The organism is Staphylococcus marylandisciuri (assembly GCF_025519785.1).
Taxonomy (GTDB): domain Bacteria; phylum Bacillota; class Bacilli; order Staphylococcales; family Staphylococcaceae; genus Staphylococcus; species Staphylococcus marylandisciuri.
In genome coordinates this window covers 57672-115342 of sequence record NZ_JAOPKZ010000003.1, presented here as the reverse complement: position 1 = coordinate 115342, position 57671 = coordinate 57672, and the positions used below count along the sequence as shown (strand labels likewise).

The following is a 57671-nucleotide window of genomic DNA, read 5'->3' as shown; positions in this document are numbered from 1 at the left end:
GCCACTATCATGTTTAAGATTTTATTAATCTAGATTATTTTTATATGATTCGTGGTGATCGCCTGTATAAAAGTAAATAATATTTTTCGCTATATTACCTATGTGATCGCCAATTCTTTCTAGATGACGTGCTGCGAGGTGGGCTTGGCCTGCTACAAAAGGATCATTATCAATCAAATATGTTGTATTAATGATATTTTTGTATAAATCATCAATATCTGAATCTCGCTCAATAATTTCACTCATCAATGCTAATTCTTCCTCTTTTATAGCATCGTTTAAATCTTCAAGCATTAGCAAACTCAACTGCCCCATCGTTTCTAATCGCTTCAACACATAGTGATCTTTAATAGGTGTTCGCAAACGTATTGAAGCTATGTTCGCAGCGTTATCCCCTATTCTTTCAAGATCGTTGGCAATTTTCAGCGAAGCCATGATTAATCTAAGATCTGAAGCTACAGGTTGTTGCTTTGTAATAAGCATAATGATATCGTTATTAATTTGGTTTTCAAAGCAGTTGATTTCTTTGTCTTTAGTGATGGTGTAGCGAGCATGTCTACGATCCTTATCACTAAGTGACTGAACAGAAAAGTAAATATTCATATAAACGCGCTTACCCATTCTTCTCAATTTACCTATCAGATTATTGATATCTTTATCATAACGGTATCTTATTGAGTTCATATTATCCAAATCTTCCTGAAATGTAATCTTCTGTCTCTTTGTCACTTGGTTGAGAGAACAATGTGTCAGTGTCATTGTATTCATTCACATAACCATTTAAGAAGAACGCTGTGTTATCTGAAACCCGAGCTGCCTGTTGCATGTTATGTGTGACCATGATGATAGAATAATCCTTCTTTAAGGTTTGGACTAACTCTTCTATCTTGAGCGTTGAAATAGGATCTAAAGCTGAAGTAGGTTCATCCATGAGAATGACGTCCGGTTCAATAGCGAGTGTGCGCGCTATACATACCCTTTGTTGTTGTCCGCCCGATAGACTATACGCGTTACGGTTTAACTTATCCTTTAGTTCATCCCAAATTGCTGCATCTTTAAGAGACTTCTCTACGATAGCATCTAGTGTTTTTTTATCTCTAATGCCGTGCATTTTAGGGCCATAAGTTATATTTTCGTAAACTGATTTAGGAAAAGGATTAGGGTGTTGAAAGACCATTCCAACTTTAGTACGTAACTTCTCTACCGATAAACGGGAGTCAAAAATATTTTGGTCACGATAAATAATTTTGCCTGCAGTCTTAACGCTAGGTACAAGTTCGACCATGCGATTTAGAGCTTTAATATAAGTTGATTTCCCGCAACCTGAAGGACCAATAATTGCAGTAACGGTATTTTCTTCAACATCTAGATTAATATTCTTCAGTGCGTGATGTTCACCATACCAAAGGTCTAAGTTTTGAGTAGAATAAACAATATCTTTAGCAGGTTTATTTTCTTTTTTAGGTTGGAAATCGGATAGCGTGTGTGCTACTCGAGATTTATTTTCTTCAGAAATTGTTTGTGTCATACTATCTCTCCCTTAACATGTATAAGCTTTTAGAACTTTTTACTAAATTTATTTCTCAAAATAATGGCTAAAGCATTCATTAATAATAAGATGATTAATAAGACAATGATACCTGCTGACGCAACGTTTTGAAATTCGTCTTGAGGTAACTTAGCCCAATTGTAAATCTGCATAGGTAATGCTTGGAACTGATCGAAAATACTTGATGGCAGAGCAAGTAATACAGTTGGAATGCCTACTAGAATAAGTGGCGCCGTCTCACCTAGAGCACGGGACAAAGCGAGAATGAAACCAGTTAATATGCCCGGCAGAGCTGCTGGTAACACTACTTTTCTAATTGTTTGCCATTTGTTAGCACCTAAACCATAAGAGGCGTCACGCATAGATTGAGGTACCGCTCTAATAGCTTCTTGACTAGCAACGATAATGACTGGAAGTATGAGTAGCGACATAGTTAACGCTGCAGCAATAACTGAGTTACCTAAACCTAATGAAGAAAATCCCATTCCTCTCACGAATATAGTTAACCCAAGCAAACCAAATACAACTGACGGGACGCCAGCTAAATTAGATATACTAACCTTAATGATTTGGGTAAATGCATTATCTTTAGCGTATTCTTCTAAATAAATTGCAGTACCTACACCGAGGATGATTGAAATGGGAATAATTGTCACCATCAACCATATCGTACCGACTAACGCACCTTTAATACCTGCTTCAGAGGGTGTAGATGATGAGAATGCAGTGAAAAAATGTGGTGTGAGATGCCCTACGCCTTTAATTAATGTATCAACAATCAATACAGCTAGAACGAGTAGTCCAACTAAAGTACATACCAATAACAGGTAGTGCAATAATTTATTAGTGATTAAGCGTTTAGAAATCTTTTGATCTACCTTCTGATTATCTATTAACTTTCTAGATTGCGCTGAAGATGTCATCTTAATACTCCTCTCTATAACGACGCGTGATCCAATGTGATACTAAATTCATGATGATGGTAAATAAGAAGAGCGTGAACCCTACGGCATATATACTGTAATAAGTAGTAGAACCAAATGTTGCATCGCCAGTAGCCACTTGCACGATATAACCAGTCATAGTTTGAATAGAATTAGTTAAATCTAAAGATGAATTAGGAGTACTACCAGCAGCTAATGAAACGATCATCGTTTCTCCTATAGCACGCGATATCGCGAGAACGATGGAAGCCATAATACCTGAAGTAGCAGCTGGCATGATCACCTTCCTAGCGACTTCAAACTTAGTGGCACCCATACCTAAAGCGCCCTCTCTTACCTTGTTAGGGACCGAAGACATTGCATCTTCACTCATACTTGAGATTAATGGAATGATCATTATGCCCACTACAATACCGGGACTAATAGAGTTAAAACTATTAATAGCAGGAAAGATACTTCTCAATAGTGGCGTCACAAAAGTGAGCGCGAAGAAGCCAAAAACTATTGTCGGTATACCCGATAATAGTTCGAGTGTAGGCTTAATTATCTTCTTAGCCATAGGTGACGCATATTCACTCAAATAAACAGCAGCGCCTAGCCCTATTGGTACGGCTATCAAAGCTGCAATGACAGTTATCTTAAGCGTTCCCAAGACGAGTGCCCAAATTCCATAAGAAGGTTTCGATCCGAATGGAGACCACTCCATTGAAAACAAGAATTCAGTGATAGGCACCCTTGTAAAAAAAGTAATTGTTTCTGTCAAAAGAGTAACAAGTATACCTATAGTGGTTAAAATAGATATTAGAGCGATAATAGCTAAAATGACTGGAGCGATTTTATCGCTTTTGAATGACTTTTTGTTTTGATTTTGAGCAATCCTTTCATTCACTTTTAAATTCGTCGTTGTCATATCATCCCTTCTTTCTTATAAGCTCCCAATAAATTAAGAAGATTGGGAAGAGGCTGGGACATGAATCCCAGCCTCTTCATCCTCTCGGCAGTAGATGACTGATTTGAAAACGCGCTTGTATCAAGCTTTTTTCAATTCTAGTCATCCTTGCCGGGGCGGGACTACGAAATCTTTTTGTTCAAATTAGATTTCTGTCCCTCTCCCTTTAATGAGGTTGAATCATGTCACTATTCGACTAGGATTCAACCTCTCCCAATCTAATTAATAAACATTATTTTTTATCATCTTTTTTATCTTTATTGTCTTTTTTATCGTTTTTAGAATGTTTTTTGATAAATTGGTCTAAATCGTGTTTTTCATCTTTATAATCTTTGTTAGGTAGTGCTACGAATCCAGCTTTCTCAGCTGACTTACCTTGATCATTTAAGACGAACTTCATGAATTTTTGGAACCCTTTATTATTTTCTAATTTCTTATTATTTGTATAGATAAAGAGCGGTCTGCTTAAAGCATATGAGCCGTCTTGAATCGTTTTCTTAGTTGGTTCAGACACTTTACCATCGTTATCTTTGATCTTAACTTCTTTTAACTTGTCTTTATTTTGTTCGTAGAAGTTGTAACCGAAGTAACCAATACCTTGATCATTATTTTTAACTGATTTAACAATAGTATTAGTATCAGCGTTCTTATCTGCTTTAATATCTCCGCCGTTCATGACTTCTTCAGTAAAGAAGTCATATGTACCATGTGATTGGTCAGGAGAGAATGCTTTAATCTTCTTATCTGGCCATTTAGAATTAACATCTTTCCAAGTTTTGTCTTTACCAGAGAAGATATCTTTTAACTGATCTTTCGATAGAGTATGAACGAAGTCATTATCTTTGTTAATTGCTATTGTTACCCCATCTTGAGCAATTTTGTACTCATTATATTTTATATTTTTATCTTGTAGTTTTTTCTTTTCTTCATCTTTAATAGGTCTTGAAGCATTAGAGAAATCTGTATTACCAGCGATGAATTTATCAAAGCCGCCACCAGTACCAGCAGTTCCTGAGGAAACAGTTATATCGTCATGTTTTTTAGAGAACTTTTCATTTAACTTCTCAATAATAGGACCTACCGTTGATGAACCATCGCCTTTGACTTTACTAGAGCTGCTATCATCTCCAGAGTTAGCATTGCCACCACCACAAGCTCCAAGTAGTAAAGAGGCACCGATAATTGTTGTACCAATAGATTGCCATTTTTTCATTCAGACATCCTCCTAAAAAATTTATCTATTAAGTTATGTCACTTAGTATCTTACAGGTAGTTTATTAATTAAAAATAGATCTAATGTAAAGATTAGGTTAAGATAGTGTGGACTTCGAAATATTGATGAGTAGTTTAGGGAAGTTTAATATCGAGATATGAAGACAGTATTTCTTTATAAGAGGAAGAACAGAGTGGAAAAGCTTACTGATCAGGACTAGGTTGAAACAAAAGTACTAAAGATTTGAGCACAACCGGGACATAATGGTCTTTGACTAGAGAGAAAGAGGCTGGGACATAATATAATGTCTCAGCCTCTTTAACATCTCGGCAGTAGATGACTGATTTGAAAACGCGCTTGTATCAAGCTTTTTCAATTCTAGTCATCCTTGCCGGGGCGGGACTACGAAATCTTTTTGTTCAAATTAGATTTCTGTCCCGCTCCCAACTAAAGATGACTTTCATCATTAAAGTTACGATCTCTAAGTAAGCGTGACTAAATTGCCGGCATTGTAAATTGTTATATTTAAGAGGTTCACGTACTCAACCTCGAATGACCTCTTTACAATACATAACTTTTATTCATCTCTCGAAGTGGAGAAGAAGTGTTCTAAACGAAGCGTTCTGTTAATCTTTCATTTGCTTCAGAACGTTTAGTTATCTTCTGAATAACTCCACCCCTTTTTAGTTAATAATATCTTACCTGTTTCAATTGAAATAATCTTTCGTTTATAGAGGTGGCCAATTGCACGTTTAAAAGCACCTTTGCTCATATTAAAGACCTCTCGGATAGCTTCTGGACTTGATTTATCCCAGAAAGGTAATTCTCCATCGTATTCAACTAGTAAATCAAATATAATCTGGCCATCATCGTCTAAACGTTCATGAGCAAGCGGGAGGAAGGAACCATTAAGCTCTCCTTTATCATTGTGTCCAATAATACGAACTTCGATAAGTTCACCTAATCTTGGTTCGCTCTTCCTTTCAGATTGGTGAACGAATATTTTATGTCCCTCTTTAGATAATAAGAATGAACCTACTCTGAGCAAGCGATATGGGCGCGCTTCTACTATGCTATTGTGATAAGAGTCATCGAATACGGGTGTATACATACGTTCAACTATTGTTTCAGAGGCTAAACGTGCAAACATTTGTCTTTGGCTATCAATTCGCAAAGTGACTAACACTTGATCTCCTTGCTTTGGCCAGAGCGTCTTAATACGTGGAAGATCTTCCCATGGGATGAGCACTTCGCGAGGTAAACCCACATCTACGTAAGCACCTTCTCTATCGGTTTTGAGGACTTTAACAAAGTCATATTTATCTCTTGTAATATCAGGCATGTTCTGTGTCGCAAATAAGTGACCTGATCGATTCGGATAGACAAAGAAACTATATTCCTCGCCTACTATAAGCTCATCATCCTCACTGATTTCAGAAGGGTTGAGCTTTACCACTTCATCGTTTGGGCCTCGTAAAATATAAGTCGATTGTTCAGTATCTACGACTTCGAGAAATTCTATCGTACCTGCGATTTCGTTTTCATTCTGTGCCATACTATTCTCCTTTGCACAAGTTATCAGTACTATTATAACATTGTTTAAACTGAGCAGCAGTAAAGTCATGATAGAAGCTTTCTTGATTATCGAAGAAGTACCTATTATATGTTATAATTTGTCCGTTACAAAAACGTAAAGGAGTTATGTCATGTTACAAGTTTCAGATGTGAGCTTGCGCTTTGGTGATCGTAAATTATTTGAAGATGTAAATATTAAATTTACTGAAGGAAACTGTTACGGATTAATCGGCGCTAATGGTGCAGGTAAATCGACGTTCTTAAAGATATTATCAGGTGAGATAGATGCACAAACTGGGCATGTATCTATGGGAAAAGATGAACGCTTAGCCATACTCAAACAGGATCACTTTGCCTATGAGGATTACAAAGTTATTGATGTGGTTATCCAAGGTCATGAAAAGCTTTATCAAGTTATGAAAGAAAAAGACGAAATTTATATGAAACCAGACTTCAGTGATGAAGATGGCATACGCGCTGCAGAATTAGAAGGCGAGTTTGCTGAAATGAATGGTTGGAACGCCGAAGCGGACGCGGGCTCACTCTTATCGGGTCTAGGTATACCAGCTGAGTTACATGATAAAAAGATGTCTGAGTTAGAAAATAATCAAAAAGTCAAAGTATTACTTGCCCAAAGCTTATTTGGAGATCCAGATGTACTACTACTTGATGAGCCTACAAACGGCTTAGATATACCCGCTATCAATTGGTTGGAAGATTTCTTAATTAACTTTGAAAATACTGTCATCGTCGTTTCACACGATAGACATTTCTTGAATAATGTCTGCACTCACATAGCAGACCTCGATTACGGTAAGATCAAAGTTTATGTCGGAAATTATGACTTTTGGTACCAATCCAGTCAGTTAGCTATGAAAATGGCTCAAGAACAAAATAAGAAAAAAGAAGAAAAGATTAAAGAATTACAGGACTTCATCGCACGCTTTTCAGCTAATGCTTCTAAATCTAAACAAGCTACTAGTCGTAAAAAGCAACTTGAAAAAATTGAACTTGAAGATATTCAACCATCTTCAAGACGTTACCCATTTGTGCGTTTTACTCCTGAAAGAGAAATAGGAAACGATTTATTATTTGTGAATAACGTATCGAAGACTATTGACGGCGAAAAAGTATTAGATGATATTTCGTTTACTATGAATCCTAATGATAAAGCGGTACTCATCGGTAAGAGTGAAATAGCTAAGACTGCCCTTTTAAAAATCCTCGCAGGAGAAATGGAACCTGATGAAGGCTCTGTTAAATGGGGTGTCACTACGTCTCGTAGCTATTTCCCTAAAGATAATTCAGCCTATTTCGACGGAGTAGATATGAACCTCGTCGATTGGCTCAGACAGTACGCGCCAGAAGACGAACAAACTGAAACATTTCTACGCGGTTTCTTAGGGCGAATGTTATTCAGTGGTGAAGAAGTTAAGAAAAAAGCAAGCGTTCTTTCAGGGGGCGAAAAAGTACGTTGTATGTTAAGTAAAATGATGCTTTCAAATGCCAATGTACTTCTTCTTGATGAACCGACGAATCATTTAGATCTTGAAAGTATTACGTCTGTAAATGAAGGATTGAAAAACTTCAAAGGCTCAATTATCTTTACTTCACATGATTTCGAGTTCGTTAACACGATTGCGAATCGTGTCATTGATATAGATCAACCCGGTGCTGTGTCTAAAGAAGTGCCATATAGTGAATATCTAGAAGAAATTGGTGTCATAAAAGGTGCTGGCCAGAATTAACTTTTGATTGACCTAGCGCCATAAGCTCAAACTCCATTTAACTTACGTTAGGATGTTGTTTAGGTTGGCGTATAAAAGTGGATAGAATTAAGGGAGCGGGACAGAAATCTAGTTTGAATAAAAAGATTTCGTAGTCCCGCCCTGGCAAGGATGACTAGAATTGAAAAAAGCTTGATACAAGCGCATTTTCAAATCAGTCATCTACTGCCAAGATGCTGAAAGAGGTTGAGACATTACATTATGTCCCAGCCTCTTTCTCTCTAGTCAAAGACCTTTATGTCCCAGTTTCTCTTTGTTGGGGCCCCTCCTCAAATGCTCGACGCTTTTATCCCAATCTCTGATTTGAAGTATCCCCCTATTTCATTCTATAGCCCCTACTGGTGATCTAAGACCTGTAGGGGTGATAAAATATAACTGTAAATCTAGTCTATTGATAATTACTTCTAGGATGGATAAGAAGTCATAGGCAGTATTTTAGATGAATCGCTTTAACCATATTTTTGAAATGCGATTTAAATAATTCAATTTCTTTTTACACTTATATTGAAATAAATTTAATTATGTACATTATTTTCAGATTTTTTTGATTAGAGTTAAATTTACGGTTTACAGAGTGTTGACCTCTATGTATAATAAAATCATATCAAAATACTATAATTAAAGATGAGGAGCATCAATCATTAGTAAATGTTAGAATTTTCTATCTGCTAATAGCTAACATTAAAAGGGTGCGATGCCGAAATAGTGAAGTTTAGCAGAGCCTCACTATTGGACTTAATTGTTAAGAGCGATAAGTCTGTCATTATTTCTAAATAATGGAGTGCATCACTTGTATATAGATTAAGGGCAAGTTCGCATTCCGAATTTGCTCTTTTTTTATTACTGTGATTCTCCCAGTCTTGAGGAGGATGTCAAAATTGAGAAGAAGTGTCTTGAAATTTGGAGGTTCTTCGGTAAGTGATTTTCACAAAATTAAAAACATTGCTGAAATGTTGAAGCGCCGTGTCGCTGATGGGCAACAATTAATTGTAGTAGTAAGTGCTATGGGCAAAACGACTGATGAATTGATGGCTAACGTCAATCATTTAACCACGGCACCTAAAGAACAAGAGCTAGCCCTCCTATTAACTACTGGAGAACAACAAACCGTTTCTTACTTATCAATGGTACTCAATGACATCGGGGTTAAAGCTAAAGCGATGACTGGCTATCAAGCTGGAATTAAAACAGTCGGGCACCATTTAAAGAGCAGAATAGCTAACATTAAACCTGAGCTATTTGAGCGGTCATTTCAAACGAATGATGTCCTCGTGGTTGCGGGCTTCCAAGGTATAAACGATGATGATGAAATAACGACGCTTGGACGAGGTGGTTCTGATACTACGGCTGTTGCTTTAGCTGCTAGCAATCAAATACCATGTGAAATTTATACTGATGTTGAAGGTGTTTACAGCACGGACCCTCGAATATATAAAGGTGCTAAAAGATTAGAATACGTTTCCTTTGAAGAAATGATGGAAATGAGCGCCTTAGGAGCAGGTGTACTTGAAACAAGAAGTGTAGAAATTGCTAAAAATTATAATATTCCGATCTACTTAGGAAGAACATTATCTAATAAGAAAGGAACATGGATTATGACCCGGTCAGAACTATTAGAGAAGAAAGCTGTGACAGGGGTAGCGCTCGATAAGAATATGTTGCACATCACAGTTAGCCATCCCCTTCCAGATAATCACCTCTTAACTGCGTTATTTAATAAATTAGACAAAGGCTCAGTTAATGTGGATATGATATCACAGATAATTAATATTGAAGGATTACAGATGTCGTTTACGATTAAGGATTCCGATTTAGGGCAAATTAATGGTATATTAGATTCTTTATGTCAAGAGTTTAAAGCTTTAGATTATAAAATCAACGAAGAATATGTCAAAATCTCGCTTATTGGATCTGGAATGAGAGATATCTCTGGTGTAGCTTCAAAGGCATTCATTACTTTAATTGAAAACGATATACCTTTCTATCAAACGACTACCTCCGAGATCAGCATTTCTTGCGTTATAGATGCAGAACATGGTGATGAGGCTGTAGCGAGATTGTCCGAAGCATTTAATATTTGAAAAATGGAGTGTTAAAGATGACAAAATTAGCAGTTGTAGGAGCGACAGGACTAGTTGGAACTAAAATGTTAGAAACGCTCGATAGAAAAAAAGTTCCTGTAGATGAATTAGTTTTATTTTCCTCTGCACGTTCAGCAGGACAAGAAGTAGCTTTTCAAGGGCGTACTTATACAGTACAAGAATTAACAGAAGAAAGAGCACAAGAACCTTTTGATTACGTATTGATGAGTGCTGGTGGAAGTACGAGCCAACGATTTGCTCCTATTTTTGAACGAGCGGGAGCTACTGTGATTGATAACTCGAGTCAATGGCGTATGAATGAAGATATAGATTTAATTGTACCGGAAGTAAATGAACCTGAATTTAAGAGAAATATTATAGCCAACCCTAATTGCTCTACTATACAATCAGTTGTTCCTCTTAAGATTTTAGATGAACATTATGGGTTAAAAAGGGTTGCCTATACGACTTATCAAGCGGTTTCAGGCTCAGGAGTTAAAGGTAAAAGGGATTTAGAAGAGGGAGCTAACGGTAAAGAACTTGAGGCCTACCCCCACCCTATTTATAACAATGTCTTACCTCATATAGATGTCTTCTTAGAAGATGGGTACACCAAAGAAGAACAAAAAATGATCGATGAAACTAAGAAAATTCTTAATAATGAAAATCTTAAAGTGACAGCAACATGTGTGAGAGTACCTGTACAAGACAGTCATAGTGTGCACATGAGCGTGAGCTTGAAAGAAGAAGCCAGCGTAACGCGTTTACAAGAGCTATTTGAACAAGACGACCGAGTAGTACTAGTAGACAGACCGGAAAATAATGAATATCCCCTGCCGATTAATTCGACAGGTAAGGATGAAATTTTTGTTGGGCGTATTCGTCGTGATGACACGTTAGATAATACGTTCCATGTGTGGTGTACCTCTGACAACTTGCTAAAAGGTGCAGCACTTAATGCAGTACAAGTATTAGAGCAAGTCTTAGAATTAAGACAATAAGCTAAGAACTATTCTTTGTAGAAAGGAGAAATCCAAAATGACACATATATTTAATGGTGTAGGTGTAGCTTTAACTACTCCCTTTACGAATGATGAGGTGGATTATGACGCACTAGAACAACATGTTAATTATCTTCTGGAAAATAACATTCAATCTATTATCGTTAATGGTACTACTGCTGAAAGCCCGACATTGACTACTGAAGAAAAAGAAAATGTATTGCGACAAGTAGTTAGTTTAGTCGACGGTAAAGTACCTGTGATAGCTGGCACTGGAACTAATAATACTCAACAATCTATCGCAGCTTCAAAGAGAGCTAAAGAGCTAGGTGCAGATGGTCTGATGTTAATCACTCCATATTATAATAAGACCAATCAACGTGGTTTAGTTGAGCACTTTACTCAAATAGCTAATGCAGCACAACTTCCAATTGTACTTTACAATGTACCATCTCGCACGAACATGTCTATTGACCCAGAAACAGTTGAGAAGTTAAGCCACAATGAATACATTGTAGCTCTCAAAGATGCTACTAATGATTTTGATTACTTTGAAGAAGTGAAAGAACGAGTTGATACGGACAACTTCGCATTGCTTAGCGGCAATGACGATAACGTAGTAGAATTTTATAATCGTGGTGGTCACGGAGTCATCTCTGTAATTGCTAACGTTATACCTGGAGAATTTCAAGATATATACGATGCTAAACAACGGGGTGAAGATATTGAAGAGGCTTTCAAACCTATCAGTAAACTGTTAGAGGCTAATTCTGTTGATGTCAATCCTATTCCAGTTAAAGTACTGACTGCTTATAAAGGATTTGGTCAGTATGAGGTGAGATTGCCTTTAGTACCGCTACCTGAAAAAGAGCGTCAAGCGCTTGAAGCGGCATATAAAAGTTATCAAGCAGGTGATTTATAATGAAGATTCTACTCATTGGTTACGGAGCGATGAATGAACGCGTAGCAAGACTTGCCGAAGAAGCGGGACATGAAATAGTTGGACTCATCGTACCTGATCATTCGAAAACATATCCCTACCCTATCTATAACCGTATTTCTGACGCAACGGATGCTGATGTTGTCATAGATTTTTCTAACCCGGAGTTGTTACTACCCTTACTAGATGAGAACTTTGACAAACCATTAGTTGTAGCTACTACGGGTGAGAAAGAACGCATCGTTCAAAAACTTGAAGCGTTAAGCACTCAGATACCTGTCTTTTTCAGTGCTAACATGAGTTATGGTATCCATGTACTAACTAAGATATTAGAAACTGCAGTCCCTTTCTTAGAAGACTTTGATATTGAATTGACAGAGGCCCACCATAATAAAAAAGTAGATGCACCGAGTGGAACTTTAGTAAAGCTATATGATGTGATTGATCAACTGAGAAAAGATATCGAACCTGTATATGACCGTCACGAGCAAATAAACAAGCGTAGCACTAATGAGATAGGTATCCATGCGGTTCGAGGTGGCACTATAGTTGGTGAACATAATGTTCTTTTCGCAGGTACTGACGAAACGATCGAACTAACTCACAAAGCACAGTCAAAAGATATATTTGCTAATGGCGCTTTAGGAGCTGCGCAGAAACTAATTGAGAAAGAAGCAGGTTACTATACTTTCGATAACTTATAATAAATTAAGGAGATGATATAAAATGGCTCAACATTTATCGGCAGAAGAAATTATTCAATATATTAGTGATTCAAAAAAATCTACACCATTAAAAGTTTATGTGAATGGAAACTTTAAAGATCTTTCATTCCCTCATACTTTTAAAGTTTTCGGTGGCGAAGATTCAAAAGTTATTTTCTGCGAAGCAGCAGATTGGAAAGAATTCTATGACTCACATCAAGATCTTATACAAGACCTTGAGATCGAAATGGATCGTCGCAATTCGGCTATACCGCTTAAAGATTTAACTGATACGAACGCTCGTATAGAACCAGGTGCGTTCATTCGTGAACAAGCTATTATTGAGGATGGCGCAGTCGTTATGATGGGAGCGACAATCAATATCGGTGCGGTTGTTGGCGAAGGAACGATGATTGATATGAATGCAACCTTGGGCGGTAGAGCTACGACTGGTAAGAATGTTCATGTAGGTGCTGGGGCCGTGCTAGCAGGAGTTATTGAACCCCCTAGTGCATCTCCGGTAGTCATTGAGGATAATGTGCTTATCGGTGCGAATGCAGTCGTTTTAGAAGGTGTTACAGTCGGTGAAGGTGCAATTGTCGCTGCTGGAGCTATTGTTACTCAAGATGTACCGGCTGGAGCAGTAGTTGCGGGTACACCTGCTAAAGTGATCAAGCAGTCATCTGAGGTAGATGATTCTAAACGTGAGATCGTTTCAGCATTAAGAAAGTTAAATGATTAATCAACGCTAATAATTCACTATATATTTATCTTGAGCGGGACGAGTCGATTTATAGTAATCACTCATTACAGTCCCGCTCCCCTATTTATTACATTTAATCTCTCTTTAGGGAGCGGATAAATTATTAGCTAATCTATTTGCCTCCCTCCTCATACATAACTAATTTTAAAAGGAAATGATATTATGAACGAACTCGAATTCGTGACGCAACATCGACGCCATTTACACTCTTATCCAGAACTCAGTTTACATGAATTTAAGACGACTGAGTATATTATTCAATTTCTGAAATCATTAAATATTCCATTCGAAAGACCTTTAGAAACAGGCGTTATAGGCTATCTTGAAGGCAATGGCAATCACACGATCGCATTTAGAGCTGACATAGATGCATTACCTATCTTTGAAGAGAATGACATTGAGTATCGCAGTCAAATTGATAATGTTATGCACGCATGTGGTCACGATGGTCACACGACCGCTTTAATGTTGTTTGCGAAACGTTGTAGCGAGTTAAAAAAAGAGAACAAGTTGCCACAAAATGTGATATTTATATTCCAACCTGCAGAGGAAACTGGTGGCGGCGCTAATCGTCTCATCAAAGCTGGTGCATTTAATTCTTATGATATCGAGGCTATCTTTGGAGTGCACGTGATGCCATTCGTTGACGAAGGTACTGTCGCTTTACGTGATGAAGAAATTACAGCAAGTGCGACAGAATATCGATTCTTTTTGAAGGGTCTATCTAGTCATGTAGCTAATAAAGAACAGGGGCATTCTGCTGGTGAAGCGCTTCAACACATTCTTGCTCAAGTATCACAAATTCAACAATTTCATTTGAACGGTTTAAAGCGCAATATCGTGCATATGGGACGTTTTGAAGCAGGTGAAGCAATTAACACAGTACCTAGTCATGGATACTTAGAAGGCACAATACGAACTTATGATGCCAACGATCTAGAAACTGTTAAAGAACAAATGGAAAAGATTGCGGCAAGTGTAAAGCTTTTATTTAACGTAAATTGTGAAGTGAAATTTGAAGAAGGTTACCCCCCTACTTATAACGCAGTTCAATTAAGAAAACACGTTACAGAAGCACTAGATAATGCTCGCTTTAATATTGAGGAAAAGCGTACCCCCTATTTATTTGGGGAAGACTTTAGTTTCTACAGCCAACTCGCTCCTAGCTACTTCGTCTTTGTAGGCACGCGCGATGAAAGTAAGGGATTTGTAACAGGTCTTCATACCTCTACATTGAACTTTAGCGAAGAGGTATTGATTCGCATAGCTGACTATTATGAACAATTACTATTTGGGTATGAAAAGGTGGTTTCAAAATGACAGCAGTTTGGTCACTAGATCGGGAAACTTTTATCAAAAATGCACGGACAGTTAAAGGTCATAATCCTCTCATGGCTGTGGTGAAAAACAACGCTTACCATTATGGGTTAGATTTTGCCGTTAAAGCTTTTCAAGAAGCGGGTATTCAGCACTTTAGTACTACATCTTTACATGAAGCCAAACGCATTAGAGAGCTCTGCCCTGAGGCAACTATATTTTTAATGAATGCTGTGTATGACTTCGATGCTGTAAGAGAGTATAGAATACAAATGACATTACCTTCACTCGAATATTATTATAGATATAAAAACGACTTACAAGGTATCCAAGTACATATAGAATATGAGAATTTACTTCATCGTTCTGGCTTTAGAACATTAGACGCAATTAGAGAGATGTTAATAGATCACGCTAATAATAGTAAAGAGAAGATGATTATTACGGGGCTCTGGACACATTTTGGTTATGCTGATGAATTCGAGGTAGAAGAATATAATATAGAGCGCCAAGCGTGGATATCTATCGTGGAAGAACTGTTAAGTGAAGGTTATCACTTCGGCATGATTCATGCGCAAAATAGTGCGAGTTACTATAGAGAAGATGGTCTCCTCCCCTATCATACTCATGCAAGGATAGGAATTGCATTGTATGGTTCACGCCCTTATAACTTTTTAGATGAAGAGAAGATCACGCAATCTTTAACAGTTAAGGCTCAGGTCATACAAGTGAGAGAAGTTAATAAAGGAGACTATTGTGGTTATAGTTTTGCTTTTCAAGCACAACACGATCACACTTTACTCGCTGTTGTTGATATAGGCTATGGTGATGGTTTATTAAAGTCTCGAGCTCAACATGAAGCTTTAATTAATGGTAAACGTTACCCGATTCGTGCTTTAATGATGAGTCATATGTTTGTGGAAGTAGATGAGTCAGTCAATGCAGAAGACGAAGTTATACTATATAATAATGATATCAGAGTAGATGAATTTACATTTAAAGGTGTGGGCGCTAATTCAGAACAACTCAGTGCGCTTAACCACCATTCACTTATAAAGGAGATACGATAATATATGTCTGTTCAATATAATGATTTTGGCGAATTAACTATGGGAGGTACAAGTTTAAAGACGCTTGCTCAAAGCCTTGGTACACCTGCTTTTGTCTATGATGAGGACGAAATACGCCATCAAATGCGTCGTTACCATGAAGCGTTTAAGAAAAGTGGTTTAAACTATAATATCTCTTATGCCTCCAAAGCCTTTACTTGTATACAGATGGTTAAATTGGTAGAAGAGGAAGAGTTACAATTAGATGTTGTTTCAGAAGGAGAACTGTATACTGCCCTAGCAGCTGGAATCGATCCATCACGCATTCATTTTCACGGTAATAACAAAACGAAAAAAGAAATTCAGTATGCCTTAGAGAACAAGGTGGGTTACTTTGTAATAGATACTCTTGAAGAAATTGATCTCATCAATAAGTATGCTAGTGAATCTGTAGATGTCGTCGTGCGTCTCAACCCAGGTGTTGAAGCGCATACCCATGAATTCATCCAAACTGGTCAAGAAGATAGTAAATTCGGCTTATCAATTAAACACGGTTTAGCTAAGGAAGCTATCGATCAAATACATGAAAGTGATAAACTTAATCTTAAAGGCGTGCATTTTCACATAGGTTCCCAAATCGAAGGTACTGAAGCTATGATAGAGACAGCTAAGTTAGTTATTCGCTGGTTAAGTGATAATGATATCAACGTTTCTTTAATCAATTTGGGAGGTGGTTTCAGTATTAAATATACTGAAAATGATACTAGCTTCCCTATTGAAGAAGGGATTAAAAAAATAACTGATGCAATTAAGCAAATTTCTAAAGAAGCTGATTATCCTGTACCAGAAATAGGTGTTGAGCCAGGTCGTTCGATTGTCGGTGAAGCTGGAATAACTTTATATGAAGTCGGTACAATAAAAGAGATACCGGGAGTTAATAAATATGTTGCAGTAGATGGGGGTATGAGTGAACATATCCGTACAGCTCTTTACGGTGCAGAATATGAGGCATTATTAGTAAACCGTCAGGAAGAAGCGGATGAAACAGTGACAGTAGCTGGCAAGCTTTGCGAATCAGGAGATATAATTATAAAAAATGCTAAACTACCTTCATCTATCAAGAGAGGAGATTACCTCGCAATTCTTTCGACTGGAGCTTACCATTATTCTATGGCGTCGAATTACAATCAAATGCAGAAACCACCTGTGTACTTCTTAAAGGATGGTAAGGCAAGAGAAGTGATTAAACGTCAATCGCTTCGTCAACTTATCATTAATGATACAAAATAGAAAGCGAGAAAATGGAATTATAGAGTATACAAGAGGTCGGGGCACAAGCGTTTAGGATTTGAACAGCGAGTTGGGGCGGTCCAATAAAAGCGAAGCCGAAGACTGGGATATAAATCCTAAAAAAATAGCACTCAGATGATTTAATTCATTTCATCTGAGTGCTTCTTCATATTCCGTACTTCGTATTATTGGCTCGCTTTCCTAGGGTGCCGTCTCAGCATCTTGGCAGTAGATGACTGATTTGAAAATGCGCTTGTATCAAGCTTTTTTCAATTCTAGTCATCTTTGCCGGGGCGGGACTACGAAATCTTTTTTGTTTAAATTAGATTTCTGTCCCGCTCCCTTCAACATCTCGGCAGTAGATGACTGATTTGAAAACGCGCTTGTATCAAGCTTTTTTCAATTCTAGTCATCTTTGCCGAGGCGGGACTACGAAATCTTATTATTCAAATTAGGTTTCTGTCTCACTCCCGAATCGTGAGAAGTTTCTGTTGACAATCCTACTTTTGGCACAATGTTACTTGATTTCCCGGAGCACAAAGACTTTATGTCTCAACCTCGTATACAAAAAAAGAACCTGTTGCCAGGTTCTTTTTTGTGTCAATTGTGTATTAATCTATAAATTATAGTTTAACAACGTTTGCAGCTTGTGGGCCACGGTCGCCTTCAACTACTTCAAATTCAACTGATTGACCTTCTTCTAATGATTTGTATCCTTCTTGGTTAATTGCAGAGAAGTGTACGAATACGTCGTTTTCACCTTCTACTTCGATAAAACCAAAACCTTTTTCAGCGTTAAACCATTTAACTGTACCTTGTTTCATATCTGTGAAACCTCCAAGACTAAAATTCAATCAATATGCGTTATTCGCATATTACAAAAAATACGGTTTCACAGTCAAACTGATATTACAATATTCTTTGCAATATGGAATAATTATATTGCTTGATTACCAGTATACGTTAAAGAAAGGTAAATTGCAATACAATTATCAAAAAAGGGTTTATTCTAAAATGGGTAGATTATAAAATACCTCATTATTATTTAATACTATGAAACTATAAAAGATTTGTAAGTCTTCCCCACAATCCTCGCAGAAACCGAGGTCACAGTTATTGTAGAAAGCATAAATATTATACTTCCCCACCACATAATTGTCATAATATGATTTCGCATCGTCTATTAGTTTTTGATAAGCTTCCAACATTTTTTCATATGTATGATACTGATGACAATCTGTTATGCAATCTGTCCAGTCACTAAAAAGCCACCAACCTTCATAATCAGCTCTGATCTTTGTAACTGTCCACATTTAATAATTCATCCTTTCAGTTATATGCCGTAAATCTCGTTATTCATGAGAGTAAATTTTTAATTTCAGTCAGTATCTTTACTGATACGTAAGCGTATCTCTTTTGTCAACTTAGGATTAGTATCAAGTTAAATTTATTTGAATTATGAATTATCCTTTGTATTATTACTGCTTCTCAGTAACATGCTAACTATAATATTTTGAAGCTTTATAAATCAAGTTTTATGACTCATACTTTTGACCGATGTGAGTATAAGATTATAAGTTAAATATTAGTTTTGCACTTTAAAATTTCGTATAATAATTATATGAGGTGATTGAAATGGAACGTAAACATATGAAAGTTTATGGCACTGTTCAAGGAGTTGGTTTTCGTTATTATACGCAAAAGATAGCTAAAAAGTATAGTCTCGTTGGAACAGTCCAAAACGTTGAAGATTATGTAGAGATATATGCTCAAGGAGAGGCGCAAAGTTTAGAGCAATTCATAAATGAAGTGAAAAACGGTGCGTCTCCTGCTTCTAAAGTTGAATCATATGATGTCGAAGATGTTGACGTAGATCATAGCTTACAAAAATTCAAGACAATATAAAGGAAGAGGACTATTGAGATATAACATTTCACGTATTTTGGGTATGATGCTTGCATTTCCAGTTGCATTCATTGCGTGTGCTATAAGTATTTTCTCATTAAATATTGATTATATTTTTGATGTACTTATCTCCATCGCCACTTTTGGAATAGTTTATTTCCCTACTCAGCGATTATCTTCGAGAAAATATTTAAGAGAGATAGGTTTATCTCGAAGAGACTATCGTTATGTACGACACCAATTAAATGATGCTAATGATAAAATTCGACGCATATTTAAAGCATTTATCAATGTTAGATCTATTAAGGATTTTAAACAGGTGAGTGAGATATATCGTATATCACGGGCTATTTACTTTGCTGTTAAACAGCAACCATCAAGATTCTTCATTGTAGAAGGATTTTTCTACTCTCATGTAGAAAATGCTTTAAATTTAATAGAAGCTTATACACGTCTAACTAAGTCTCCTAAAAAAACTAAGGATGTAAAGCAGCAATTAGTCCAAACTAGAATTACACTCGATGAAGTTAAACGTACGTTAATTGCAGATTTAAGAAGAATAAATGATGAAGATTATAGAGCACTCGATATAGAGATGGAAGTTAATCGCATGGAGCAAAAACGTTATAATAATAAGAATGGAGCGTAGTATATGCCAAATTACAATGATATAACGAATTCACATCCTTTAGATCATTTTCTAGAAGATGAAAATCCACTATCATCAGATAAATTTGCTCAAACTCATCATTTTTCAGCGGAAGATAAGAAGCGTATTGAACAGCTCTCTAATGATATAACACCGATGGATCATGATTCGTTACTCAACTTTGGTGCAGAAGCGCAAACTGATATGTCTAACTTTTCACATCATATCTTAAATGAAGTTAAAACGAGTGATGTCGGGCCAGTTGGAGATTCTTTAAACGGATTAATGAAAAAGTTAAAATCAGTTAATCCAGAAGATCTCAATGCTGAAAATCAATCAAAGTTAAAGCGACTGTTTAAAAGAACTAAAGCATCCGTTAACGAGATTGTTTCTCGAATGCAATCTGTCGGGACTCAAATAGATCGTATTGCTATAGAGTTAGATAAGCATAAAGGTAACTTGAAAAAAGATATTGGGTTGTTGGATGACCTATATGATCTAAATAAAAAGTATTTTGACGAACTTTCGTTATTTATTGCCGCTGCGCAACAGAAGCAAAGAGAGATAGATCAAACTACCCTTCCGGATCTGCGCCATAAAGCTCAAGCTTCTGGCAATCAAATGGATATTCAACATGTTGCAGATGTAGAACAATTCTCCGAACGCTTAAGCAAGCGTATTTACGATTTACAATTATCTAGGCAGATTGCGCTTCAAACAGCGCCGCAAATACGAATGATTCAAAATGTAAATCAAGCGCTCGCTGAAAAAATTCAAAGTTCTATTTTAACGAGCATACCCCTTTGGAAGAATCAAATGTCTATAGCGCTCACCTTGATGCGACAACGCAATGCAGTCTCTGCTCAAAAAGCAGTTACTGATACAACGAATGATCTCTTGAGAACAAATGCTTCAATGCTCAAGCAAAATGCTGTTGATACGGCACGTGAAAACGAGCGCGGAGTAGTTGATTTAGATACGCTCAAGACGACACAAAAAGACATCATCGAAACTGTTGAGCAGACCCTTCAAATTCAAGCGGAAGGACGAGCGAAACGCCAACAAGCGGAAAAAGAACTCGTTGGATTAGAAAACGAGTTAAAACAACATTTACTTGCTTCTAGAAATGGAAGTCCCGAAAATTAAATATTTATTCAAATACTGTTTGTGAGTTCTATAAGTCATACCAATTTATAATAGCTGAGATACCTTATTAAGTTGATTATATTTTCAATATAAAATTGAATCATTAGATACTAGTAACAAAAATAAACTCCCTTCAAAAGTTACATTAAGCCAATGTTATTTTGAAGGGAGTTTTTTAATATTAGTGTTTATCGGTGTTATGAGGGGAGCGGGACATAATGGTCTTTGACTAGAGAGAAAGAGGCTGGGACATAAATCCCAGCCTCTTCAACATTTCGGCAGTAGATGACTGATTTGAAAACGCGCTTGTATCAAGCTTTTTTCAATTCTAGTCATCCTTGCCGGGGCGGGACTACGAAATCTTTTTATTCAAATTAGATTTCTGTCCCGCTCCCCTCTCACTTCACAACCTTACTCTTTGTCGTAGTGAACAGGTTGTTCTCTTATAAAGATTGAAATAATATAGCCTATCACTACTGCTAATATCGCTATGGGCAACCACTCTAATGAGTATTGTTTTAAGGGTAAATAATCTATAACTTTTATTGTCAACCAGCCTTCTGAATGTATTACACTGATAATTGAAACTACGCCGACTATGAGCAAAGTAAAGCGTTGTACAAATGGTTTAGTCGGTATCAGTCTAGCAATAGGTATTAATAGAACAACCGTTATTGCTAACGGGTAAATAATCATCAGGACGGGTTCAGACATTTTGATAACCGAGTTGAGCCCTAAGTTAGCAAGTATAAAACCTAACAGCGTAAATATAAGTACATACGATTTATATGAAATAAACGGCATGATGCGATGAAAATATTCAGAAACAGATACTGTTAAACCACAGCCGGTAGTTAAGCAAGCTAATGCTACTATAATACCTAATAAGTATTTACCGAACACGCCAAAGCCGTTCGTTGCCATCGTAGTTAGCAAATAAGTGCCGATATTTTGATCTTTAGAATTTAATTCTTTAAGTTGAGAAGGCGATACTTCCATATGATTGCCGATGTAACCGATACAAATGTATATAAAGATTAGACCTACGGCAGCCATTAAACCTGCTATAGCTGTTTGTTTAAATATATTGTCTGCATGTTTGACACCAGTAGCTTTTACGGCGTTAACTACTATCATTGAGAACGCTAATGCTGCTATAGCATCCATAGTCAAGTAACCCTCTGTAAATCCTTTGGAAAAACCTGCAATATTTGAAACATAATCACTGCTAGGTTGACTATGCGTATTACTTCCAAAGTCAATAAATCCTTTAATAATAAGCGCTACTATGGTGATTAATAACAGCGGAGTAAGTAAAGCCCCTACTCTATCTACCATCTTATTAGGGTTAAGACATAAATAAAGCACTACAAGAAAATATATGATAGTAAATATAAATAATGCAATATTACTATTAGTATGCGTTATAGGAGTCACCGTCATCTCAAATGAGGTAGAAGCTGTTCTTGGTATAGCAAAAAGTGGGCCGATAGTTAAGTAAATAACTATGAGAAATCCCACTGAAAATTTAGGTGATATCTTATTGAGGGCTCCTATGTAACCTTGTTTATCAATGGCCCCTATTATAACTGCTAGTAACGGTAAACCGATACCAGTAAGAGCGAATGCTGTGATTGAAGGCCAAAAATAAGGGCCACTATTTAGACCTAATTGAGGAGGAAATATAAGATTACCCGCCCCAAAAAACATTGCAAATAATGTAAAACCTATAATCCATGTATTCTTATTCATGCAAGAACTCCTTCTATCGAAACCATTTAGAATATTTCATATTCTATCATGAAAAAGTAGAATAGTCTATTAAAATTTCAGAATATTTAAAAACAGAATGTATAATTGATTTTATCAACATTATTTTATAAAAATGATTTCAATAGCAATTTTTTTAACAATGGAGATAAATGACTAGGTAGTTTCTCTACCCCTTCTACGAATAAAGCATAATGACCGTAGATATTATAAATAGTTTGTTCTATAGCTTCTGTAATAGGTTCTTGACTTAAAAATACATTAAAAATTTCGATATTCATTTTACGGGCTTTTTCAACTGCTTCGTAAGTATCTAAAATGCCGTCTTGACTATAATTAAAAGCTGAAGGTTCTCCATCAGAAAAGATGATGAGAAAGCGTTGTTTATGACTACGTTGGAGTAATCGCTCACTAGCTATACGGATAGCAACTCCATCTCTATTATCATCTTGCGGTTCCATCGCTATAATTCGATGACCTTCACCTTTATTAGTAGAACGTTGATAATTTATTATTTCATCTATAATAGTAGGTTGTTCTCGTTCATCAGCATTAAAGGCATCTTCGTTGAAAGCTAATATTTCATGTTTAATATTTAATGATTTTAAAGTTTCGTGAAATAAAACGACTCCTTTTTTTGTTTCCTCCATCTTATCTTGCATGCTTGCGGAAGCATCGATGAGTAACGTGAATGTCGCATCAAATGTGCGGCTTAAGTCTTGCTTTTTATAGAACATTTTATATGGGTCATCAGTAAACCAATTAATTAAATTACTTTGTAGTCGCCCTTTCATAAGATTGTTTCTTTCTGATTGGTATTCTCGATCAATCGTTTTCTTAATGATCTGTATTAAATCTTTGATCTCAAATTGGACGTTGTTCTTTAAATCACGGTACTGATCAGAATATCCCGGTTTTATTGATGGTTTATTCCATTCTATAGAAACATTTTTGTTAATACCTTTTAATTCAAAATGATTGAATTGTCCTGTGTGTCCTCCCTCCTCTAACTCGAGGGTTTGTTCACTACCTTTACCTTTTTTTGAAGCAATATCAGTTATCTCATCACTTGTATCCCCTTCTCTAACTGAGTCCTCATCTGATATCGCCTCACTATTTTCACCTTCATGAAGTTCCATTTCTAAATAAGAACCGCCTTGAGACTCGCTATCTTGAGATTTTGCTTCCATATCCTCACTCACGAGTTCATCTTGGGTTTCATCATTTTGGTGAGTCGTATTGCTTTGGTCTGTTCTTTTAATATCTGCTAAATGATATTCATGTAAGTCATTATAAAGTTTATTGGGTATATGGTAGTACTCATTTAACATATCTTCTTGGAGTAAATCATCAATCTGAAACATAATGCGATCTGCTAACAATTTACTATCTTCAGAAGTAGCAATATTAAAGAAATCAGGAAGATATTGATACATATTAATAATTACGTCTGTCAGAGCAGGATGGATATCAGGGACGTCGAAAAAGTCTTGTTTAAGGATCGAGTGTTCTAGATGTAAAAAGAATAAGTCAGTAAAGGTAGTTTTAGTTTGGTAAACTTTAATTTGTGATTCATTATAATTTAACCGAACTTGATTTCGTAGAGTTATCGCTTTCTTAGTGCTCGGTCTGTCACGCTGTATATATTGAAGTATACGCTGATCTTCAAACATCTTGAATATTTGTTGATACAGTTTATCGTGATTAAAGGTACTATCGTTAATTACAGAATGGACGATAGTATTATCCATTAACTGATAACTGTAAGCTGCAAGCATGACGTCGGTTTTAAGCCCCGTATTCTCAATTTCTTGAGGTCGATGAGCCCAGAATGAACTTGTGATCAGTATATTCTCAATTGGATTATAATAAGGGAATTTCTGAATTTTAACTTGTGTATCTTTATTCTTAAGTAGAAGCCTTGTTAAGTCTTGCAGCATCATCACTTTCTGAGCATCAAGTTGTTCGTCATTAAACATGATAAAACGGTCACTCATTATCAACCCTCACTAAAAATTTAATTCTACAGCATTAAGAATAGCTTGTTGTTCTCGGTCGTCTTCCAACTTGTCAATGATTGTTCTTTTGATAGCGCGATCGATAGGCATGACTGTAGCGAGGTCGCTTAAATCAATTAAAGCGCGTATACTTGCTGCTTCCTCTGATATTTGCCCTTGTCTGGTCATCGTGCGCAAATCTTCGTTGAACTTTACAATTTTTTGAATTAACGTCAGATCGTTTAGCTGACTTTGTTGTTGAATAACCTCTTCTAAGACGGTTCCACTTATGTAATCTACTTCAATAACTACAAACCGATTCTTTAAAGCTTCATTCATAGGTAGCGTGCCAATATAACCTTCATTAATTGCTGCTATAACATTAAACCCTTTTTCAGCTTTAATCACTTCACCTGTAAATGGATTAGTTAATTGGCGACGGTAATCAAGCACGCCGTTGAGGATAGGTAAAGTTTCAGGTTTAGCCATATTAATTTCATCGATATAAAGTATTTGGCCTTCTTTCATAGCTTTAATTACAGGACCCTCTATAAAAATAATTTCTTGATGTCCACTATCATTCGTATATACTGTTTTATAACCTAATAAACTCTCGGCATCTAAATCTACAGAACAATTAACTTGATGCATAGGTATATTCATGTGCTGACTTAAGGATTCAGCAAGACGTGTCTTTCCAGAACCAGTCGGCCCTTTAAGTAAGATATTTTTATTAAGCTGCATCAGCGACACAGCATCTTCAAATATTGATTTATCCTGATTTATATACTTTCCTTGAATCATGATACAATAACTCCTTTATTGTGCCTATATAAAATAGACTGGGAAAAGATATCTTAGCTTCCCAGCCTATTAGCAAACTAATTAAACCTCTTTAAAGTAATCTTTGAAATAGCCTCCAACTAAACCTGAATTATCTAGAATTTGATAATATTCTTCGGTCTCGTTTACCACATCATATTGCTTGCCTACTGTTAACATATCGGCCACAGTAAACTTAGCTGCATCAGTATGAATTACTTCAACACGCTTTAGAGGTTTACGCTCTTTCCATTCTTCATGTAGCATCATTTAAAACCCTTTCTTGTTATTACTTCTTAATTATGTTCTAAAGTTAGAATAAAGGCAATACCACTTGCCTCATTAATACGCAACGACTGCGTAGTATCTTGATTGAGAGTTTGATAGGGTATACCTACATCATCGAGCTCATCTATCGCTCGTTGATACTGCTGACGGTCATGAGTGCTGAATTCAATTTGTTCTATTACGCCAGCTTCTGGTAATTCTAAATCATTAGGAGATTTATAAAGATGCATTTCTCCCCCTAAACCACCATCTCCTATTTGAAAGACCAGTACATTTATCTCTTCATCTTCAGCTAGCGTATATTCAGCAAAGGCTTCTATACCAAAGACCTTGCTGAGTACAGAGCGCGTTAATAATAAGTCGTTTACTCTTAATATGACTGGACCTAATCCTTGAATCTGATGTAATGGATTGACTGTGCTTTCAGTAGAAGGCGTTCCGAGAGGTGTTCCGCTATTAAGTTCGTCAGAATAGATGTCTATTCTCAACCCCTCTTTAGTATAGAAATGAAAGCACTTGTGGGTATTTAGCATTGACATCTCACTATATTGCATACCGTTATCGTCAAGTATTTCTTGATATTCAAGTAAGGCTTCATCAGTTGGCACCCTTAGCCCTAAGCTATAAATATGATGATCTTCTTCGTCATAGTTTGGAACTTCAACAAAGTGGAGTCGTGTCCCAGGGCTCAGGTGTGCATCTCCAAACCGTCTAGCACCATTTTTTTCAGTTTCATTTAGCCCTAGCTGATTATGAAAGAAATCGATTGTAGCTTCCATATCTTTGGTACCAAGAGTAACACTTCGTAAACCTTGCATATAACCCTTCCTCTCAATCTAGTTCTATTAGATTTATTATAACGTATAACAAGCCTATTTTGTATGTAGACCTTTTATTTACTAGTGACAATTTTAGAATTTAGTCATTGGAGTAAAAACTTATTATATATTAAAATATGAATTATAAAGTTAGTACTAAATTGAAGAGACAGTGGAAGGAGGCTAGTACATGTTTAACTTTTGGGTTATATTTGGGATTACACTACTTATAGCTGTGTATTGTGGTATTACTTTCTTTACTAACATGTCTCACTCAGTTCAATCTCGTCGAGATAACAAAAGCAAACAGAGCAATAATATTTATGGATTGGTGTTCGGCATTTTCTTAGTGATTGCAATTATCGAAGTTTTAATCTATATTTTCGCTTAAGAAAGACTCAATCGATGAATTTCATTCAACAAATTAGTGCAATTTATTAATATCAAAATGCGGAAGAACCATTTGATCTCGTAACTATTCCACAGCTAGATTAAAAGTAAAAAAGATCAGTAAAAGGGAGCGGGACAGAAATCTTTTTATTCAAATTAGATTTCAGTCCCGCTCTCTCAATTAGTAAACTATTTTATTAGAGAATTATGATTCTAGTAATAAATCTTCTGGGTTTTCAATGAGGTCTTTAATAGTTTTTAGGAAACCAACTGCTTCTTTACCGTCAATAATTCTATGATCGTAACTTAATGCTAAGTACATCATAGGACGATTTTCAATCTTATCGTCTTCAACAGCAATTGGGCGTTTAATGATGGAATGCATACCTAGGATTGCAGCTTGATTACCGTTAATGATTGGAGTAGACATCATTGAACCGAATATACCACCATTAGTAATAGTAAATGAACCATTAACCATATCATCGAGACCTAGTTTTTTATCACGTGCTTTAATCGCTAGATTAGCAATTTCGTCTTCGATTTCAGCAAAGTTTTTCTTGTCACAGTCTCTAACAAATGGAACTAATAAACCGTCGTCTGTAGATACTGCTATTCCAATATCATAGAATTGTTTAGTTACCATATCTTCGCCATCGATCTCAGCATTAACTTCCGGATATTTCTTCAATGCTGCTACTGCTGCTTTAGTGAAGAATGACATAAATCCTAGTTTTGTACCATCGTGATCTTTAATGAATTGTTCTTTCTTACGTTTACGTAAGTTCATAACGTTTGTCATATCAACTTCATTAAATGTTGTTAACATAGCTGTTTGATTTGAAACTTCAAGAAGTTTCTTAGCAGCTGTTTTCTTACGACGTGACATTTTCTCACGTACAACTGGTTTAGATGGCTTTTGTGATTGAGGTTGTGAAGATTTGTTATCTTCTTTAGAAGATTGTTTAGACTGGCTAGCAGAATTTTGTTTGTTATCTACATCTTCTTTTCTAATGACATCATTATTTTTAGCTGAAACTTCACTTAAATCAATACCTTTTTCTCTCGCGTATTTACGTGCTGAAGGCGTAGCGTTAACGCGCTGGCTAGATTGATCGCTTGAAGAATCTTGTGATTGGCTTTCATTAGAGCTACTGCTTTGACTTTCTTTACCTGAGTCTGCTTCAGAGTCTTTTTTATCATCGCTAGATGAGCTATCAGAACTTGAACCGCTATTGCTTGGTTCGCCTTCTCCTACTACAGCAATAGCTTGGCCAACTTCGACAGTGTCGCCTTCTTCAAAAAGTGTTTCTTGTAAGACACCTGCATCTTCTGAAACTACTTCAACATTGACTTTATCAGTCTCAAGCTCTACGATAGCCTCACCTTTATCGACGCTATCTCCTACGCTCTTTAACCATTCCGCTATGGTACCTTCTGTTATTGATTCTGCTAGTTCTGGAACTTTTACCTCTGGCATGTTGTATTTTCCCCCTACTTATTATTAGTACTTTGTTCAAGAATCATATTTTGTACAAGTTTGTGAATTTCGCCATCACCTTCTGCTGGAGCAGAACGTTGTATTCTTCCATGATAACTTAAATCGTATTTATCTGCAGTTAATTCTTTAAGGCGAGGGTAAACGAATGACCATGCACCTTGATTCTTAGGTTCTTCTTGTACCCATGCGACGTGCTCTAACTGATTAAGCTTATCAAATTCTGCTTTAATTTCTTCTGAAGGGAATGGGTATAATCTTTCTACCGCTATAAGCTGAATTGATTCATCAGGATTTTTAGCTAAATATTCTTTTAGGTCGATAAACATTTTACCTGAAGCTAAGATGACTTTGCGAACTTTATCGGCATCACCAGTTTCAGGTAGGATAGGTTCGAAAGATCCCTCTGTGAATTTATCAATAGGTTGAGCCACTGTCTTATTACGTAAAAGACTTTTAGGTGACATGACTACAAGTGGTCTCATTGCCTTAGTACCGAGACTTGCTGCTTGCGCTCTTAATAGATGGAAGTAGTTACTAGAGCTTGATAAGTTAACTACAGTACAGTTATTTTCACCAGCAAGTTGCAAGAAACGTTCTAAACGAGCGGAAGAGTGTTCAGGACCTTGACCTTCAAATGAATGAGGTAAGAATAACGTAAGACCTGATGTTTCACCCCATTTAGCACGAGCGCTAAATAAGAAGTTATCAAAAATCATTTGGGCCATATTGGAGAAATCGCCATACTGCGCTTCCCAAATAGTCATACAATCTTTATTTTCAACGTTATAACCATATTCGAAACCTACAACGGCTGCTTCTGATAATGGAGAGTTGTAAACAGAGAACGTAGCTTGTTGATTCGGTACATTATTAAGCGGTACGTATTCATCTCCATTTTCAGAATCATGAAGTACGGCATGTCTATGGCTGAATGTACCACGTTCACTGTCTTGGCCTGTTAATCGAATAGGTTTACCATCTTGAGTGATAGTGGCAAAAGCGAGCTGTTCTGCTTGCGCCCAATCCACTAAACCTTCCTCTTTTTCAAATGGCTCACGTCGTTTTTCCAGCACTTTATTAAGCTTTTTCAAGACGTTAAAGCCTTCAGGATAACTTAACATTGCATCATTAATTTCTTTGAGGTGGTCGAATGAGAAGTTCTTAGTATCCCCTTTAAGTGGTTCAGAAATATCATCAGGTTTCTGCATGTCAGGGTTATCCATTTTATCGTTCTTGTCAATTTTATCATGAGCAGAACGCAATGTTTTAGAAACTCCATCGATAATTTCATTCATTTCATCTTCAGAAATGATACCCTCTTCAACTAATTTTTTTCCGTAAAGTATTTCTACAGAATCATGCTTACGGATGTGTTGATATTGAACTGGATTAGTAATTGATGGCTCGTCCATTTCGTTATGACCATAACGGCGATAACCTACTAAGTCAATGACAACATCTTTATGGAATTCTTTTCTGAATTCCATCGCTATTTTTATCGCTTCTATAGTAGCTTCCACATCATCTGCATTCACGTGCATAATTGGAACATCATAACCTTTAGCGATATCTGAAGAATATGTTGTAGAACGGCCATCAGATGGTTCAGTAGTAAAGCCGATACGGTTGTTAGTAATAATGTGTAAAGAGCCACCTGTAGAATAACCTTCTAATCCACCGAGGTTCATAGACTCAAAGTTAATACCTTGACCAGGATAAGCTGCGTCACCGTGTATTAATATCGGCATAGCATCTTTAAAGTCAGTGGTAATTGCACCAGCGTGTTGCGTATCGTCTTGAACTGCACGTGTCTTACCTAACACAACTGGAGAAACGATTTCTAAGTGACTTGGATTATTAGCAAGAGAAATGCGTTGCTCTATACCATATGAGCTTGTCGTCTTAACTCCACCGAGGTGGTATTTCACGTCTCCTGACCAGCCAGAAGTCAGCTCTAAACTACCATCTTCAGGGAGAAACTTCATAGGATCAGTGTGCATGAATTCGGAAATCATCATTTCATATGGTTTTTCCAGAACATGAGTGAGAACGTTTAAACGTCCGCGGTGAGCCATGCCTATTTCTATATTGCTAATACCTTCGTCACTAGCTTGACGAAGAGTTTCTTGTAACATAGGTACTAGCGTATCCACGCCTTCGATTGAGAATCTTTTAGCACCAACGAAATTTTTATGCAAGTATTTTTCAAAGCCTTCAACATGAGCTAAATTTTTAAATAATTCTATTTTTTGTTCATTATTTAAGGATGCTTGGTATGGCGTCTCAATTCGGCGTTTTAACCAAACACGTTCTTTATTATTATTAATATGCGTATATTCAAAAGCAATAGGTCCTTTATAGCGTTCTTCCATACGCTCTATTGCTTCATACGCATTATCATAGATATCTTCGAAATGATCAGACACAATACCTGCAGAAATATTTTCCAAAGTTTCTTTATCCAAATTAAAGTCTTCAATATTTAATTTAGGAACATGTTCTCTATTTGGACGATTTACTGGATAAATATCCGCTAATAAATGCCCATATTGACGGATGTTGTCCACTAAACGCATAACGCGTTTGATTGTACTATCACTTTGAGTGCTAGTTGCACCCGCGCTTGGTTTGTTAACGATGTCAGCCTCACCGTTTTTTATAGTACTAAAAAGGACTTGTAAATCTTCAGGAACTGATGATGGATCTTGTAAATAAATATCATATAAGTCTAACATATATCCAAGATTTTGCCCGAAATTTACAGGTGCCTCAGTAACCTGTTTTTCGTTGCTCATTTATTACACCCTCCACAAAATAGTTGAAACGCTTACAACACAATAATAGCATTAAAATTGCTCAAATTAAAGTACTTATCGTACCTTAAAATAAAAAAAGCAGAACTCTAAAAAATGGTTTTTAAATTAAAAAAATAATGCTTAAAAATAGAGTTCTGCAGTAAGTTGACACTTATTATATTTACAACTAAAAGAAATTCAAACATGTTCGTTTTTACTATAATTTAATATGGAATGTGGTATACTTTCCAACTTCACTTTCAACTACTATTGAACCACCGTTAAATTCTATAAGCTTTTTAGCTATAGACAGGCCTAATCCATTACCGCCTAACTTGCGAGAACGAGATTTATCAACTCGATAGAACCGATCGAAGATGAATTCTAAGTCCTCCTGAGGTATACCTACCCCATGGTCTGTTATATCAATGAAAATTTGTTTATTGCGTAAGTTCGTTTCGAAACTAATATGTTTGTTTTTTTGATCATATTTTATTGCGTTATCAATAAAGATGATGAGTATTTGTTCGAGGTGGTGACGATTTATTTCTTTGAGTAATGGCTTAGGATAAGGTTTGAATTCAAAGGTATAGTCTTCATGTAATCGCGCTAAAGATTTAATACGTTGCTTAATTTCTTTATTTATGTCTACATATTCTAAATCTGTTGTGGATTTGTGCGTATTGTCTCTCGTGAGTAATAATAATTCTTCGACTAATTTAGTAATTCTAGTCATTTCTTCTAAGGAGATATTGAGTGATTCCTCAAGAACTTCTGGGTTTTCTTTGCCCCATCTTTGAATCAAATTAAGATGACCTTGAATGATTTGTAAAGGCGTACGTAGTTCATGTGAGGCATCTTCTACGAATTGTCTTTGCTGGTTAAAAGAATCTTCTAAGCGCGTCATCATGGCATTAAAAGTATCTATTAAATTATCTGTCTCGACGTAGTTAGTAGGTAACTCGATCTTTTCTTGAAAACCATCTCTTCTAATTTGTTTCATTTTATTCGAAAGAGTGACCAAAGGTTTAGCAATTTGAGAAGAGAAGAAGAAACTTATTAAAGCGGTAATTATAGTTGCTAAGAAACCGAAAGTAACCGCAAAGAAATATAAAGAGCTCACAAGCGTATTATAGTTATTTAGAGAATGGATAACGACGCTATAGCCTTTAAATTGGTCATTGTGAATATGTTTAGTAATCATTAGGTAGTCATTGTGATGATAACGCTTTTTAACGACTTTATTTAAATATTGGCGTTGGAGTGTTGGCGAGTATACAATCGAATTGTCATTGGAAGCTTCAATCAAATGATGGCCTTTTTCATCATATAAGACAGCTTTTTGAAAGTTACCTAAAGAAGCATTAAGATCTACCGTTGATATTTTTTCATACGGTGTTTTATTAAAGAGTTCGTCTAAATCATTTGAACTACGTTGAGCTTGTTCTAATTCGTTTTGACGTAGAGCACTACTTAAATAAAAAATGATGATAATACTAAAAATAAAGATGGTGGTAAAAGTAATAGTAGTAGTGATGACCATCCACTTAGTTCTTAATCGACGTTGTTTCATTTTCTTATCACATAGCCTACACCACGGACCGTTTCGATATATTTATCCATGTGGTATGGCTTTAATTTGTTTCTTAAGTAACGTATATACACATCAACGACATTTGTTTCAACTTCGGTATTAAAACCCCACACGTTTTCAATAATTTGTTCTCTATGCATCACATGATTTCTATTCGTTGCAAGTAAGTATAACAAATCATACTCAGTCTTAGTTAGCTCCAATGTCGCATCATCAACTGTGACTTTAAACGCATCTTTGTCTATCACTAGACCATTAATGTCAATGATATGTTTGCTCGGTTGACGGCGCATGGTTGCGCGAATACGAGCTAATAACTCTTCGATATCAAACGGTTTAACGATATAGTCGTCTGCACCATAATCTAACCCCGTGACTTTGTCGTACGTTTCACTTTTAGCAGTAATAATGATGATTGGAGTTTGCTGCTCTTGTCGGATTTGTCTACAAATTTCTAAACCATTGATTTGAGGCAACATGAGATCAAGTAAGATAAGGTCATAACTATTTTTCAAAGCGCGTGCAAGTCCGCTTTTACCATCATTTTCTATATCAACTGAATAATTCTCATGTTTAAGTTCAAGTTCGATAAATCGTGCTAAATTTTGCTCATCTTCTACAATGAGTATTTTGGTCATAGTTCCCACCTCTGTCATTTAAATATGAGAAGTTGAATTTTGTATGTAAATTTTATCTTATCGCAAGTAGAACTAAAGGTAAATAAATTTTTTCAACTTCAATTTTTTGTAATATTTAACCCTACTTAGCTTAGGCGAAGGGGTAAGTTAAGTCAGTATGCTAAAGGGTTTGAGAGGCAATTAATTTCAATTATGAGCTAAAGATATTATGCACTGGGAATCCGATTAACGGTGACTCTAAAGCAATATTTTCTACAATAACGCTCATAATGCGACAAAATTTAGTGAACAATTTTCTTATCGGTCGGTTCTAGTTAAATCTTAAACGCTAGCGTTCCGACCTCTTGAATGGTCAGTAATGATCGCCGTTTTCAAGGTTGAGGATTGCTACCTATTACCTTATCTGTGAACAGCAATTATCGGAGACTAACCACACTTCTCAGAAGGGAGCGGAACAGAATGGTCTTTGACTAGAGAGAAAGAGGCTGGGACATAATGTAATGTCTCAACCTCTTTCAGCATCTTGGCAGTAGATGACTGAATTGAAAATGCGCTTATATCAAGCTTTTTTCAATTCTAGTCATCCTTGCCGGGGCGGGACTACGAAATCTTTTTATTCAAATTAGATTTCTGTCCCGCTCCCTCTTTCAGCATCTTGGCAGTAGATGTCTGATTTGAAAACGCGCTTGTATCAAGCTTTTTTCAATTCTAATCATCCTTGCCGGGGCGAGACTACGAAATCTTTTTATTCAAATTAGATTTCTGTCCCGCTCCCCGTCTGAAAAGACATAAGCAACTGAATAGCTAATGATTTTGGAAATTTTCTCAAAAATTTTTAGAATCTAATTGACAATAGTTCTCAGTGATGTATAATGTAGTTGAAAATGATTATCAATACCAAATGAACTATTCCCCCCACACATATTTCGTTCAAATGGATTGATCATTTTCACAATATCCCCTTTTATATGCCCGTAAAAGACTAACGTTGCGAGACAACGTGAAATATAAAAACCGGTTTACTCAAAAAGAACCGGTTTTTATCATACGTATTACAAAGACTTAAAGACACTAAAAGCGACACGCTCTATACACTACTAGAGTATCGTGTCGCTTTTTCTTAACTAAATTTTTAATTTGTGTCGTAACACCAATGTAGAGAGGATGATACAGGAAGCTCCTCCACACAATCCTGCTAAGATATCGGTGGGAAAATGAACGCCAAGGTATATTCTTGAAGCACAGATCAAAACTATGAGGCATGCACAGATTGTAGACATAACTTTATTAGTGAGACCCTTGAATATTCTATTAACGATATATATCAGACAGCCGAAAAATACCATCGATCCCATAGCATGTCCACTAGGAAAGCTATAACCTGAGACATCAACGAGGCGTAAAATATCTGGTCGTTCTCTGTCAAATATGTTCTTGAGCAATGGGTTTAATATAGTTGATAAAGCCATTGCAAGGATAAAAAATAAGGCTTCCGCATGATAGCGTTTATAGACAAGAATCCCTATGAGTAGACATGAAAGTACTGCCATTGACCAAACTTCACCAACTGATGTGATAACTCGAAATAGAGTAGTTACAATCGCACTATAGAGTGAATGAAGTAGCTCATACACGTTTGTATCAAGCCACTTGCCGAATGTAGACCCATGATAAAGTGCAAAGATAATAAAAAATATTATTAATAAAACAAGCAATGATATACGTTTCCAACGACTCATCTAAGTACCCTTTCTGCGCTAATGTAAAGCATCTTGTATAAACTTTTTAAATAATTCTTCTTTCGTATAGCTTTCTTTATATGTTCGCATCGTGTTGATGATTTCTGACCTCTCGTCTTCAAGTCGTTTGAGTTCTTCCATTAGTAGATTTTTAGTGAGATCTTCTTCTAATACATACTTGCCATATCCTTTAGATTCAAAGTTTTTAGCATTATCAATTTGGTCTCCTCTAGATTGATCAAGTCCAAGCGGGATAAGTAACATTGGTATGTTCAATGTAAGGAATTCATATATAGCGTTAGCTCCTGCTCTACTAATTACAGTACTCGTAATAGCCAATAAGTCTGTTAAATCATCTTTCACAAATTCAAATTGTTTGTAACCTTCTCGCTGAGTTAATGTGTGATCGAGGAGGCCTTTACCAGTTAGATGCACCACTTGATAGTCTTTTAAGAGTAAATCTAAATTATCGCGGATAATTTGATTTAATTTATGACTACCTAGACTTCCTCCCATTACTAGCAAGACAGGTTTAGATTGATTGAATTGAGTCAGTTGATAGCCTCGGTCACTATTCCCATTGAGAAGATCAGGTCTGACAGTTGCACCGACAAAGTCAGCTTTGTCACTCGGTAAATAGTTGATAGTATCTTCAAATGTTGTGTAAATTTTTTTAGCGAACTTAAGTGCTATTTTATTCGCTAAACCTGGCGTTAAATCTGATTCGTGAATAATCGTTGGTATTTTTAGTGATTTTGCAGCTATAACAACAGGTACTGATACAAAGCCACCTTTTGAAAATAGCGCATCTGGTTGTTCTTTTTTTAAGATTTTTCGAGCATCTAAAATACCTTTTAGAACTTTGAAGACATCTTTGACGTTGTCAAAAGATAAGTAGCGCCGCAATTTACCACTTGATATAGCATGGTATTTTATATTAGGCAATTGCGACTCAACCATCTCTCTTTCAATACCATTTTTAGACCCTATATATATAGCTTTATGCCCGTCATTGGTAGCTGTAGGAATTAAACTGAGATTAACTGAGACGTGACCCACAGTTCCTCCACCAGTAAATGCAATTTTAGCCATAACTCAACCTCTATTCTTCTATTATTTTATAATAAGCGTAAAATGGTTTCCCTTTATTAAATGGGTGATAATCTATATTTGCTTCACCAGCTTTAGTAAACCCGAATTTTTCAAATAAACCTTGAGCAGGTTTGTTTTGTGAGAATGTGTCAGTTATTAATACATGTATATTGTGTTCTAACGCTAAATTAACAGCAAATTCAAAGAGTTCAGTAGCAGCTCCTTTATAATCAGATGAGCCAGCTAAGCGATGGATAACATAGCCACCTTCGCGATCTATAGGCCAATCTATTTTATCATACCAATCTGATTGCTGTTGATCTATCACGATAAAACCATAGATTTTAGAATCGATATCTAGCACGTATAAAGTATCAGTTTCTACATCTTCTTCAAAGTGTTCCTCTATCGGATACTCATCGTCCCATTGATCGTTATCAAATTTTTTCATTAGTTCTTTAGCTTCATCAACTAAATTCAACACTGCTGGAATATCACTTTTTGTGGCATTTCTGATCATTAGGATAGCACCTCTTTATTTAAGTTTTTTTAATAAATCATTTAGAACTGTATCTTGTTTGTTAGCTTTATCAACTAGTGATTGAGTGAATTTGTCATTTGTTTCCTTATCAAATTCGCCAGTTACTTTTAAATTTTCGTTTTGTTGGAATTTCTTTACAGAAGATTCGAGCGACTGATCATAAGTTGTCGATTCATTATTCACTTTATAGCCTAGGGCAGTCAAACCAATTTTCATGGTTTTTACATGTTTACTCTTATTCGTTACTTTGAAAGTCTTGTCAGATGGTATGACACTTAACGTTTGATAGCGAGGCGTACTAATTTTTGTATCTGGCTCGATGCCCTTACCATGGATATAATGGTCATTCGGCGTTAACCATTTCATATTCGTGAATTTCAGCAAGGAACCATCTTTAAATTCTTGCGTTGTTTGTACAATTCCCTTACCAAATGTCTTAGAACCAAATACTTTAGCTTTGTTATAGTCCTTCATAGCTCCTGTAAATACCTCAGAGGCGCTGGCTGACCCTTCATTGACCAGTATTGATACTTTCATATCTTTAGCTTGTGCTAAGGCATCATTATGCGTTTTTACTTCTTCAGTATGCTGTCCTTTTTTAAGTTTCACTACTGTATGATTTTTATCAATAAAGAGATTTGCCATTTTAACAGCTTCGTCTAACAGACCTCCAGGATTATTACGCAGATCTATGACTATTCGTCTAATACCCTCATTATGAGCTTTTAAAATAGCACTTTTTAATTCTGTTGAAGTATTATTCTGAAACTTATTAATCTTTAATACTGCTATGTGGTCATGTTTTTGATACTCGACACTTTTAACATGAATTTTATCACGCTTTATCTTCAATTCTTGTTCATGCTCGCCTCGTTTAATTGTTAATGTAACGTATGTACCCTTTTTACCTCGTACCTCTTTGACTACTGATTCGAGAGGCTTGCCTTTAACAGACTTACCATTCACTTTAGTGACTGTATCTTTAGGTTTGATCCCTGCTTTCTCTGCGGGAGAATCTTTCATAGGGCTCGTAACTTGTATTTGATTGTTCTTCTTCTGCATTTCAGCTCCAATACCAACAAAATCGCCAGAGACGTCCTCATTAAAAGATTGAGTGTCATCTTTACTCATATATTCAGAGTACGGATCTTTTAACTCCTTAATCATCCCGTCAATGGCTGCTTGAGCTAATTTATCAGATTGTTCTTTCTTATAATAATCATTATTTAAGGTTTGGTAAACTTTCTCGACTTTAGAAAAGCTGTAGCGCTGTTCTTTATCGAGACCACTTCTCCAGTGCTGAATACCTAGTGTTAAAGTAACAGCCAATATAGCTGTTAAAATAATAGACAAGCCTAAGAGTATAAATAAGTGACTACGTTTAATATGTATTATCTTCTTTCTCTGCTTTTGTTCATATTCATTATCTCGTTGAGTCACCCGATCACTCCTTTATCTCAAACATATAGTTTTTAAAAAAGATAGCCGGGATGAATAACTTCAATCCCAGCTCAACAAATATACAGCAATGTAATCGATGGTATTGCTTTGCGCTTAACTATTTAAAACTGCAACCATTCTTGATAATCCTCATACATACTATCGAATACTGATAATGATACAGAATAATTTCCAGCCGTTTCGATGTAATCGCTCAAAGCGTTGAAATCCTTTTCTTGTTTAGGGAAAGCTAGATCATTAAATATTTCTTCAGCTAAGATGCCTTTTTCATCATTTTGACCTCTAACGGTCATCACGTACTGATAAAAGGAATGATCCTTCATTAATTCATTGTCACATCAATAATTTTAGTCTCACCTTTAATTACAGCATTCGGCTCGTTAATACTTAATGATGTAGCTTGATCTGAGTTAGTTATAATGACTGGAGAAATTATAGATTTTGCATGCTTAGTAATATATTCTAGATCAAATGTCAAAATAGGATCGCCTACAGAGACTGATTGCCCGTTTTCAACATGAATTTCGAAACCTTCGCCGTCTAACTGTACCGTGTCTAAACCGATATGAATAAGGATTTCTAGTCCGTTATCTGCTTTTAGTCCCAAGGCATGCTGAGTAGGAAAGACATTATCTACGCGTCCATCTATTGGAGAAACGACATGTCCTTCAGTAGGTTTAATGCCAAATCCTTCGCCCATCATCTTTTGAGCAAATACTGGATCCGGAATATCTTCTATGTTCACAAATTCACCAGTTATAGGCGCATAGACTTTAGTGGATTTATTCACTTCTTTATCTTTTCCAAACAATTTTTTAAACATCTATATAACGCTCCTTATTTTATTTTTCAAAGTGGGATATTAAACTACCGTACCCTAGTTCCTCTAATTTTTCATATGGAATAAACTGAATCGCTGCAGAATTAATACAATAGCGTAGACCGCCTTTTTCTCTAGGACCATCGTTAAACACATGACCAAGGTGACTGTTTGCGTCTTCAGATCTAACCTCTGTGCGTAACATCCCATGAGATTTATCAGCTAATTCAATGATCTCATCATCACTAATTGCCTTAGAGAAGCTCGGCCATCCACAATCAGATTCAAATTTATCTTCTGAAGTGAAAAGTGGTTTGCCTGAGAGTTTATCTACATAAATACCTTTTTCGAAATGATTCCAATACTCATTTTGAAATGGTGGTTCGGTCCCATCTTCTTGCGTAACTAGATATTCTATATCGTTCAAGTCCTTCTTATCTTTTCTGATCATGATTTGCCTCCCCAATGTTTCTCTATGAATGCTTTCCGTCCAGAACCGCGTTGATATTGCTCATAATGAGCTGGATTTTTCTTATAGAAGTCTTGATGATAGTCTTCTGCTGGGTAGAAATTCTTATAAGGTCTAATAGGAGTAATGACTGGTTTATCGAAAATGTTAGCTTCATTTAACTCTTGGATTTTAGCTTCGGCAGCCTTTTTTTGTTCCTCATTGTGATAGAATATCGCCGGTGCATAGTGTTCACCTCTATCAAAGAATTGCCCCCCATTATCGGTTGGGTCGAAAGTCTTAAAATAAACATCTAATATATTTTCGAAGTTAGTAATTTCAGAATCATAAGTAATCTGTACTGCTTCCACATGACCCGTTTCGTCTGTACACACTTCTTCATAAGTTGGTTGAGTTACGTGACCTCCACTATAACCTGTCACTACACTTTTTATACCAGGATATGAGGTGAACGGTTTGACTAAACACCAGAAACATCCACCAGCTAGGGTAGCTTGAGCCATTATTAGCCTCCTCAATTAAAGAAATAGTATATCTACTCTCTCATTAGTATAAGCTAGAAATAGGTTTGCAGATATTTAATTTCAAATTAGTCTTGTCGTACGATAACTAGCCCTATAGCACCTTGTCCAGTATGAGTGGCTATAACAGGTGTAGTAATATTAACGTCTACATTTTTAAAATTGAAATCTTCCAAAAAGTAATGTTTCACTTTTTCTACAAAGTCTAATACATTGGCATGCGCAATACCAACTGATTGTAGTTGATAGCCGTCTAAGAAATGGTTGATTTCTTTTTTTAAATATTGTAGTACTGATTTTTGCGTACGAGAATTATGGATCATTTCTAAGTTACCATTGGATAAAGTGCCTATGGGCTTGATCTTCATCATATTTCCAATCAGACCTTTAGTCTTTCCAATTCTCCCACCTTTGATGAGTTGGCTCAATTGCCCAATTACTACGTACAATTTAATGTTTTTTTGTAGTTGTTTTAATTTATATGTTATCTCCTCTATACTTAAATCTTCCTTAACCCAGTCGCATAAATGTTGGATTTGGTACCCTAAACCGTAAGAGATAGATTTAGAATCAATGACAGTTACATCACTCTCAGTCATTTGACTTGCCTGTAAGGCAGTAGAATACGTACCGCTTAATCCTGAAGTCATGTGTATACTAATGATTTTAGTATCATCTTTACCTAACTCATTGTACAGATTTATAAACTTACCTATAGGTGGTTGACTAGTTTTGACATCTGCTCCTTCTTCTATTTTCTGAAGGAAAGTTTCAGAGGAGATTTCCTCCTGATCTGCAAATGAGTCATTATCAATATTTAATGTTAATGGAACTACATGAATTTGATTTTTCTTAAGGAACTCATGAGATAAATCCGAAGTAGAATCAGTTACAATTTTATAGTTTGTCATATGAGGTTGTCCTCCTATTTATCTGTCTTGCGCTTTAGATGTAAAAAAACGTGAGGAATGGTATTTTTTTCATCAAGTACACCCTCTTCAGATGATAGTACTTCCCACTCTTTAAAAGTATATGATGGAAAGTACGTATCTCCTTTAAATTTACCATCTACAACAGTAATATACATTTCATCGACTTTATCTATCATTTCTTCAAATAAAGTTTGTCCACCAAATATAAACACTTGCCCGGAAAGATCATATATTTGATCGATTGAATGAATAACTTCCACGCCCTCAGGATGAAAGTTTTTGTTACGCGTTAATACGACATTGCGTCGATTAGGTAGCGGTTTGCCTATAGATTCATAGGTCTTGCGTCCCATGACTAACGTGTTGTTAGTAGTTAGTTTTTTAACGTGTTTTAAATCGTTTGGTAAGTGCCAAGGCAATTGATTATTTGAACCTATGACTCGTTGTTGATCATGAGCTACAAGTATAGATAAAGTCATTATAACAACTCCTTCAGTTAATAATAATATACTAATTTAGACAGCTATCGGTGCTTTTATTGAAGGATGGGATTGATAATTTTTAATTTCTAGATCCTCATAATTAATATCGAATATAGAAGCGTTACTATTGATAGTTAAGCGAGGAGGGTCAAAGCTATCTCTATTAAGCTGTGTCTTAACAGCATCTAGGTGGTTACTATAAATGTGTGCATCTCCGAATGTATGAATGAATTCTCCAACTTCTAAACCACACTCTTTAGCAACGAGATGCGTGAGTAAACTGTAGCTAGCTATGTTGAAAGGCACACCTAGAAAAATATCAGCGCTTCTTTGATATAATTGACAACTTAACTTTCCATTTTCAACGTAGAATTGAAACATAGTGTGGCATGGCGGTAAAGCCATATCATCTATTTCTGTCGGATTCCAAGCAGAAACGATATGACGACGCGAATAAGGATGATGTTTAATTTGATCAATCACTTGTTTTAATTGATCGACGCGGTGACCATGTTTATCTTCCCAATTTCGCCACTGTTTACCGTAGACATTACCTAAATCACCAAATTTCCTCGCAAAGTCATTGTCATTTAGTATGAGCGTTTTAAATTTCTTCATTTCCTCTTGATAAATAGCTTTAAATTCTTGATCATTTTGACTGCGATGACCAAAGTTAGTCATATCAGGGCCTTTATATTCTGCCGATTGCACATAATTTTCAAAAGCCCACTCATTCCAAATATTATTATTGTATTTCAATAGATATTGAATGTTTGTATCACCTTTAATAAACCAAAGTAGTTCGGTGGCTATTAATTTAAAAGACACTTTTTTAGTAGTTAAGAGAGGAAATCCCTTAGATAAATCGAACCTGAGTTGATGTCCAAACTTAGAGATTGTACCTGTTTGAGTTCGGTCGTCACGATAATTACCGGTTTCGAGTATTTCTTCACATAAATTATGATAGGCTTGGTCGAACGCGTTTAACAATCACTCGTTTCTCCTTTCATATAGTTTGTTAATCTTATCCTAAAATAAAAGATAAAAAAATGGAAATATATGTAATCATATAATAAGAAAGAGAGGCTATATTGACACTTTAAAGATAAAATTTATAAATTTCTTGAGATTGAACTCCAATTTCGTAACTGAGTTATATAGATTGATTTAGTTCAACCTCTTAAATTAAAGCCAATATGCCTCCTAGTAGTTATAATGTGTTAATCACATAGTTAACAATACTCATCAAATGCATCTTTAATATCCATACAGATATCTTGTATATCTCGCCCTTCAATATGCTCTCTAGGTATGAAGTGCTTTAATTCTTTACCTTTGAATAACGCGTATGAGGGACTTGAAGGTACTTGATAAATGTATTCTCTCATAGCTTGAGTAGCTTCTTTGTCTTGACCTGCAAACACAGTCACCTTATGGTCAGGCTTGATATCATTCTGTTCCGCAACTGTAACAGCAGCCGGACGAGCTAAGCCTGCAGCACATCCACAAGTTGAATTAATGACGACAAAGGTAGTCTCATCTTTAGGTACATTTTCCATGTGTTCATTTACAGCTTCTACTGATTCTAAACTCTTGAAATGATGTGAAGTTAATTCTTCTCTCATTTGTTTGGCGAGATCTTTCATATAAGCTTCATAAGCATTCATTTTTTGAACTCCTTTACGAAATATTATTTATTACGATTAGCGATTTGTTTCCAAACTGATCCTAAGGCTTCATCGCCGCTTTCGATTCGAGATATAGCCATTTCGATCTGCAATTTAACTTCGTAGGCTGGATCATCTTCGTGAGCTTTTAACGCGGGTAGTTGCTCGTCGCCACCTTCATCAAAAATAAACATAGCTGCCCGCCATCTCACAATTTTCTGAGGATCATCTAGTGCTTTCTCCATTTGAGGTAAAGCTTGTTTAAAACCTAGATCACTAAGGCAATCTCCGGCAGTTCGTCTGACTGCTGGACTGTTATCATTAAGTCCTTTATAAAGGTAAGGAAGCACATCCTCGTCTTCAATCATACCTAAGAGTACAACTGCTTCACGTCGCAAAGGTATTTTATTTTCTTCACTTAATACGTACCCAAGTAAAGGAAAATCATCTTCAGTAGGCGTAGTGAAATTTTTCAAAGCTCTCAACCGTTCTTTCCAATCATCTATCGCTTCATATTCTTCTAGAGAGATGCGCTGGTAAGTCTTATTAGGTACTACTATATCAGTATTTAACGCTTCTCTGACCAATTTCTCCAGTTCCTCATCAGGGTATAGAGCGTTGATTTCTTCTTCAACTTCAGCCATAACTTCATCTAATTCTCCGTAACGAATGCCGAAGTTCTCCCATTTTCTTAAAAAGACGACGTTATCTTCCTCTTTTTGAGCTTTTAACATACTATCTACAAAGTGTTCAGAGAGTTGTCTACGCTGTTCTTCTGAATTAGTAGTTAACTTAATTTGATAGGGAATCCCCTTAAACATAAGTACTTCAGCTTTAACCTCTCCATAGTGCGTATCAGGTTGAGCTTCTTCTGTTACATTGAGCTCGTCATTGAGAGAGGCAGTTACTTGGGGTAACACATCTTCCCAATCATATTTTGGTTCTTTGTCTACAGCTAAAAAATCCATTACATAAAATATTGATTTAACCCCATCTAACTCAAGTAAATTATTGATGAAATGAGGTTGCTCTTCTTTTATTTGAGTGTAAGTATTTGATTTATTGTCTTCGCGTTTTTCACTTAATACAATTTTCATTGTGTTAGGACTCGGAGTAGGTTCTACTCGAACTATTTCCATGTCGTTCACTCTCCTATTGTAATTCATTTCCCAATTGTTTAATTTCTTGGCCTACAGAGCACTTGTTTATACAAAAATGATGTGCATCTGTCTTACCTTGATTTTTTCTGATATACGTTTTTAATATACAATCTGAACAATAAGTGTGCATTAATTCATCTATTTGATTTAACGCTTTCTTCTCAGCGGGTGAGAACAATTTATCACGCTCCTATTCTATGTTAAAGATTAGTATTTGGGGCAACAAGTGAAGTCATTTAATGCCCCTATCATAAAAAAGGCTGCGCAATCATAACATTACGATATTTAAGGAGCTAAGGCATATGAACTGTTATTCAGTCATCAATATTATGATTATTATATCATTACTAAGCGTTAATGTTTAATAACTAATTTACAATGGAGGTCGGGATAAAACGGTTAGGATTTAAGCAGGGGGCCCCAACAAAGAGAAACTGGTATATCAGTTTCTACAAGCCCAGCGAGTTGGGGGGGCCTATAAAAGCGAAGCCGGAGACTGGGACATAATATAATGTCTCAGCCCCTTTCAGCATCTTGGCAGTAGATGACTGATTTGAAAATGCGCTTGTATCAAGCTTTTTTCAATTCTAGTCATCCTTGCCGGGGCGGGACTACGAAATCTTTTTGTTCAAATTAGATTTCTGTCCCGCTCCCGAATCGTGAGCGTTTCTGTTGAAAAACCTGCTTTTGGGACGCTGTTAATCGGTTTCCCAGAGCACAAAAGCTTTATGTCTCAACCCGTATGAAAGAATGAGAAGAGGCATCATATTAAGGTATAAGACTTAGTGATTTTAACATAATTGATATTGATTTTTTAAGTGATTAGGAATAAAATGAAAAGGTTGATTTTAAGCGGTTTCTAAACACCCGCAATAACAAAATTTAGGAGGCATATTTTTGTTTAATGAAGTATTCGGAATTATAACCTTTTTAGTAACATTTATTTTACTCGTTATAATGTATAGATGTTTCGGAAAGTATGGATTGATAGCTTGGATTGCTATAGGGACGATAATAGCCAACATTCAAGTCATAAAGACGATTGATATATTTTCGATCTCAGCTACATTAGGTAACGTGATGTTCGCGTCAATTTATTTGGCAACAGATATTCTTAATGATATCTATGGACGTAAAGTCGCGAAAAGAGCAGTTTGGCTTGGTTTTAGTTCAACTCTAGTTATGGTCATTGTTATGCAAATGTCATTAACCTTTGCTCCAGCTCCAGAAGATCATGCTCAACATGCCCTTGAAACGATATTTAATGTGGTCCCCCGAGTGGCACTGGGTTCGATAATAGCTTACATCATAGGTCAGCATCTTGACGTTTTTCTGTTTAGCCTAATTAAGCGGTTCTTTCATTCAGATAAGACCTTCATTCTACGAGCATATGGCAGTACGATTTTAAGCAATATTGTTGATACTGCTTTATTTGTGGCTATTGCTTTTATAGGTACCTTACCATTAAGTGCTGTGTTTGAAATTTTTATAACTACTTATTTACTTAAAATTATTTCTACTATCTTCAATGTTCCATTTGGTTATATTGCTAAGTCGATGTATCGCAAAGGAAAAATTGATAAAGTTGATCATATTAGTTAAGGCATGAGTTGAGAATCAAAAGCTAACAGGAGATCAGGATAAAGGTGTTGAGGATTTGAGCAGAATCGGGACATGGGAGCGGGACAGAAATCTTTTTATTCAAATTAGATTTCTATCCCGCTCCCTTTGTGTTGGGGCCACTCCAACTTGCAGTGCTTGTTGAAACTGATAAACCAGTTTCTTTTTGTTGGGGCCCCACCCCCCAACTCGCAGTGCTTGAGGAAACTGTCTCACCAGTTTCTCTTTGTTGGGGCCCCACATGATTAAAAATACTACTAATTAGAGTGTGATTTGACCTCAAAATAATTTAAAAGATTAGGCACTTTGTATAATTTAATTTATCAATAAACGACTACATTAACGGTATAAATGATATAACATGCCTCTACTCGTATTATCAATAGAAAGTTCGGCTCTCATACCTACCAATGATTTGTTACGATAGTTTAATGATCATTAATGCTATTTTGAATAAGTTCAAATAGTTCAGGGAACGATTTATAGCCCTCTCTACCTAAAAAGTGACCTTGATGATCGATTTTAATAGTATTAGTATTCAACTTATCAGATAGAGCCTCTGTATAATTAATAGGTACAGCAGGATCCTCTGTTGCTCCAATTGTATAAATTAAACGTGCAGGTATAGACTCATAATTGATGTTGCACGCTTGAACAAAGTCGTCTAGTTCTGAAATAGTGTTCAACGGTTGTGCGAACCCAGAAACCAAGAAGAGACCTTTTATTTCTCTTGTTAAATTAGCATGTGATAAATATTCAAGCACAGCAATAACTCCTAAGCTGTGAGCAACAATGATTGAATCTTCATCAAGTGCATTCTCCATGTAATCTTGAAGGCGATTCCGCCACTGTTGCTGAATCGGATGACTTGAATTCGGTAACGGTACGATGACCGATTGATAGTTATATTTCTTCATTTTTGAAGCTAACCATTTAAACCAATGATCTTCAGGTGAAGCTTGGTAACCATGAATGATGAAAAGTCTTTTCATAGAAGAACTCCTTATCGCTCTCAGTATTTTAATCTAGTATACCATTGTATAAGCAGATATATAACTTATTGAATTATTAAGTACTATGTTAATATTAGGTACGAGTCTTAGATGAAAAAGGAAGTAATGATATGGCAAAAATTTTTTTCGACGCTGCTACTAAAGGCAATCCTGGAGTGAGCGCCGGGGCAGTTATTATAATTACAGAAAAAGAGCGCATCATTGAAACAACATCTCTAGGATATCTCGATAATCATAGTGCAGAATGGGCTACTTTTGTTTATGCGCTTGAATTAGCTAAGTACCATGACGTGCGTAATGCTTTGATATTTACGGATTCTAAATTAATTGAAGATACTATGAATAGTAGAGAATTAAATAATCAAAAATTTCAATCCTATTATTTGAAAGTGAAACAATTGGCTACTTCTTTTGATTTGCTATTTGTTAAATGGGAGCCGCGTAAGAAAAATAAAGAAGCTAACCATCATGCTCAGCAAGCGCTGTATCAATTGACTAAGTAATTTGAATTCTACTCGAAGAAAGAAAATCCCTGATATAGCGAAAAAAACTTTAAATTTGAGGTCGGAACAAAAGTGTTACAGATTTGAGTAGAACGGGGACATGAGGAGAGGCTGGGACATAATGGTCTTTGACTAGAGAGAAAAAGAGGCTGGGACATAAATCCCAGCCTCTTCAATATCTCGGCAGTAGATGACTGATTTGAAACTGCGCTTGTATCAAGCTTTTTTCAATTCTAGTCATCCTTGCCGGGGTGGGACTACGAAATCTTTTTATTCAAATTAGATTTCCGTCCCGCTCCCAAGAAGAAACACTCAGATGAAAAGAATTAAATCATCTGAGTGCTATTTTTTCTGCCTTACTCCATTCTTACATTAAACTATAAATACTAGTAATCAAAATTATAAAAAATGAGATGCAAGATATTTTTCTGAGGCGAAGAACTCGTGATAGTTACATACTTTTAACGCATGAGAAATGTTTTGTTTAAATACTAATTCAGGCAATAAGCTTAAAGTATCGATAGGAAGCTCAGTATTGATGGTGGCTAATGTTTTAGCCATTTTTAAAGATGCGACATCTTTATTTATCTTACTTCTTTGGCTCGATGTGAGCTCTTCTAACGAATCGAGCACCTTTTCAACTGATCCGTAATTTTTAATTAATTTTAAAGCAGTCTTCTCTCCTATACCTTGCACACCCGAATAGCCATCAGAACTATCTCCCATGAAAGCTTTAACATCTATAAGTTGAGGCGGCTCTAAAGCATATTCCATTTGAAAACGATGGAGAGTATAGCGCTCATACTGATTAAACCCTTTTTTAGTTAACCATACTTCCACGTGGGGGCTTATGCATTGAAGAATATCTTTATCCCCAGTTATCACGACGACGTTATGTTCTGCCGAATAAGCTTTAGCTAAGGTACCAATGATGTCGTCGGCTTCGTAATTAACTAGACCCATATTCGTGAAACCTAGTTCTTCTGCAACTTCTTTCACATAATTAAATTGTGGAATTAATTCTTCTGGAGGTGCAGGCCGATGCTTTTTATAATTTTTATACATCTCGGTGCGAAAGGTTTCTTGACCCATATCCCAGCATATCGCTACATGGGTGGGATGTATTTGATCAATAGCGCTATAAATATGACGAATGAAACCTTGAATGCCATTAGTAGGTACGCCTTGAGAATTACGCATAAATTGGTTGTGAAAGCTTGTAGCGTAAAAGTGACGAAACAATAAAGCCATTCCGTCTATTAATAAGACTTTGTGAGACATAATGAAACCTCTTTCTATTCAGTTAGTTGAATATTGGATTTTAATTGCTGATTAGCAACGTGAATTTGATTGATAAGTGATTCATCGATTTCAAACGATAATAGCTCTTCTAGTTGTGATTGTATATCTTTTTCTAGATTATCGAAATCACTTTCAGAAGTAGTGACCATTTCAGAGATGTAATTAACCAAGGCCTGTCTTAAATTACTAATTTGTGGTTGCAATAATTCTGTAGTGTTCTCAGTAATTTGTTGTTGAACGTCACGCTGTACTTTAGGTTGGATTATTTTCTTTTTAGTTAAAGATTTAGGTAATGCATTGAACATTGTATTTAACTCTAATTGCATATATGGCTCTTCGATATTACTGTCAGCTATATTAAATTCTGGATCTACAAAGACATGTACGTGATTTAAAGTCTGTTGAATAGGCGCAAATTCGCCTTCTAATTGATCGAGGTAATATTTTTTTGTACGTTCAACGAGCAATGATTGTTCAAGATATAAGCGTTGATGTATTTCATCTAAATATAGTTTGGTAACGCGTCTTTTTTCTTTATTAAAATCATCAGAGCGTGTCATCTGGCTATTGTAAATCGCTTTAACTTCATCTAATAGTTGTAAATTTAAACGCTGAGTGAGGTGATAAATTTGGTCTTCTACCTCATTTACGCTTCGCTGCTCAACGATGTTGAGTACATTTGGATTTAAAACACGTTCTTTAGAGAGTTTTTCTAACTTTTGCTGGCGCTCAACCAATTGGGCTTTGTTTGTTTCAAACTCATCAATCATTTCATCATAAGCAAGAGATATTTGAGTTAATTGATGAAGCATATGTTGTTGTAGTATGCCCTTAGACTCAATTTCAGCAAAGGTAGTAATGCTCTCTTTCAACTCATCTATACCTCTATCACCTTTCTTAAGAGCCTCTCTACTTGAGACACCAAAGATGTCTGAATGCATATTTACTTGTTTGAGGGCATCTCTCACATAATTTTTAACTGCAACGAGATCTTCATCGCTTTCAGCTAAGTCAGTAGCATTTATGATCATTTTAAATGCTTGGTTTTCATTCAACTGATTCATATCTTTCATATGTTCAATAAAGCGTTTATCGTTGTCTGTAAAAGAGTGATTGAAATAGCTAACGTAAAGTATTAAATCAGAAGATGTGAGAATTTTTTCAGTCTCATTCGTATGGCGTTGGTTGTTTGAATGAAGACCTAAAGAATCTATTATAATCTTGTCCTTCAACCAATCTATCGGTAATTGAATATGTACAGTGTTAACAAATGTGGCATATTCATCTTCTGAACTCCATTTTCTAATTTCATCTTGATTGATAGAATGTCTTGTACCTTCGCTAAGCATCTCTTTAAATTCATTGTAGTTCTGTTCAATTGCATTTATAAAGGCAAGTTGATTTTTTTCAAGCTTAGTTTTGAGTTTTTTAGTGTTGGAAGATACAAATGATTCTATTGATGAAAATGATTCATCGTGAAGTTCAAAGACGTCATTCAATTCTTCAAGTAATTGTTCTTCTGATTTTAAGGTTATTGCACTATCTTCACCGTAAGTGAGTTCTGTTGTAGCTGCAGTAGTTGGGTTGGGTGAACTAACGAGATAGCTATCACCCAATAGTGCATTGATCAAACTGCTTTTACCTGCACTAAACGTGCCGAATACCCCTATTTTAATAACTTTATCTTCTAAGCGTGATAGCGTGGCTGCTATATCTTTCTTAGTTTGTTCAAAAAGTGGTATGTCCTTGATTGTATTCAAACCATTAACAATTTCGTTAGTTCTATCTTGAGTAGAATCAACCCCTGAGCTATCATTATGGTGCTGCTCATCATTAGATACTTCTGTAGTACTACTAGGTTGATATTGAATTTCAGTGCGGTCAATCAATTTATCAAGAGAATCATGTAGATGAATGTAATAATGTTTATAGTTATGGGTAGTGAGGGATTCACGTAAGTTTCGAAATTGTATAAATTCCTCGTAAGCATTCATATCTTGTTCGTCATCTGAAGCTAAGTCTTCGGCTTGAGCATGATCGGTTGCGTCTTTAAACAATGGTTCAGTTTCTCGTTTAATAAATTGCTTAATAGATTTCATCGTTTCGTCAGAGAATGTTAGCACGTATTGATTGCTAATGTTAATTTGCTCCTGATAAAGTGACGTTACTAATTCTGGATAAACGGTATAATGTTGATTTAATATTCGCTCGTTAACTTCGCTATCATTGATAAAACGAGTGAGAAAAGACATATCTTCTCTTAAAGGTTGTCTTATTTGCTGATTGACTTTTTCTTGTAATTGGTCTATCACATTATTCAAACGTTCTTCTTGAGCTTCCGCAGTTTTTCTCTTTTTATTAAAAAGTCCACCTACTTTAAAGTCTTTAGTACGACTTTCAAGATATAAACGAATGGTCTCACGCGTATCGTGGGTCATAACGTAAGCGTTATCTAGAATGTCTTTACGCTTTTGTTTTAAAAAATTATAAAGCTGTTCTGGATTATTAAGCAATTGGGCTTCTTCGCTAACCTCTTTATGTTGCTGGAAGTTGAGATAAGCCTGATCGAATTCTTCTTCTTGAATATCTAATTTGTCGAGAATTTGTTGTATTTCAGTTTGAATATACGATAATTGCTGTTCTGTAATAAATTGCACTATTCTTTCTACGTAGTCTTCTATAGGTTCACGATGACGGTCACGGTTCACCAGGTAGTCAGATAATTCTTCCATTTGGTTGTGAGGATGTCTGAATTTAGAAACATAGAAAATATCTGCTAGATCGATGTCCCAATCATTTACAGATTTCTCAACTCTAGCTTTAAATGTCTCAAATGCGATTTCATCTTCATTATGTTTATCAATTTGATTAATTACGAATACAACAGGTACCCCAGCTTTGTTGAGGCGCTTCATGAATTCAAAGTTGAGGGCAGATTGCACATGGTTATAATCAACAGTATAGAATATGATATTGCTCGTATACATGAACTGTTCAGTACTAGATTGGTGCGTTGCAACGTTAGAATCTACACCAGGTGTATCTTGTAAAGTGAACCCTTTGTTAAATTTTTTTGAATCAAACTTAATTTCTACAGATTCTACATCAACATTTTCTCGATTCATTATTTTAACTTGTTCATAATTGTCAAGAATGGTATAGCGTTGTTTGTCTAAATTAGCAATGATACCTGGTTCGTCTGATACAGAAACAATCGCAGTATTACTAGTTGTTGGAACAGGTGAGCTAGGAAGAATATTTTCTTCTAATACCGAATTGATTAAGGTAGACTTACCAGCTGAGAAATGGCCTACAAAGGTCGCAGTATATTGTTCCAAGTAAACTTTTTTGATCACTTGATTGATAATATGTACAAGATTTTGATTCTGTGATTTTTCTACTTCTTTTTTCAGTTTATATAAGATGTCTAATTGTTCAGCGTTCGCCATATTTTGGATCCCCTTTATTACCTAGTTCTTCATTAGTATAATTGTATAATAAAAATGTGTTGCTCTAAAGTATCTAATGTTAAGAATTAAAAAGAGATAAGCATACCACTTATTTAAACAAGGTAGCTTATCTCCTCTTCTTCTCGTTTAGTGAGTTGAAATTACCCGAAAACTACAGCTCTCTTGGTTTCTCGCCATCGGTACCAGGCTTATTCAAACCGACGTTATCTTGTAGGTATAATTCAGGATTGTTTGCTATTTCAACTATAAACGCACCTACACTTTTACGTGAAACTTCAGTTCCCTTAAAGTTTTCTTCTTTGTGAGTTAATTCATAATCGACTTCATTAAGGTCAGTCAACCATGCTGGTCGTATTACAGTATAATCTAGGTCAGATGCTTCAATAATGTCAGCTGCTTGACGGTAAACTTTAAGTTGATCTCCTAGTTGAGATTTAACCCAGTTTAGGAATGGCTCGGGAACTTCGTTATAAATTCCTAATGCGGTTACAAATACGAGTCGTTTCACTTCATTCCGTTGCATTGCCTTTACAATGGTTTCAGCTTCTCTGTCTAACTCTCCAGATAAGGAAGCTACGACTACATCTACATCCTTTACAGCTTCATTCACTGCTTCGAAGTCTGTAGCATCGCCTTCGCGAACACGAATTCTATCAGAGGCATAATCTGGTAAACGGTTCGCGTCTCTTAGGAATAGACGTAATGTACATGTGGTATTCTCTAAAAATGAATTGATAGCAGCTTGAGCCACTTTACCATTTGCACCTAAAATAAGTATTCGACGAGTCATCTGATCACTCCTATTCTTCTATCAAATTTCTCTATCTATAAAAGAAATAGTTATTTTCAAGATTCGATTTTACTTTACTATAAATTACTTTCGTTTACGAATCTTGTGCCCTCAATAATCATATCTAAGTGCTTGAAAAGTAGTAAAAGGAGAACTAATTTATAAATCAAACTGTAGCTCAACTTTTTAGCTACAAATTATAAACGAGGATGGGATATAATGTAATGTCTCAGACTCTTTCAGCATCTTGGCAGTAGATGACTGATTTGAAAATGCGCTTGTATCAAGCTTTTTTCAATTCTAGTCATCCTTGCCGGGGCGGGACAACGAAATCTTTTTGTTCAAATTAGATTTCTGTCCCGCTCCCTCCAACATCTCGGCAGTAGATGACTGATTTGAAAACGCGCTTGTATCATGTTTTTTTCAATTCTAGTCATCCTTGCCGAGGCGAGACTACGAAATCTTTTTGTTCAAACTAGATTTCTGTCCCGTTCCCTGTTTACTGCGTTTAATTTTAAAATACTGAGAAATACTATAAATAATTATTCCAATCCAGATAAATATAAAAGTAATTAACTGGTCTATATTGAATGGTTCTTTAAAGATCAAAATACCGAGTAAAAAGATCAGCGTAGGTCCAATATATTGAATGAAACCGGTTAAAGAAAGCGGTATGCGCTGAGCTCCTGCAGAGAATAATATCAGCGGTATAGCTGTGACTGCACCTGATAATAAAAGCCAAAATGATGATATGTTAAGCCCGACAGAAGTTTGAGTCTGCTCCCATAAGTACCAAATATAAATAAGGCCTGCTGGAGCCGTTACGATGCATTCAACTGTGATACTACTGATTGAATTGATAGGCACTAGTTTTTTTAACAAACCATAAAATCCAAAAGAAAATGCTAATAAAAGTGAAATGTAAGGGAATTCTCCAACTTTAAAGGTCATGTAAATTACACCAATCAAAGCGAACAGTATAGCTAACCACTCAAACTTATTAAAACGTTCCTTTAAAAATATTAAGGCTAGTAAAATACTGACTAGAGGATTAATGTAATAGCCAAGACTCGTTTGCAATACATGGTGATTGTTAACTGCCCAAATAAAGGTTCCCCAATTAATCGTTATGACATATCCAGCGATAATGATCGCACCTAACTGAATCGGGTTCTTAATGAGTTGGGTTAAATCTGAGGTGAAGTGTGTTTGTTGAGAGGTGAATGCCACAATTATCATGAAGATCATCGAAAGTACAATTCGATAAGCTAAAATTTCAAAAGGAGCGATCCCGTGAATTAAGTGCCAATATAGTGGTAATATTCCCCACAATATATAGGCTGAAAGTGCATAGATTATGCCCCTTTTGAATTCATTATTATACATTTAGCCCCCTCCCTTTATTTTTTCTGTCCCCAATATTGATAATAAGTACATTCTATAAAACCATTGAATAATTTACGGCGTTTAGTAGCCTTACGACTTACTAAGTGTTCAAATTCTTTATTACTTGTTAAGATATATGTTGATAGATATGGGTGTTTGTTCATTAACTTCCCTATATAACGGTACATCGTTTCAACCTCTTCGCGATCTCCGATACGTTCTCCATAAGGAGGGTTGCCTATTAAAGCATAGGGTTCTTCACGAGGTATTGTTAATTTATTAAAATCTTTGACGTCGAAATGAATTATTTCCGATAGCCCAACTTCTTCAGCATTTCTCTTAGCTATTGCAATCATTTGAGGATCGATGTCATAAGCATAGACCTCGATGTTTTTATCATACTCAGCTACTTCATCGGCTTGAGCTCTTAAATCATTATAGAGCTCTGTCGGCATCATCTCCCAGGTTTCAGAAATAAAGCTTCTATTAAAGCCTGGAGCTATATTCTGAGCAATTAAACAAGCTTCAATAGCAATAGTTCCAGAGCCACAGAAAGGATCTATTAAGGGACTATGTCCACTCCAGTTAGCGAGTTTAACTAAGCTTGCTGCTAACGTTTCTTTGATCGGTGCTTCGCCTTGCTCAACTCTGTAGCCTCTCTTGTTTAGCCCCGATCCAGAGGTATCTATAGTGAGTAGTACCTCATCTTTTAATAGGGAAACTTCCACAGGATATTTAGCACCCGTTTCCTCAACCCAACCTTTTATATCATATGTCTGTTTTAATTTTTCTACTATAGCTTTTTTAACGATTGCTTGACAATCCGGTACACTATGTAGCTTAGATTTAACACTTCGCCCTTGTACTGGGAATTCACCGTTTCTTTCGATAAACATCTCCCAAGGAAGTGCTTTAGTCTTCTCGAACAGTTCTTCAAAAGAAATTGCTTTAAAACGCCCTACTACAATTTTTATTCTATCAGCAGTGCGTAACCATAAATTGGCTAAAGCTATAGTTTCTTCATCACCTTCAAAGAATATGCGACCATTTTCTACTCGAGTTTCATAGCCTAATTCTTTAATTTCTTTAGCAACTATAGATTCTAATCCCATAGGACAAACTGCTAGTAATTGGTACATCTTCTCACTCCATTAGTACATTTATTTGATTTAAAGATGAAAAATTGGAGGTCGGAACAAAAGCGTCGAGGGTTTGAGCAGAACCAAGCGATGAGTACAAAATGCGTTCCAAATTGTGAAGAATCGTGAGCGTTTCTGTCGACAATCTTGCTTTTGGAACGCTGTTCATCGTTTGCCCAGAGCGCTAAAACTTTATGTCTCAACCTCATACAATTGAAATTTAATTGGTAATGTATTTTCAGCAATACATATAGGTAGTTAGCTAAATAATTGTCAAAAGCATAGTATCCTTTTCTCTCAAGCGTAAAGTTTCGAGTACTCTGTTAACAATCTATAAATGCAGTATGTAAAAAAGGGAGCGGAACAGAAATCTAATTTGAATAAAAAGATTTCGTAGTCCCGCCCCGGCAAGGATGACTAGAATTGAAAAAAGCTTGAAACAAGCGCATTTTCAAATCAGTCATCTACTGCCAAGATGTTAAAAGGCTGGGATTTATGTCCCAGCCTCGACAGCTAGTGATGGTATTTATATAAGCCATGTTCTGTACCTTTGTACTGCTACGTGTACTAGCTACACTTGTACGCTGGTGGTAACCATCTGTCTACGTTAGCAACTACTAACGTCTTGTTAATGCGTTGATTTTCGCTTAACAAGTGCTCCTACCAAATTTGGATTGCTCACTCGAGGGGTTTACCGCGTTCCACCTTTTACGTTTCCGTAAAAGCTCCGTCACTGTGGCACTTTCAAACTACTCTAATCCTATCGTAAGACTTAGATTATTTCGTTGCCGTCAATTAATTGCCTTGACTTATAGTTTCATCAAGCACGAACACTACAGTCATCTCAGACTGTGTGAGCATGGACTTTCCTCTATATTTCTATAGCGATTACCCTAAATACCATCTTTAGAATTATATCACTTATAATCATTTCTCACAATGAGAGTGAGACAGAAATAATTGTGCTAACCCAACCATTCTGTCTCACCCTATAGAGATATAACTTATTGGTTTTTAAAAACTGCTTTTTCGAGATTGGATAATCGTTTGAGTATATCTACATTACTATTTCCATTACTACCTGAGAAGCTTTTATTCTCTTGAGGTCTAGTAGCAACTCTTAATCTCAAGTCTTCAAGTTCTTTTTTTAATTTGTGATTTTCTTCTGATAGCTTAACGACTTCATTATTCAAATCAGACATTTTTTGATAATCAGCAATAATGTCATCTAGAAATGCATCGACTTCTTCTCTTCGATAACCTCGAGTCATCGTTTTTTCAAAATCTTTTTCATAAATATCTTTAGCTGTTAGTTTTAAAGATACATCAGACATTAGATTTCACCCCACCATTTGTTGTTAAAAAGATAATAAAATTTATTTGTTTTAATTATTTAGCCAAATTATACTGATAATATTCGTACTTTTAAAAAATTAGATAAATTAAAAGGTAATTAAGTCAAGAAGAGCTTTTTACGAGTTGAATTTTTACCCATCCAAAAAACCTACTTCTGACGATTGCAAATCATTAACGAATTCGCTAAGTTCATCCATAGTAACAATGTCACAAGTATAATTTGTTTTATCCATAAAATCAAATAACTTAGATTTAAAGTATTTAGGTGAAGCTTCTCGCTCTTCGTCGTAAAAAAGCAGTGTAAAATCGGTGTGATCTAACATAAATTGATCTGCTCTTTGAAATTGATAAGGGCCTTCATAAGGTTGATGAAAAACGCTATCAACAAAATCAGCTTGTTCTGCTAGTTTGACATACTTGAGTTTATTACTCTCATTCCACCTTTCAGTGTGATTTTCAAAAGGTGTCACTATACCTAGTTTTATTTGAGGATAGGTTTTCTTCATAGCTACAACAACTTCAGCGGCCCACAATTCTATACCTATTTGTCCTTGTATAAGGACCCACTCTAAACCTTCTTCGATTAGAGGTACAAGCTTATGTTCTATAAATTTACGTATATATTGAACTTCAGGCATATCATCTTTGTAAATATTTAATTCGTATGATTTATAACCAGTGATATAGATCGTTTTATACATCAGTTTTTTCACATCGCTTAATGTAATTTAAA

The 57671-nt window shown here is 35.8% G+C and carries 56 protein-coding genes, 1 other RNA gene and 1 riboswitch (1 of these 58 only partly in view); of the genes, 15 read left to right on the top strand and 42 right to left on the bottom strand.

The features are described from left to right. Positions 1 to 24: 24 nt before the first annotated feature. From phoU to N9R04_RS02460, 6 genes are all read right to left on the bottom strand, one after another. On the bottom strand, positions 25 to 684 hold the full coding sequence (gene phoU, locus N9R04_RS02485) for a phosphate signaling complex protein PhoU (protein ID WP_262854928.1): 660 nt from the start codon (positions 682 to 684) through the stop codon (positions 25 to 27). A 1-nt stretch (position 685) separates the two neighbouring features. Continuing rightward, entirely contained in the window at positions 686 to 1528 is an 843-nt protein-coding gene (gene pstB, locus N9R04_RS02480) for a phosphate ABC transporter ATP-binding protein PstB (RefSeq protein ID WP_262854927.1), read from the bottom strand. Between the two features lie 29 nt (positions 1529 to 1557). Next, positions 1558 to 2472 (bottom strand): phosphate ABC transporter permease PstA, encoded by a 915-nt coding sequence (pstA, locus tag N9R04_RS02475; protein WP_262854926.1) that lies wholly within the window; start codon positions 2470 to 2472, stop codon positions 1558 to 1560. A 1-nt stretch (position 2473) separates the two neighbouring features. Further along, on the bottom strand, positions 2474 to 3403 hold the full coding sequence (gene pstC / locus N9R04_RS02470; protein ID WP_262854925.1) for a phosphate ABC transporter permease subunit PstC: 930 nt from the start codon (positions 3401 to 3403) through the stop codon (positions 2474 to 2476). A gap of 271 nt (positions 3404 to 3674) precedes the next feature. After that, positions 3675 to 4655, bottom strand: coding sequence for a PstS family phosphate ABC transporter substrate-binding protein (locus N9R04_RS02465; protein WP_262854924.1), 981 nt, complete (start codon positions 4653 to 4655; stop codon positions 3675 to 3677). A 652-nt stretch (positions 4656 to 5307) separates the two neighbouring features. Beyond that, positions 5308 to 6210, bottom strand: coding sequence for a CvfB family protein (locus N9R04_RS02460; protein ID WP_262854923.1), 903 nt, complete (start codon positions 6208 to 6210; stop codon positions 5308 to 5310). Positions 6211 to 6361: 151 nt separating this feature from the next. On the opposite strand from N9R04_RS02460, the gene N9R04_RS02455 reads away from it, so the two are divergent. From N9R04_RS02455 to lysA, 9 genes are all read left to right on the top strand, one after another. Beyond that, complete coding sequence (locus tag N9R04_RS02455; protein ID WP_262854922.1) at positions 6362 to 7978, top strand: ABC-F family ATP-binding cassette domain-containing protein; 1617 nt, start codon at positions 6362 to 6364, stop codon at positions 7976 to 7978. 655 nt (positions 7979 to 8633) lie between these two features. Further along, a riboswitch (Lysine riboswitch) is annotated at positions 8634 to 8812 on the top strand. Between the two features lie 83 nt (positions 8813 to 8895). Beyond that, entirely contained in the window at positions 8896 to 10098 is a 1203-nt protein-coding gene (locus N9R04_RS02450; protein ID WP_262854921.1) for an aspartate kinase, read from the top strand. 17 nt (positions 10099 to 10115) lie between these two features. Next, entirely contained in the window at positions 10116 to 11099 is a 984-nt protein-coding gene (locus N9R04_RS02445) for an aspartate-semialdehyde dehydrogenase (RefSeq protein ID WP_262854920.1), read from the top strand. A 37-nt stretch (positions 11100 to 11136) separates the two neighbouring features. Further along, positions 11137 to 12021 carry a 4-hydroxy-tetrahydrodipicolinate synthase gene (gene dapA, locus N9R04_RS02440; RefSeq protein WP_262854915.1) on the top strand — a complete coding sequence of 295 codons (885 nt, stop codon included), beginning with the start codon at positions 11137 to 11139 and terminating at the stop codon, positions 12019 to 12021. After that, positions 12021 to 12743, top strand: coding sequence for a 4-hydroxy-tetrahydrodipicolinate reductase (gene dapB, locus N9R04_RS02435; protein WP_262854909.1), 723 nt, complete (start codon positions 12021 to 12023; stop codon positions 12741 to 12743). The genes dapA and dapB overlap by 1 nt, the downstream gene beginning before the upstream one ends. Positions 12744 to 12765: 22 nt before the next feature. Continuing rightward, positions 12766 to 13485, top strand: coding sequence for a 2,3,4,5-tetrahydropyridine-2,6-dicarboxylate N-acetyltransferase (gene dapD, locus N9R04_RS02430; RefSeq protein WP_262854894.1), 720 nt, complete (start codon positions 12766 to 12768; stop codon positions 13483 to 13485). 183 nt (positions 13486 to 13668) lie between these two features. After that, a complete protein-coding gene (locus tag N9R04_RS02425) occupies positions 13669 to 14826 on the top strand; it encodes a M20 metallopeptidase family protein (RefSeq protein ID WP_262854888.1) in 1158 nt (385 codons plus the stop codon). Continuing rightward, entirely contained in the window at positions 14823 to 15893 is a 1071-nt protein-coding gene (locus tag N9R04_RS02420; protein WP_262854882.1) for an alanine racemase, read from the top strand. Before N9R04_RS02425 ends, N9R04_RS02420 begins: the two co-directional genes overlap by 4 nt. 3 nt (positions 15894 to 15896) lie before the next feature. Further along, positions 15897 to 17162 carry a diaminopimelate decarboxylase gene (gene lysA, locus N9R04_RS02415; protein WP_262854875.1) on the top strand — a complete coding sequence of 422 codons (1266 nt, stop codon included), beginning with the start codon at positions 15897 to 15899 and terminating at the stop codon, positions 17160 to 17162. A 623-nt stretch (positions 17163 to 17785) separates the two neighbouring features. Here lysA and cspA read toward each other — a convergent pair. Next, positions 17786 to 17986 (bottom strand): cold shock protein CspA, encoded by a 201-nt coding sequence (cspA, locus tag N9R04_RS02410; RefSeq protein ID WP_001831260.1) that lies wholly within the window; start codon positions 17984 to 17986, stop codon positions 17786 to 17788. A 180-nt stretch (positions 17987 to 18166) separates the two neighbouring features. Continuing rightward, on the bottom strand, positions 18167 to 18475 hold the full coding sequence (gene msaA, locus N9R04_RS02405; protein ID WP_262854864.1) for a regulatory protein MsaA: 309 nt from the start codon (positions 18473 to 18475) through the stop codon (positions 18167 to 18169). A 322-nt stretch (positions 18476 to 18797) separates the two neighbouring features. On the opposite strand from msaA, the gene N9R04_RS02400 reads away from it, so the two are divergent. Genes N9R04_RS02400 through N9R04_RS02390 form a run of 3 tightly spaced genes read left to right on the top strand, consistent with a single transcriptional unit; the run spans position 18798 to position 20862 of the window. Further along, the gene (locus N9R04_RS02400) at positions 18798 to 19067 is read left to right on the top strand and encodes an acylphosphatase (RefSeq protein WP_262854851.1); all 270 of its coding nucleotides are present in this window, start codon (positions 18798 to 18800) and stop codon (positions 19065 to 19067) included. Between the two features lie 13 nt (positions 19068 to 19080). Further along, on the top strand, positions 19081 to 19716 hold the full coding sequence (locus tag N9R04_RS02395) for a 5-bromo-4-chloroindolyl phosphate hydrolysis family protein (RefSeq protein ID WP_262854847.1): 636 nt from the start codon (positions 19081 to 19083) through the stop codon (positions 19714 to 19716). Positions 19717 to 19719: 3 nt separating this feature from the next. Continuing rightward, positions 19720 to 20862 (top strand): toxic anion resistance protein, encoded by a 1143-nt coding sequence (locus tag N9R04_RS02390; RefSeq protein ID WP_262854842.1) that lies wholly within the window; start codon positions 19720 to 19722, stop codon positions 20860 to 20862. Between the two features lie 411 nt (positions 20863 to 21273). On the opposite strand, the gene brnQ3 is transcribed toward N9R04_RS02390, so the two are convergent. The 5 genes from brnQ3 to N9R04_RS02365 form a co-directional block, all read right to left on the bottom strand. Then, on the bottom strand, positions 21274 to 22614 hold the full coding sequence (gene brnQ3, locus N9R04_RS02385) for a branched-chain amino acid-like transporter carrier protein BrnQ3 (RefSeq protein ID WP_262854837.1): 1341 nt from the start codon (positions 22612 to 22614) through the stop codon (positions 21274 to 21276). Positions 22615 to 22739: 125 nt separating this feature from the next. Beyond that, a complete protein-coding gene (locus N9R04_RS02380; protein WP_262854831.1) occupies positions 22740 to 24629 on the bottom strand; it encodes a nitric oxide reductase activation protein NorD in 1890 nt (629 codons plus the stop codon). A 12-nt stretch (positions 24630 to 24641) separates the two neighbouring features. After that, positions 24642 to 25433: an ATP-binding protein gene (locus tag N9R04_RS02375; protein WP_262854827.1), complete on the bottom strand. Its 792-nt coding sequence runs from the start codon at positions 25431 to 25433 to the stop codon at positions 24642 to 24644. An 81-nt stretch (positions 25434 to 25514) separates the two neighbouring features. Next, positions 25515 to 25718: a DUF6501 family protein gene (locus N9R04_RS02370; protein ID WP_262854822.1), complete on the bottom strand. Its 204-nt coding sequence runs from the start codon at positions 25716 to 25718 to the stop codon at positions 25515 to 25517. A gap of 29 nt (positions 25719 to 25747) precedes the next feature. Continuing rightward, positions 25748 to 26557: a VOC family protein gene (locus N9R04_RS02365; RefSeq protein ID WP_262854818.1), complete on the bottom strand. Its 810-nt coding sequence runs from the start codon at positions 26555 to 26557 to the stop codon at positions 25748 to 25750. 190 nt (positions 26558 to 26747) lie between these two features. Between N9R04_RS02365 and N9R04_RS02360 the strand changes: the two genes are divergently transcribed. Then, complete coding sequence (locus N9R04_RS02360) at positions 26748 to 26948, top strand: Mid2-like cell wall stress sensor domain protein (RefSeq protein WP_262854814.1); 201 nt, start codon at positions 26748 to 26750, stop codon at positions 26946 to 26948. A gap of 204 nt (positions 26949 to 27152) precedes the next feature. On the opposite strand, the gene sucB is transcribed toward N9R04_RS02360, so the two are convergent. The 18 genes from sucB to N9R04_RS02270 form a co-directional block, all read right to left on the bottom strand. After that, positions 27153 to 28427: a dihydrolipoyllysine-residue succinyltransferase gene (gene sucB / locus N9R04_RS02355; RefSeq protein ID WP_262854809.1), complete on the bottom strand. Its 1275-nt coding sequence runs from the start codon at positions 28425 to 28427 to the stop codon at positions 27153 to 27155. Between the two features lie 14 nt (positions 28428 to 28441). Continuing rightward, a complete protein-coding gene (locus tag N9R04_RS02350; RefSeq protein ID WP_262854803.1) occupies positions 28442 to 31243 on the bottom strand; it encodes a 2-oxoglutarate dehydrogenase E1 component in 2802 nt (933 codons plus the stop codon). A gap of 217 nt (positions 31244 to 31460) precedes the next feature. Next, the gene (locus N9R04_RS02345; protein ID WP_262854798.1) at positions 31461 to 32816 is read right to left on the bottom strand and encodes a HAMP domain-containing sensor histidine kinase; all 1356 of its coding nucleotides are present in this window, start codon (positions 32814 to 32816) and stop codon (positions 31461 to 31463) included. Continuing rightward, positions 32813 to 33475: a response regulator transcription factor gene (locus tag N9R04_RS02340; RefSeq protein ID WP_262854791.1), complete on the bottom strand. Its 663-nt coding sequence runs from the start codon at positions 33473 to 33475 to the stop codon at positions 32813 to 32815. The genes N9R04_RS02345 and N9R04_RS02340 overlap by 4 nt, the downstream gene beginning before the upstream one ends. 1124 nt (positions 33476 to 34599) lie before the next feature. Beyond that, positions 34600 to 35214, bottom strand: a complete 615-nt coding sequence (locus N9R04_RS02335) for a phosphatase PAP2 family protein (RefSeq protein WP_262854786.1) — start codon at positions 35212 to 35214, stop codon at positions 34600 to 34602. Between the two features lie 18 nt (positions 35215 to 35232). After that, positions 35233 to 36306, bottom strand: a complete 1074-nt coding sequence (gene murG / locus N9R04_RS02330) for an undecaprenyldiphospho-muramoylpentapeptide beta-N-acetylglucosaminyltransferase (protein ID WP_262854781.1) — start codon at positions 36304 to 36306, stop codon at positions 35233 to 35235. Between the two features lie 10 nt (positions 36307 to 36316). Then, a complete protein-coding gene (locus tag N9R04_RS02325) occupies positions 36317 to 36826 on the bottom strand; it encodes a GNAT family N-acetyltransferase (protein ID WP_262854775.1) in 510 nt (169 codons plus the stop codon). 15 nt (positions 36827 to 36841) lie between these two features. Further along, on the bottom strand, positions 36842 to 38287 hold the full coding sequence (locus tag N9R04_RS02320; protein WP_262854771.1) for a S41 family peptidase: 1446 nt from the start codon (positions 38285 to 38287) through the stop codon (positions 36842 to 36844). Positions 38288 to 38409: 122 nt separating this feature from the next. Continuing rightward, positions 38410 to 38631: a YozE family protein gene (locus N9R04_RS02315; protein ID WP_262854766.1), complete on the bottom strand. Its 222-nt coding sequence runs from the start codon at positions 38629 to 38631 to the stop codon at positions 38410 to 38412. Next, a complete protein-coding gene (locus tag N9R04_RS02310; protein ID WP_262854765.1) occupies positions 38631 to 39131 on the bottom strand; it encodes a PTS sugar transporter subunit IIA in 501 nt (166 codons plus the stop codon). The genes N9R04_RS02315 and N9R04_RS02310 overlap by 1 nt, the downstream gene beginning before the upstream one ends. Positions 39132 to 39150: 19 nt before the next feature. Next, complete coding sequence (gene msrB / locus N9R04_RS02305; RefSeq protein WP_262854764.1) at positions 39151 to 39579, bottom strand: peptide-methionine (R)-S-oxide reductase MsrB; 429 nt, start codon at positions 39577 to 39579, stop codon at positions 39151 to 39153. Beyond that, positions 39576 to 40100, bottom strand: a complete 525-nt coding sequence (gene msrA, locus N9R04_RS02300; RefSeq protein ID WP_262854763.1) for a peptide-methionine (S)-S-oxide reductase MsrA — start codon at positions 40098 to 40100, stop codon at positions 39576 to 39578. Before msrA ends, msrB begins: the two co-directional genes overlap by 4 nt. Before the next feature lie 86 nt (positions 40101 to 40186). After that, a complete protein-coding gene (gene fakB / locus N9R04_RS02295) occupies positions 40187 to 41029 on the bottom strand; it encodes a DegV family protein (RefSeq protein WP_262854760.1) in 843 nt (280 codons plus the stop codon). Between the two features lie 14 nt (positions 41030 to 41043). Then, positions 41044 to 41529, bottom strand: a complete 486-nt coding sequence (locus tag N9R04_RS02290) for a dihydrofolate reductase (protein WP_262854756.1) — start codon at positions 41527 to 41529, stop codon at positions 41044 to 41046. 36 nt (positions 41530 to 41565) lie between these two features. Next, positions 41566 to 42522: a thymidylate synthase gene (locus tag N9R04_RS02285; RefSeq protein WP_262854753.1), complete on the bottom strand. Its 957-nt coding sequence runs from the start codon at positions 42520 to 42522 to the stop codon at positions 41566 to 41568. A gap of 242 nt (positions 42523 to 42764) precedes the next feature. Continuing rightward, positions 42765 to 43199, bottom strand: a complete 435-nt coding sequence (brxA, locus tag N9R04_RS02280) for a bacilliredoxin BrxA (protein ID WP_262854749.1) — start codon at positions 43197 to 43199, stop codon at positions 42765 to 42767. A gap of 23 nt (positions 43200 to 43222) precedes the next feature. Next, a complete protein-coding gene (locus tag N9R04_RS02275; protein ID WP_262854747.1) occupies positions 43223 to 44338 on the bottom strand; it encodes a conserved virulence factor C family protein in 1116 nt (371 codons plus the stop codon). Between the two features lie 13 nt (positions 44339 to 44351). Next, complete coding sequence (locus tag N9R04_RS02270; RefSeq protein ID WP_262854742.1) at positions 44352 to 44537, bottom strand: zinc-finger domain-containing protein; 186 nt, start codon at positions 44535 to 44537, stop codon at positions 44352 to 44354. 719 nt (positions 44538 to 45256) lie between these two features. On the opposite strand from N9R04_RS02270, the gene N9R04_RS02265 reads away from it, so the two are divergent. Further along, a complete protein-coding gene (locus N9R04_RS02265; protein WP_262854740.1) occupies positions 45257 to 45961 on the top strand; it encodes a queuosine precursor transporter in 705 nt (234 codons plus the stop codon). 112 nt (positions 45962 to 46073) lie between these two features. Here N9R04_RS02265 and N9R04_RS02260 read toward each other — a convergent pair whose 3' ends face one another. Both N9R04_RS02260 and N9R04_RS02255 read right to left on the bottom strand, forming a co-directional pair. Next, on the bottom strand, positions 46074 to 46220 hold the full coding sequence (locus N9R04_RS02260; protein WP_262854737.1) for a hypothetical protein: 147 nt from the start codon (positions 46218 to 46220) through the stop codon (positions 46074 to 46076). Between the two features lie 187 nt (positions 46221 to 46407). Next, positions 46408 to 46971 carry an RBBP9/YdeN family alpha/beta hydrolase gene (locus N9R04_RS02255; RefSeq protein WP_262854732.1) on the bottom strand — a complete coding sequence of 188 codons (564 nt, stop codon included), beginning with the start codon at positions 46969 to 46971 and terminating at the stop codon, positions 46408 to 46410. 131 nt (positions 46972 to 47102) lie between these two features. Here N9R04_RS02255 and N9R04_RS02250 point away from each other — a divergent pair, with 131 nt between their 5' ends. Then, positions 47103 to 47495: a ribonuclease HI family protein gene (locus N9R04_RS02250; protein ID WP_262854728.1), complete on the top strand. Its 393-nt coding sequence runs from the start codon at positions 47103 to 47105 to the stop codon at positions 47493 to 47495. 399 nt (positions 47496 to 47894) lie between these two features. On the opposite strand, the gene N9R04_RS02245 is transcribed toward N9R04_RS02250, so the two are convergent. The 9 genes from N9R04_RS02245 to N9R04_RS02205 all read right to left on the bottom strand — a co-directional run. Continuing rightward, positions 47895 to 48776 (bottom strand): 5'-3' exonuclease, encoded by an 882-nt coding sequence (locus tag N9R04_RS02245; protein ID WP_262854722.1) that lies wholly within the window; start codon positions 48774 to 48776, stop codon positions 47895 to 47897. Between the two features lie 14 nt (positions 48777 to 48790). After that, entirely contained in the window at positions 48791 to 52246 is a 3456-nt protein-coding gene (locus N9R04_RS02240) for a dynamin family protein (RefSeq protein ID WP_262854716.1), read from the bottom strand. A 172-nt stretch (positions 52247 to 52418) separates the two neighbouring features. Continuing rightward, the gene (locus N9R04_RS02235) at positions 52419 to 53057 is read right to left on the bottom strand and encodes an NAD(P)H-binding protein (RefSeq protein WP_262854711.1); all 639 of its coding nucleotides are present in this window, start codon (positions 53055 to 53057) and stop codon (positions 52419 to 52421) included. Between the two features lie 453 nt (positions 53058 to 53510). Further along, positions 53511 to 54443, bottom strand: coding sequence for an EamA family transporter RarD (gene rarD / locus N9R04_RS02230; protein ID WP_262854707.1), 933 nt, complete (start codon positions 54441 to 54443; stop codon positions 53511 to 53513). A 14-nt stretch (positions 54444 to 54457) separates the two neighbouring features. After that, the gene (locus N9R04_RS02225; protein ID WP_262854703.1) at positions 54458 to 55582 is read right to left on the bottom strand and encodes a THUMP domain-containing class I SAM-dependent RNA methyltransferase; all 1125 of its coding nucleotides are present in this window, start codon (positions 55580 to 55582) and stop codon (positions 54458 to 54460) included. 526 nt (positions 55583 to 56108) lie between these two features. After that, positions 56109 to 56482, bottom strand: an RNA gene (gene rnpB / locus N9R04_RS02220) — RNase P RNA component class B. A gap of 104 nt (positions 56483 to 56586) precedes the next feature. Beyond that, positions 56587 to 56916, bottom strand: coding sequence for a cell division regulator GpsB (gene gpsB / locus N9R04_RS02215; protein ID WP_262854698.1), 330 nt, complete (start codon positions 56914 to 56916; stop codon positions 56587 to 56589). A gap of 153 nt (positions 56917 to 57069) precedes the next feature. Further along, positions 57070 to 57639 (bottom strand): SLOG family protein, encoded by a 570-nt coding sequence (locus N9R04_RS02210; RefSeq protein WP_262854694.1) that lies wholly within the window; start codon positions 57637 to 57639, stop codon positions 57070 to 57072. After that, positions 57632 to 57671, bottom strand: the 3' portion of a protein-coding gene (locus N9R04_RS02205) for a DUF1798 family protein (protein ID WP_262854691.1). 302 nt of this gene lie beyond the right edge of the window; only the last 40 of its 342 coding nucleotides appear in the window; its start codon lies off the right edge, out of view; the stop codon is at positions 57632 to 57634. The genes N9R04_RS02210 and N9R04_RS02205 overlap by 8 nt, the downstream gene beginning before the upstream one ends.

Coding starts and splice junctions, on each gene's coding strand:
- phoU (WP_262854928.1), bottom strand. CDS start 684: ATGAACTCAATAAGATACCGTTATGATAAAGATATCAATAATCTGATA.
- pstB (WP_262854927.1), bottom strand. CDS start 1,528: ATGACACAAACAATTTCTGAAGAAAATAAATCTCGAGTAGCACACACG.
- pstA (WP_262854926.1), bottom strand. CDS start 2,472: ATGACATCTTCAGCGCAATCTAGAAAGTTAATAGATAATCAGAAGGTA.
- pstC (WP_262854925.1), bottom strand. CDS start 3,403: ATGACAACGACGAATTTAAAAGTGAATGAAAGGATTGCTCAAAATCAA.
- N9R04_RS02465 (WP_262854924.1), bottom strand. CDS start 4,655: ATGAAAAAATGGCAATCTATTGGTACAACAATTATCGGTGCCTCTTTA.
- N9R04_RS02460 (WP_262854923.1), bottom strand. CDS start 6,210: ATGGCACAGAATGAAAACGAAATCGCAGGTACGATAGAATTTCTCGAA.
- N9R04_RS02455 (WP_262854922.1), top strand. CDS start 6,362: ATGTTACAAGTTTCAGATGTGAGCTTGCGCTTTGGTGATCGTAAATTA.
- N9R04_RS02445 (WP_262854920.1), top strand. CDS start 10,116: ATGACAAAATTAGCAGTTGTAGGAGCGACAGGACTAGTTGGAACTAAA.
- dapA (WP_262854915.1), top strand. CDS start 11,137: ATGACACATATATTTAATGGTGTAGGTGTAGCTTTAACTACTCCCTTT.
- dapB (WP_262854909.1), top strand. CDS start 12,021: ATGAAGATTCTACTCATTGGTTACGGAGCGATGAATGAACGCGTAGCA.
- dapD (WP_262854894.1), top strand. CDS start 12,766: ATGGCTCAACATTTATCGGCAGAAGAAATTATTCAATATATTAGTGAT.
- N9R04_RS02425 (WP_262854888.1), top strand. CDS start 13,669: ATGAACGAACTCGAATTCGTGACGCAACATCGACGCCATTTACACTCT.
- N9R04_RS02420 (WP_262854882.1), top strand. CDS start 14,823: ATGACAGCAGTTTGGTCACTAGATCGGGAAACTTTTATCAAAAATGCA.
- lysA (WP_262854875.1), top strand. CDS start 15,897: ATGTCTGTTCAATATAATGATTTTGGCGAATTAACTATGGGAGGTACA.
- cspA (WP_001831260.1), bottom strand. CDS start 17,986: ATGAAACAAGGTACAGTTAAATGGTTTAACGCTGAAAAAGGTTTTGGT.
- msaA (WP_262854864.1), bottom strand. CDS start 18,475: ATGTGGACAGTTACAAAGATCAGAGCTGATTATGAAGGTTGGTGGCTT.
- N9R04_RS02400 (WP_262854851.1), top strand. CDS start 18,798: ATGGAACGTAAACATATGAAAGTTTATGGCACTGTTCAAGGAGTTGGT.
- N9R04_RS02390 (WP_262854842.1), top strand. CDS start 19,720: ATGCCAAATTACAATGATATAACGAATTCACATCCTTTAGATCATTTT.
- brnQ3 (WP_262854837.1), bottom strand. CDS start 22,614: ATGAATAAGAATACATGGATTATAGGTTTTACATTATTTGCAATGTTT.
- N9R04_RS02380 (WP_262854831.1), bottom strand. CDS start 24,629: ATGAGTGACCGTTTTATCATGTTTAATGACGAACAACTTGATGCTCAG.
- N9R04_RS02375 (WP_262854827.1), bottom strand. CDS start 25,433: ATGATTCAAGGAAAGTATATAAATCAGGATAAATCAATATTTGAAGAT.
- N9R04_RS02370 (WP_262854822.1), bottom strand. CDS start 25,718: ATGCTACATGAAGAATGGAAAGAGCGTAAACCTCTAAAGCGTGTTGAA.
- N9R04_RS02365 (WP_262854818.1), bottom strand. CDS start 26,557: ATGCAAGGTTTACGAAGTGTTACTCTTGGTACCAAAGATATGGAAGCT.
- N9R04_RS02360 (WP_262854814.1), top strand. CDS start 26,748: ATGTTTAACTTTTGGGTTATATTTGGGATTACACTACTTATAGCTGTG.
- sucB (WP_262854809.1), bottom strand. CDS start 28,427: ATGCCAGAGGTAAAAGTTCCAGAACTAGCAGAATCAATAACAGAAGGT.
- N9R04_RS02350 (WP_262854803.1), bottom strand. CDS start 31,243: ATGAGCAACGAAAAACAGGTTACTGAGGCACCTGTAAATTTCGGGCAA.
- N9R04_RS02345 (WP_262854798.1), bottom strand. CDS start 32,816: ATGAAACAACGTCGATTAAGAACTAAGTGGATGGTCATCACTACTACT.
- N9R04_RS02340 (WP_262854791.1), bottom strand. CDS start 33,475: ATGACCAAAATACTCATTGTAGAAGATGAGCAAAATTTAGCACGATTT.
- N9R04_RS02335 (WP_262854786.1), bottom strand. CDS start 35,214: ATGAGTCGTTGGAAACGTATATCATTGCTTGTTTTATTAATAATATTT.
- murG (WP_262854781.1), bottom strand. CDS start 36,306: ATGGCTAAAATTGCATTTACTGGTGGAGGAACTGTGGGTCACGTCTCA.
- N9R04_RS02325 (WP_262854775.1), bottom strand. CDS start 36,826: ATGATCAGAAATGCCACAAAAAGTGATATTCCAGCAGTGTTGAATTTA.
- N9R04_RS02315 (WP_262854766.1), bottom strand. CDS start 38,631: ATGAAGGATCATTCCTTTTATCAGTACGTGATGACCGTTAGAGGTCAA.
- N9R04_RS02310 (WP_262854765.1), bottom strand. CDS start 39,131: ATGTTTAAAAAATTGTTTGGAAAAGATAAAGAAGTGAATAAATCCACT.
- msrB (WP_262854764.1), bottom strand. CDS start 39,579: ATGATCAGAAAAGATAAGAAGGACTTGAACGATATAGAATATCTAGTT.
- msrA (WP_262854763.1), bottom strand. CDS start 40,100: ATGGCTCAAGCTACCCTAGCTGGTGGATGTTTCTGGTGTTTAGTCAAA.
- fakB (WP_262854760.1), bottom strand. CDS start 41,029: ATGACAAACTATAAAATTGTAACTGATTCTACTTCGGATTTATCTCAT.
- N9R04_RS02290 (WP_262854756.1), bottom strand. CDS start 41,529: ATGACTTTATCTATACTTGTAGCTCATGATCAACAACGAGTCATAGGT.
- brxA (WP_262854749.1), bottom strand. CDS start 43,199: ATGAATGCTTATGAAGCTTATATGAAAGATCTCGCCAAACAAATGAGA.
- N9R04_RS02275 (WP_262854747.1), bottom strand. CDS start 44,338: ATGGAAATAGTTCGAGTAGAACCTACTCCGAGTCCTAACACAATGAAA.
- N9R04_RS02255 (WP_262854732.1), bottom strand. CDS start 46,971: ATGAAAAGACTTTTCATCATTCATGGTTACCAAGCTTCACCTGAAGAT.
- N9R04_RS02250 (WP_262854728.1), top strand. CDS start 47,103: ATGGCAAAAATTTTTTTCGACGCTGCTACTAAAGGCAATCCTGGAGTG.
- N9R04_RS02245 (WP_262854722.1), bottom strand. CDS start 48,776: ATGTCTCACAAAGTCTTATTAATAGACGGAATGGCTTTATTGTTTCGT.
- N9R04_RS02240 (WP_262854716.1), bottom strand. CDS start 52,246: ATGGCGAACGCTGAACAATTAGACATCTTATATAAACTGAAAAAAGAA.
- N9R04_RS02235 (WP_262854711.1), bottom strand. CDS start 53,057: ATGACTCGTCGAATACTTATTTTAGGTGCAAATGGTAAAGTGGCTCAA.
- rarD (WP_262854707.1), bottom strand. CDS start 54,443: ATGTATAATAATGAATTCAAAAGGGGCATAATCTATGCACTTTCAGCC.
- N9R04_RS02225 (WP_262854703.1), bottom strand. CDS start 55,582: ATGTACCAATTACTAGCAGTTTGTCCTATGGGATTAGAATCTATAGTT.
- gpsB (WP_262854698.1), bottom strand. CDS start 56,916: ATGTCTGATGTATCTTTAAAACTAACAGCTAAAGATATTTATGAAAAA.
- N9R04_RS02210 (WP_262854694.1), bottom strand. CDS start 57,639: ATGTATAAAACGATCTATATCACTGGTTATAAATCATACGAATTAAAT.